59 protein-coding genes (2 of these 59 only partly in view) are annotated in these 54,280 nt (G+C 65.8%); 17 read left to right on the top strand and 42 right to left on the bottom strand.

Going from position 1 to position 54,280, the window contains the following annotated elements:
- The 3 genes in view from GOQ09_RS04425 to GOQ09_RS04415 are tightly spaced (at most 23 nt apart) and all read left to right on the top strand, a layout consistent with a single transcriptional unit that may run on beyond the window.
- On the top strand, positions 1–164 hold the end of the coding sequence (locus GOQ09_RS04425) for an energy transducer TonB (RefSeq protein ID WP_126747938.1). The gene continues 688 nt to the left of window position 1, outside the view; only the last 164 of its 852 coding nucleotides appear in the window; the start codon falls outside the window, past its left edge; it ends in the stop codon at positions 162–164.
- A gap of 23 nt (positions 165–187) precedes the next feature.
- Positions 188–1,045 (top strand): shikimate dehydrogenase, encoded by an 858-nt coding sequence (aroE, locus tag GOQ09_RS04420; RefSeq protein ID WP_157612054.1) that lies wholly within the window; start codon positions 188–190, stop codon positions 1,043–1,045.
- Positions 1,042–1,785: a transglycosylase domain-containing protein gene (locus GOQ09_RS04415; protein WP_157612053.1), complete on the top strand. Its 744-nt coding sequence runs from the start codon at positions 1,042–1,044 to the stop codon at positions 1,783–1,785. Before aroE ends, GOQ09_RS04415 begins: the two co-directional genes overlap by 4 nt.
- On the opposite strand, the gene GOQ09_RS04410 is transcribed toward GOQ09_RS04415, so the two are convergent.
- Positions 1,730–2,167, bottom strand: a complete 438-nt coding sequence (locus GOQ09_RS04410; protein ID WP_157616582.1) for a DUF2809 domain-containing protein — start codon at positions 2,165–2,167, stop codon at positions 1,730–1,732. The two genes, GOQ09_RS04415 and GOQ09_RS04410, sit on opposite strands and share 56 nt — an antisense overlap.
- 7 nt (positions 2,168–2,174) lie before the next feature.
- Between GOQ09_RS04410 and GOQ09_RS04405 the strand changes: the two genes are divergently transcribed.
- Genes GOQ09_RS04405 through ruvC form a run of 3 tightly spaced genes read left to right on the top strand, consistent with a single transcriptional unit; the run spans position 2,175 to position 4,626 of the window.
- Entirely contained in the window at positions 2,175–3,071 is an 897-nt protein-coding gene (locus GOQ09_RS04405; RefSeq protein ID WP_207309956.1) for a lysophospholipid acyltransferase family protein, read from the top strand.
- 12 nt (positions 3,072–3,083) lie between these two features.
- Entirely contained in the window at positions 3,084–4,073 is a 990-nt protein-coding gene (locus tag GOQ09_RS04400; RefSeq protein ID WP_157612052.1) for a phosphatidate cytidylyltransferase, read from the top strand.
- 4 nt (positions 4,074–4,077) lie between these two features.
- Positions 4,078–4,626, top strand: coding sequence for a crossover junction endodeoxyribonuclease RuvC (gene ruvC / locus GOQ09_RS04395; RefSeq protein ID WP_157612051.1), 549 nt, complete (start codon positions 4,078–4,080; stop codon positions 4,624–4,626).
- Between the two features lie 52 nt (positions 4,627–4,678).
- Here ruvC and GOQ09_RS26085 read toward each other — a convergent pair whose 3' ends face one another.
- From GOQ09_RS26085 to dksA, 21 genes are all read right to left on the bottom strand, one after another.
- The gene (locus GOQ09_RS26085; protein ID WP_165442064.1) at positions 4,679–4,855 is read right to left on the bottom strand and encodes a hypothetical protein; all 177 of its coding nucleotides are present in this window, start codon (positions 4,853–4,855) and stop codon (positions 4,679–4,681) included.
- Positions 4,856–4,890: 35 nt separating this feature from the next.
- Positions 4,891–5,814 (bottom strand): UDP-3-O-acyl-N-acetylglucosamine deacetylase, encoded by a 924-nt coding sequence (lpxC, locus tag GOQ09_RS04390; protein ID WP_165442063.1) that lies wholly within the window; start codon positions 5,812–5,814, stop codon positions 4,891–4,893.
- A 202-nt stretch (positions 5,815–6,016) separates the two neighbouring features.
- Positions 6,017–7,237 (bottom strand): cell division protein FtsZ, encoded by a 1,221-nt coding sequence (gene ftsZ, locus GOQ09_RS04385; RefSeq protein ID WP_157612049.1) that lies wholly within the window; start codon positions 7,235–7,237, stop codon positions 6,017–6,019.
- A 170-nt stretch (positions 7,238–7,407) separates the two neighbouring features.
- Complete coding sequence (gene ftsA / locus GOQ09_RS04380; RefSeq protein WP_007832444.1) at positions 7,408–8,637, bottom strand: cell division protein FtsA; 1,230 nt, start codon at positions 8,635–8,637, stop codon at positions 7,408–7,410.
- A gap of 23 nt (positions 8,638–8,660) precedes the next feature.
- A complete protein-coding gene (locus GOQ09_RS04375; RefSeq protein ID WP_157612048.1) occupies positions 8,661–9,449 on the bottom strand; it encodes a cell division protein FtsQ/DivIB in 789 nt (262 codons plus the stop codon).
- Between the two features lie 2 nt (positions 9,450–9,451).
- Positions 9,452–10,423, bottom strand: coding sequence for a D-alanine--D-alanine ligase (locus GOQ09_RS04370; protein ID WP_157612047.1), 972 nt, complete (start codon positions 10,421–10,423; stop codon positions 9,452–9,454).
- A complete protein-coding gene (gene murC, locus GOQ09_RS04365; RefSeq protein ID WP_157612046.1) occupies positions 10,420–11,862 on the bottom strand; it encodes a UDP-N-acetylmuramate--L-alanine ligase in 1,443 nt (480 codons plus the stop codon). Before murC ends, GOQ09_RS04370 begins: the two co-directional genes overlap by 4 nt.
- Positions 11,859–12,923 (bottom strand): undecaprenyldiphospho-muramoylpentapeptide beta-N-acetylglucosaminyltransferase, encoded by a 1,065-nt coding sequence (murG, locus tag GOQ09_RS04360; RefSeq protein WP_157612045.1) that lies wholly within the window; start codon positions 12,921–12,923, stop codon positions 11,859–11,861. The genes murC and murG overlap by 4 nt, the downstream gene beginning before the upstream one ends.
- Positions 12,920–14,218, bottom strand: a complete 1,299-nt coding sequence (ftsW, locus tag GOQ09_RS04355; RefSeq protein WP_157612044.1) for a putative lipid II flippase FtsW — start codon at positions 14,216–14,218, stop codon at positions 12,920–12,922. The genes murG and ftsW overlap by 4 nt, the downstream gene beginning before the upstream one ends.
- Complete coding sequence (gene murD / locus GOQ09_RS04350) at positions 14,215–16,404, bottom strand: UDP-N-acetylmuramoyl-L-alanine--D-glutamate ligase (RefSeq protein WP_157612043.1); 2,190 nt, start codon at positions 16,402–16,404, stop codon at positions 14,215–14,217. The genes ftsW and murD overlap by 4 nt, the downstream gene beginning before the upstream one ends.
- 7 nt (positions 16,405–16,411) lie before the next feature.
- Positions 16,412–17,590, bottom strand: a complete 1,179-nt coding sequence (gene mraY, locus GOQ09_RS04345) for a phospho-N-acetylmuramoyl-pentapeptide-transferase (protein ID WP_126747925.1) — start codon at positions 17,588–17,590, stop codon at positions 16,412–16,414.
- A gap of 15 nt (positions 17,591–17,605) precedes the next feature.
- On the bottom strand, positions 17,606–19,030 hold the full coding sequence (locus GOQ09_RS04340; protein WP_157616581.1) for a UDP-N-acetylmuramoyl-tripeptide--D-alanyl-D-alanine ligase: 1,425 nt from the start codon (positions 19,028–19,030) through the stop codon (positions 17,606–17,608).
- Positions 19,031–19,038: 8 nt separating this feature from the next.
- Positions 19,039–20,601 carry a UDP-N-acetylmuramoyl-L-alanyl-D-glutamate--2,6-diaminopimelate ligase gene (locus tag GOQ09_RS04335; protein ID WP_157612042.1) on the bottom strand — a complete coding sequence of 521 codons (1,563 nt, stop codon included), beginning with the start codon at positions 20,599–20,601 and terminating at the stop codon, positions 19,039–19,041.
- Positions 20,602–20,603: 2 nt separating this feature from the next.
- Complete coding sequence (locus GOQ09_RS04330; protein WP_157612041.1) at positions 20,604–22,352, bottom strand: peptidoglycan D,D-transpeptidase FtsI family protein; 1,749 nt, start codon at positions 22,350–22,352, stop codon at positions 20,604–20,606.
- A complete protein-coding gene (gene ftsL, locus GOQ09_RS04325; RefSeq protein ID WP_157612040.1) occupies positions 22,349–22,699 on the bottom strand; it encodes a cell division protein FtsL in 351 nt (116 codons plus the stop codon). The genes GOQ09_RS04330 and ftsL overlap by 4 nt, the downstream gene beginning before the upstream one ends.
- Positions 22,696–23,619, bottom strand: a complete 924-nt coding sequence (rsmH, locus tag GOQ09_RS04320; protein ID WP_157612039.1) for a 16S rRNA (cytosine(1402)-N(4))-methyltransferase RsmH — start codon at positions 23,617–23,619, stop codon at positions 22,696–22,698. The genes ftsL and rsmH overlap by 4 nt, the downstream gene beginning before the upstream one ends.
- A gap of 8 nt (positions 23,620–23,627) precedes the next feature.
- The gene (gene mraZ, locus GOQ09_RS04315; protein WP_126747920.1) at positions 23,628–24,056 is read right to left on the bottom strand and encodes a division/cell wall cluster transcriptional repressor MraZ; all 429 of its coding nucleotides are present in this window, start codon (positions 24,054–24,056) and stop codon (positions 23,628–23,630) included.
- Between the two features lie 268 nt (positions 24,057–24,324).
- Positions 24,325–25,653, bottom strand: a complete 1,329-nt coding sequence (gene hslU, locus GOQ09_RS04310; protein WP_157612038.1) for an ATP-dependent protease ATPase subunit HslU — start codon at positions 25,651–25,653, stop codon at positions 24,325–24,327.
- 2 nt (positions 25,654–25,655) lie between these two features.
- On the bottom strand, positions 25,656–26,201 hold the full coding sequence (gene hslV, locus GOQ09_RS04305; RefSeq protein ID WP_026283873.1) for an ATP-dependent protease subunit HslV: 546 nt from the start codon (positions 26,199–26,201) through the stop codon (positions 25,656–25,658).
- Positions 26,202–26,266: 65 nt separating this feature from the next.
- Positions 26,267–27,949 (bottom strand): STAS domain-containing protein, encoded by a 1,683-nt coding sequence (locus GOQ09_RS04300; protein ID WP_157612037.1) that lies wholly within the window; start codon positions 27,947–27,949, stop codon positions 26,267–26,269.
- Between the two features lie 44 nt (positions 27,950–27,993).
- Positions 27,994–28,617 (bottom strand): RNA polymerase-binding protein DksA, encoded by a 624-nt coding sequence (gene dksA, locus GOQ09_RS26550; RefSeq protein ID WP_012746056.1) that lies wholly within the window; start codon positions 28,615–28,617, stop codon positions 27,994–27,996.
- A 13-nt stretch (positions 28,618–28,630) separates the two neighbouring features.
- On the opposite strand from dksA, the gene GOQ09_RS26545 reads away from it, so the two are divergent.
- Positions 28,631–29,071, top strand: a complete 441-nt coding sequence (locus GOQ09_RS26545) for a hypothetical protein (protein ID WP_157612036.1) — start codon at positions 28,631–28,633, stop codon at positions 29,069–29,071.
- Positions 29,072–29,371: 300 nt separating this feature from the next.
- Positions 29,372–30,844 carry a YdgA family protein gene (locus GOQ09_RS04285; RefSeq protein WP_242630990.1) on the top strand — a complete coding sequence of 491 codons (1,473 nt, stop codon included), beginning with the start codon at positions 29,372–29,374 and terminating at the stop codon, positions 30,842–30,844.
- An 84-nt stretch (positions 30,845–30,928) separates the two neighbouring features.
- Here the strand turns inward: GOQ09_RS04285 and GOQ09_RS04280 are convergent, their stop codons facing one another.
- The 9 genes from GOQ09_RS04280 to GOQ09_RS04245 all read right to left on the bottom strand — a co-directional run bounded on the left by GOQ09_RS04280 (position 30,929) and on the right by GOQ09_RS04245 (position 37,621).
- Positions 30,929–31,981, bottom strand: coding sequence for a CobW family GTP-binding protein (locus GOQ09_RS04280; protein WP_157612035.1), 1,053 nt, complete (start codon positions 31,979–31,981; stop codon positions 30,929–30,931).
- Between the two features lie 85 nt (positions 31,982–32,066).
- Entirely contained in the window at positions 32,067–33,287 is a 1,221-nt protein-coding gene (locus GOQ09_RS04275; RefSeq protein WP_157612034.1) for a class I SAM-dependent rRNA methyltransferase, read from the bottom strand.
- Complete coding sequence (locus GOQ09_RS04270; protein WP_242630989.1) at positions 33,284–34,324, bottom strand: tyrosine recombinase XerC; 1,041 nt, start codon at positions 34,322–34,324, stop codon at positions 33,284–33,286. Before GOQ09_RS04270 ends, GOQ09_RS04275 begins: the two co-directional genes overlap by 4 nt.
- A complete protein-coding gene (locus tag GOQ09_RS04265) occupies positions 34,308–34,913 on the bottom strand; it encodes a YdcF family protein (RefSeq protein ID WP_157612033.1) in 606 nt (201 codons plus the stop codon). The genes GOQ09_RS04270 and GOQ09_RS04265 overlap by 17 nt, the downstream gene beginning before the upstream one ends.
- Before the next feature lie 26 nt (positions 34,914–34,939).
- Complete coding sequence (locus tag GOQ09_RS04260) at positions 34,940–35,638, bottom strand: DUF484 family protein (protein WP_157612032.1); 699 nt, start codon at positions 35,636–35,638, stop codon at positions 34,940–34,942.
- A complete protein-coding gene (dapF, locus tag GOQ09_RS04255; protein WP_157612031.1) occupies positions 35,635–36,519 on the bottom strand; it encodes a diaminopimelate epimerase in 885 nt (294 codons plus the stop codon). The genes GOQ09_RS04260 and dapF overlap by 4 nt, the downstream gene beginning before the upstream one ends.
- A gap of 7 nt (positions 36,520–36,526) precedes the next feature.
- Positions 36,527–37,009 carry a 2-hydroxychromene-2-carboxylate isomerase gene (locus tag GOQ09_RS04250; protein WP_242631106.1) on the bottom strand — a complete coding sequence of 161 codons (483 nt, stop codon included), beginning with the start codon at positions 37,007–37,009 and terminating at the stop codon, positions 36,527–36,529.
- Entirely contained in the window at positions 37,006–37,188 is a 183-nt protein-coding gene (locus tag GOQ09_RS26270; RefSeq protein ID WP_242631160.1) for a DsbA family protein, read from the bottom strand. Before GOQ09_RS26270 ends, GOQ09_RS04250 begins: the two co-directional genes overlap by 4 nt.
- 25 nt (positions 37,189–37,213) lie before the next feature.
- The gene (locus GOQ09_RS04245; RefSeq protein WP_242630988.1) at positions 37,214–37,621 is read right to left on the bottom strand and encodes a hypothetical protein; all 408 of its coding nucleotides are present in this window, start codon (positions 37,619–37,621) and stop codon (positions 37,214–37,216) included.
- A gap of 58 nt (positions 37,622–37,679) precedes the next feature.
- Here GOQ09_RS04245 and GOQ09_RS04240 point away from each other — a divergent pair, with 58 nt between their 5' ends.
- The gene (locus GOQ09_RS04240) at positions 37,680–38,621 is read left to right on the top strand and encodes a LysR family transcriptional regulator (protein WP_157612030.1); all 942 of its coding nucleotides are present in this window, start codon (positions 37,680–37,682) and stop codon (positions 38,619–38,621) included.
- Here GOQ09_RS04240 and GOQ09_RS04235 read toward each other — a convergent pair.
- Positions 38,584–40,725: an alpha/beta hydrolase domain-containing protein gene (locus GOQ09_RS04235; protein ID WP_157612029.1), complete on the bottom strand. Its 2,142-nt coding sequence runs from the start codon at positions 40,723–40,725 to the stop codon at positions 38,584–38,586. The genes GOQ09_RS04240 and GOQ09_RS04235 overlap by 38 nt on opposite strands.
- Positions 40,726–41,141: 416 nt before the next feature.
- Here GOQ09_RS04235 and GOQ09_RS04230 point away from each other — a divergent pair, with 416 nt between their 5' ends.
- Positions 41,142–42,614 carry a hydroxysqualene dehydroxylase gene (locus GOQ09_RS04230; protein WP_157612028.1) on the top strand — a complete coding sequence of 491 codons (1,473 nt, stop codon included), beginning with the start codon at positions 41,142–41,144 and terminating at the stop codon, positions 42,612–42,614.
- A gap of 42 nt (positions 42,615–42,656) precedes the next feature.
- On the opposite strand, the gene GOQ09_RS04225 is transcribed toward GOQ09_RS04230, so the two are convergent.
- The 3 genes from GOQ09_RS04225 to GOQ09_RS04215 form a co-directional block, all read right to left on the bottom strand.
- Positions 42,657–43,040: a hypothetical protein gene (locus tag GOQ09_RS04225; protein WP_157612027.1), complete on the bottom strand. Its 384-nt coding sequence runs from the start codon at positions 43,038–43,040 to the stop codon at positions 42,657–42,659.
- 263 nt (positions 43,041–43,303) lie between these two features.
- On the bottom strand, positions 43,304–44,545 hold the full coding sequence (locus GOQ09_RS04220) for a serine hydrolase domain-containing protein (RefSeq protein WP_157612026.1): 1,242 nt from the start codon (positions 44,543–44,545) through the stop codon (positions 43,304–43,306).
- A gap of 179 nt (positions 44,546–44,724) precedes the next feature.
- The gene (locus tag GOQ09_RS04215) at positions 44,725–44,934 is read right to left on the bottom strand and encodes a DUF4287 domain-containing protein (RefSeq protein WP_157612025.1); all 210 of its coding nucleotides are present in this window, start codon (positions 44,932–44,934) and stop codon (positions 44,725–44,727) included.
- Positions 44,935–45,134: 200 nt separating this feature from the next.
- Between GOQ09_RS04215 and GOQ09_RS04210 the strand changes: the two genes are divergently transcribed.
- The 3 genes from GOQ09_RS04210 (at position 45,135) to GOQ09_RS04200 (ending at position 47,427) form a co-directional block, all read left to right on the top strand.
- Positions 45,135–46,148 carry an RNA polymerase subunit sigma-70 gene (locus GOQ09_RS04210; RefSeq protein ID WP_157612024.1) on the top strand — a complete coding sequence of 338 codons (1,014 nt, stop codon included), beginning with the start codon at positions 45,135–45,137 and terminating at the stop codon, positions 46,146–46,148.
- Between the two features lie 102 nt (positions 46,149–46,250).
- Positions 46,251–46,835, top strand: coding sequence for a dihydrofolate reductase family protein (locus GOQ09_RS04205; protein WP_157612023.1), 585 nt, complete (start codon positions 46,251–46,253; stop codon positions 46,833–46,835).
- A gap of 115 nt (positions 46,836–46,950) precedes the next feature.
- Positions 46,951–47,427 (top strand): NUDIX hydrolase, encoded by a 477-nt coding sequence (locus GOQ09_RS04200; protein WP_157612022.1) that lies wholly within the window; start codon positions 46,951–46,953, stop codon positions 47,425–47,427.
- 51 nt (positions 47,428–47,478) lie between these two features.
- Here the strand turns inward: GOQ09_RS04200 and GOQ09_RS04195 are convergent, their stop codons facing one another.
- Positions 47,479–47,757 (bottom strand): hypothetical protein, encoded by a 279-nt coding sequence (locus tag GOQ09_RS04195; RefSeq protein WP_157612021.1) that lies wholly within the window; start codon positions 47,755–47,757, stop codon positions 47,479–47,481.
- 170 nt (positions 47,758–47,927) lie between these two features.
- Here GOQ09_RS04195 and GOQ09_RS04190 point away from each other — a divergent pair, with 170 nt between their 5' ends.
- Entirely contained in the window at positions 47,928–48,314 is a 387-nt protein-coding gene (locus GOQ09_RS04190) for a response regulator (protein WP_157612020.1), read from the top strand.
- Here GOQ09_RS04190 and GOQ09_RS04185 read toward each other — a convergent pair.
- The 3 genes from GOQ09_RS04185 to GOQ09_RS04175 all read right to left on the bottom strand — a co-directional run bounded on the left by GOQ09_RS04185 (position 48,283) and on the right by GOQ09_RS04175 (position 50,499).
- Positions 48,283–49,230 carry a universal stress protein gene (locus tag GOQ09_RS04185; RefSeq protein ID WP_157612019.1) on the bottom strand — a complete coding sequence of 316 codons (948 nt, stop codon included), beginning with the start codon at positions 49,228–49,230 and terminating at the stop codon, positions 48,283–48,285. The genes GOQ09_RS04190 and GOQ09_RS04185 overlap by 32 nt on opposite strands.
- Before the next feature lie 100 nt (positions 49,231–49,330).
- Complete coding sequence (locus GOQ09_RS04180; protein ID WP_157612018.1) at positions 49,331–49,732, bottom strand: GreA/GreB family elongation factor; 402 nt, start codon at positions 49,730–49,732, stop codon at positions 49,331–49,333.
- A 392-nt stretch (positions 49,733–50,124) separates the two neighbouring features.
- Positions 50,125–50,499: a hypothetical protein gene (locus GOQ09_RS04175; RefSeq protein ID WP_157612017.1), complete on the bottom strand. Its 375-nt coding sequence runs from the start codon at positions 50,497–50,499 to the stop codon at positions 50,125–50,127.
- Between the two features lie 230 nt (positions 50,500–50,729).
- Here GOQ09_RS04175 and GOQ09_RS04170 point away from each other — a divergent pair, with 230 nt between their 5' ends.
- Entirely contained in the window at positions 50,730–51,002 is a 273-nt protein-coding gene (locus GOQ09_RS04170; protein WP_157612016.1) for a hypothetical protein, read from the top strand.
- 96 nt (positions 51,003–51,098) lie between these two features.
- Complete coding sequence (locus tag GOQ09_RS04165; protein WP_242630987.1) at positions 51,099–51,458, top strand: hypothetical protein; 360 nt, start codon at positions 51,099–51,101, stop codon at positions 51,456–51,458.
- A 25-nt stretch (positions 51,459–51,483) separates the two neighbouring features.
- Here GOQ09_RS04165 and GOQ09_RS04160 read toward each other — a convergent pair whose 3' ends face one another.
- The 3 genes from GOQ09_RS04160 to GOQ09_RS04150 all read right to left on the bottom strand — a co-directional run bounded on the left by GOQ09_RS04160 (position 51,484) and on the right by GOQ09_RS04150 (position 53,195).
- Entirely contained in the window at positions 51,484–51,774 is a 291-nt protein-coding gene (locus GOQ09_RS04160; RefSeq protein ID WP_157612015.1) for a putative quinol monooxygenase, read from the bottom strand.
- A gap of 130 nt (positions 51,775–51,904) precedes the next feature.
- Entirely contained in the window at positions 51,905–52,777 is an 873-nt protein-coding gene (locus tag GOQ09_RS04155) for an AraC family transcriptional regulator (RefSeq protein WP_242630986.1), read from the bottom strand.
- Between the two features lie 97 nt (positions 52,778–52,874).
- Positions 52,875–53,195, bottom strand: coding sequence for a hypothetical protein (locus GOQ09_RS04150; RefSeq protein WP_157612013.1), 321 nt, complete (start codon positions 53,193–53,195; stop codon positions 52,875–52,877).
- 239 nt (positions 53,196–53,434) lie between these two features.
- On the opposite strand from GOQ09_RS04150, the gene GOQ09_RS04145 reads away from it, so the two are divergent.
- On the top strand, positions 53,435–54,280 hold the 5' portion of the coding sequence (locus GOQ09_RS04145; RefSeq protein ID WP_157612012.1) for an MFS transporter. Its footprint extends 357 nt past the window's final position; the window shows 846 of its 1,203 coding nt (coding positions 1–846); the start codon lies at positions 53,435–53,437; its stop codon lies off the right edge, out of view.

Here is a 54,280-nt window from a genome sequence, read left to right as displayed (position 1 = left end):
GCTCGGGCGACACCACGCTCGATCGGCGTGCCAAGGCCATCGTGCACAGCATCGGCAACTTCGGCAAGTTCACCGATGCAATGCGCAAGCAGACCGACCAGATCGTGCTGCAGTCGCGCTTCAAGTTCACGCGCGACGAAACCATCGAGCTCTCTTCCCAATAGCAACACCAGCAAATCACGGCGCCATGGACCTGTACTGCGTAATGGGCAACCCCGTCGAGCACAGCCGCTCGCCGCACATCCATGCCCGATTTGCCGAGCTCTGCGGCCAACAGCTGGAATACACCCGTCGGCTCGTGCCGATCGGCGCCTTCGCCGAAGGCGTCGCCAGCTTCCGGCGAGAAGCGGCCGAACACGGCAACATCGCGAGCGGCTGCAACGTCACGGTGCCGTTCAAGTTCGACGCGGCCGCAATTGCACAGCACACCAGCGAACGCGCCCTGCTCGCGCAAGCGGTGAACATGCTTCGCTTCGAAGCGGACGGCAGCATTCACGCCGACAACACCGACGGCATCGGCCTGGTCAACGACATCGTGCGCAACGCCGCCGTGCCTTTGGCAGGCTGCGAACTGCTGCTCATCGGCGCGGGCGGCGCTGCCGCGGGCGTGCTCGGCCCGCTGCTCGATGCGGGCGCCTCGCGTATCGTCGTGGCCAACCGAACCGTCGGCAAGGCCATGGCCCTGGTGCAGCGCCACGCGGCCCTGGCCTTGCGCCACGGCGCCACGCTCGAAGCATGGGCCCTCGACGAAGTACCCGGCAATTTCGACGTGGTGATCAACGCCACCGCCTCCAGCCTTGCGGGCGATGCGGTACCGGTACGCGCCCAGGTGCTGCGCCCCGATGCGCTCGCGGTCGACCTGATGTACGGGCCCGCCGCCGCCGGCTTCATTGCGTGGGCCGAAGCGCACGGCGCGGTAGGGCGCGACGGACTCGGCATGCTGGTCGAGCAGGCGGCTGAAGCGTTCGAGGCTTGGCGCGGCGTGCGCCCGCCCGCCGCACAGGTGCTGGCCGAACTGCGCGCCTCGCTCGCCGTCGGCCAATGAAGGGGCTGCTGCGGCTGATTGGCTGCCTGCTGGTAGCGGGCGTGGCGCTCGAGATTTTCTTTGTGGCGCGCATAGCGGCCATGGCCGTGATCGCTCCGCAGAGCACGGCGTTCCAGCGCTCCGAAGCCTGGCAGATCGCCATTCACCAGGGCAGCAAGGGCGCCTGGCGCCAGGAGTGGGTGCCCTACGCGCAGATCAGCGACAACCTCAAGCGTGCCGTCATCGCCAGCGAAGATGCCGACTTCATCGACCACAACGGCGTGGAATGGGAAGCCATCGAACGCGCCCGGCAGCGCAATGCCAAAGCCGAGGAGCTTGCGGCCCGGCGTGCGGCACGCGCCATTGCGCGCGGCAAGCCGGTGCGGCCCGTGCAGCTGCGCGGCGGCTCCACCATCACGCAGCAGCTGGCAAAAAACCTGCTGCTCTCCGGCGAGCGCACGCTGCTGCGCAAGGGCCAGGAGCTGGTGCTCGCCATGACGCTCGAAGTGCTGCTCGACAAGCGGCGCATCCTCGAGATCTATCTCAACAATGTCGAATGGGGCGAAGGCGTGTTCGGCGCCGAAGCCGCAGCCCAGTACTATTTCAAAAAGCCCGCCTCACGCCTGAGCGCCGGCGAGGCCGCACGCCTGGCGGTGATGCTGCCCAGCCCCAAGTTCTTCGAGCGCCGGCTGGGCTCGTCTTACCTCAACGGGCGGGCTTCGACCATTGTGGCGCGCATGCCGTCGGCCGAGCTGCCCTGACGGCGCCGCATAGCGCCTCGATGGCCAGCACGGCCGCAAAGCCGATCAGGTAGGCCACCACGTCCCACCAGTCCGCCGTACTGCCGAGCACGATGCGCAGGGCGCGGTTCGGAATATGCAGGTGCCAGGCCGATGCCAGGAATTGTCCCAGTTCGACCGCCAGGCCCACGCCGAGCGCGGCCAGCGCCAATGGCAGCACGCGCGTGGCAATGAAAGTCTTGAAGACGAGGTAGACCCATGCCACGGCCAGCACGTCGCCGAAGAAACTCCGCACCCACCCCCAGCGCGCGCCAATGGTGGCCAGCAGCACGAGAACAAAGAACAGGGCCACCGCCCACACCAGAGAAAGAGGATCGAAACGCCATCGCATGACCCGTATCATCGCGCCCATGCTGGCAAAGCTCACAGGTTGGTTGTTGTTGGGGATCGTCCGGTTGCTCACGGGGGCCCAGGCGCGGTGGTACGGCTGCCCGCCAAAGGCCGAGCAGCGCATCTATTTCGCCAACCACCAGAGCCACGCCGACCTCGTGATGATCTGGGCTGCCCTGCCTGAAGAGCTGCGCAGTATCACGCGGCCCATTGCGGCGCGCGACTACTGGGCCAATACGCCGTTCAAGCGCTGGATCACGACGGAGGTGTTCAACGCCGTTTACGTGGAACGGGCGGCCACGGCGCCCGCTTCGGCAGCACCGGCACCAGCCGCGGCCGAGCCTGACACGCCACCCGCGCCAGCACGAGATACCGCTGCAGGGCCAGCCGAACGCATCGAGCCTTCGATGGAGCCATTGCTGCCGCTGGCGCCAGCGCCGCAGACCGTCGTCGATGTGGCCCCCGAGGCTTTCGACGAGATTCAAGGGCGGCTCGATCTTCCTGCGCCGCCGCCTCCCGCGGTCGCGCCCCCTGTCGAACCACCGGCTGCAACCACGGAAGCCGCGCCTTCCGAACCCGCTGCGGCTCCCGCCTCCGATCCGCTCGCCCCCTTGGTCGAAGCCCTGCGCAGCGGTGACTCGATCATCATCTTTCCCGAGGGCACGCGCGGCCACACGGGCGAGCCGCAGAAGTTCAAGTCGGGCCTCTACACGCTCGCAACGATGTTTCCTGACGTGGTGCTGGTGCCTGCATGGATCGACAACGTGCAGCGCGTCATGCCCAAGGGCGAGATCGTGCCGGTGCCGATCTTGTGTTCAGTCACTTTCGGCGCACCAATCCGCGTGGAAGAAGACGAAGAGCGCCGCCCTTTCCTCGATCGCGCGCGTGCTGCCGTGATTGCTTTGCGTGATGTGTAAATTGGAACTGACATGAACCAGTTCCTGCGCAGCCTCACCCCGACCCAGCAAGTCGCGACCCTGTTCCTCATCGTCTTCGGCCTGCTCGTGATCGCGAGCACAACCGCGCTCTTCCTGAGCTTCAGGGAACGCCGCAACCCCGTGCACGACGCCACCTGGCAGGCCGAACTCGCCCACTACCGCAAACTGCTGGGCACCACCTGGTTCATGGTCATCGTGTTTTGGGTTGGCTGGGCCTTGGGCGAAACCGTGGCCACCGTGTTGTTCGCACTCATCGCCTTCTTCGCGCTGCGCGAGTTCATCACCCTTTCGCCCACACGCCGCGGCGACCATCGCAGCCTCATCCTGGCCTTCTTCGTGGTGCTGCCGATCCAGTTCTGGCTCGTGGCCACCGCGCGCTTCGACCTGTTCACCGTTTTCATTCCGGTCTACGTGTTCCTTGCGATTCCGGTCGCAAGCGCACTCGCCAACGACCCCAGCCACTTTCTCGAGCGCAACGCCAAGCTGCAATGGGGCATCATGATCTGCGTCTACGGCATGAGCCACGTGCCAGCACTGCTGCTCCTGAGCTTTCCGGGCTACGAAGGCAAGAGCGCGTTTCTCGTGTTCTTCCTGGTGTTCGTGGTGCAGACTTCGGTGCTGGTGCAGCACGTGATCTCGCGCCGCTCGCAGCGCAAGCCCTTTGCACCCAACGTGAGCCGCAGCTTCAACTGGACCAGCTGGGGCATCGGCATCGTGGTGGCCAGCCTGGTCGGTGCGCTGTTCTCGTTCATCACGCCCTTCAAGTTCGGCCAGGCGCTTGCCGTCTCGTTCATCGCCTGCATCGCGGGTTCCATGGGCCACCTGGTGATGAAGGCGCTCAAGCGCGACCGCGGCATTCCCAACTGGGGCAAGAAAGGCGTGGGCGTGACCGGCGCCAACGGCCTGCTCGACCGCGTGGACGCACTGTGTTTTGCGGCGCCCATCTTCTTTCATTCGATCCGCTGGTACTTCAACGTCTGACGACATGCGCATTCTCGGCATCGACCCCGGCCTCCTGACCACTGGCTTCGGCGTGGTGGATGCGGACGGCCATGCGCTGCGCTACGTTGCGAGCGGCACCATCAGCACCCGGCACCTGGGCAGCGGCAACCTGCCGGCGCGCCTCAAGGTGCTGTTCGACGGCATCGCCGAAATCGCCGAGCGCTACCAGCCCGACGCTTCGGCGGTCGAAATCATCTTCGTCAACGTCAACCCGCAATCGACACTTCTGCTGGGCCAGGCACGCGGCGCCTGCGTGACCTCGCTGGTGAACAGCAAGCTCACGGTGGCCGAATACACCGCGCTGCAGATGAAGAAGGCCGTGGCCGGCCACGGCCAGGCTGCAAAGGCACAGGTGCAAGAAATGGTGAAGCGCCTGCTCGACCTGCCCGGCCTGCCCGGCGCGGACGCGGCCGATGCGCTGGGCATCGCCATCACCCATGCGCAGGTGGGCCGCTCGATGGCGCGGCTCGCCGAAGCGGCCGAGCTGTCGAAAACGCATGCCGGCACCTACCGGCAAGGCCGCTCGAGATAGCGCCGTTCAGGCGCTCATCAATGGCGCGGCGCAAGCCAGGCCGGCTACCGGGCTAGGCCACCCGCTCGGCGATCAGCACCGCAAAGAAGCCGAACGCCGCAAGCAGCGTCCACTTGAGCACGATCCAGCCGAAGCGCCGGTACTTGACCTGCCCTGTTCCGGCATAGAACGCGAACGACACGCCCGCCACCAGCAGAAGCAGCAGGATGGCCCAGCGGAAGACAAGCATTGCGTGGTAGCGCGAGGAACTGAAGAACCTGCCTGCTACCAGGCCCGCGCCACTTCGCCGAAACCGCGCGGTGCGCGCTTTTCGTCTTCGAAGGTGACGATCTCGTAAGCGTCGCTGTGGGTGAGCAGTTCGCGCAGCAGCTTGTTGTTGAGCGCGTGGCCCGAGCGGAATGCGGTGTAAGCGGCCAGCAGAGGCTTGCCGATGATGTACAGGTCGCCCATCGCGTCGAGGATCTTGTGCTTCACGAACTCGTCGTCGTAGCGCAGCCCGCCGGCATTGAGCACCTTGGTGTCGTCCATCACGATGGCGTTGTCCAGCCCACCGCCGAGCGCCAGGCCCTTGCTGCGCATGTACTCGACTTCCTTCGTGAAACCGAAGGTGCGTGCGCGCGCGATGTCGCGGCTGTAGGAATCCTTGCCCAGGTCGAACTCCACGCGCTGGCCGGTGGAGTTGACCACGCGGTGGTCGAAGTCGATCTCGAAGCTCAGTTTGTAGCCATGGTACGGCTCAAGGCTCGCCCACTTCTCGTTGGCGCCCTCGCCTTCGCGCACCTCGACCTTGCGGGTTACGCGAATGAAGCGGCGCGGCGCCTTCTGCAGCTCGATGCCCGCGCTTTGCAGCAAGAACACGAACGACGAGGCCGATCCGTCGAGGATCGGAACTTCGTCGGCCGTGATGTCGATGTAGAGGTTGTCGATGCCCAGGCCCGCACAGGCCGACATCAGGTGTTCGACCGTCTGCACCTTCGCTCCGCCGGTGGAAACCGTGGAAGCCAGGCGCGTGTCGGTCACCGCTTCGGCGGTCATGCGGATGTCGACCGGCTCGGGCAGGTCGACGCGCCGGAACACGATGCCCGTGTCCGCAGGAGCCGGACGCAGCGTGAGCTCCACGCGCTGTCCGCTGTGGAGCCCCACGCCCACGGCGCGGCTGATCGACTTGAGGGTTCTTTGTTGCAGCACACCCGTGATTTTAGGCGCCCGGCGCGCGTGGCGGCCTATGCCCCTCGCTATGGCATCGATAGACATAGGTTCTATTCAAGCGCCCACGATGGACGCAAAGGGCACGAAGCGAACGCAGCGCCTAGGGCCGGTGGAAGTCCCTTTCAGGTCTTCCCCGTACCCCTTGCGAACCTTCGTGCCCTCTGCGTTCGGTGGCCTGGCCTCAGTCAGCCTGACGGCGCAGGAATGCGGGGATCTCGAAGTCGTCCATGCCGCCCGAAGACAGCGCGTCCACCTTGGCCGCGGCCATCGTGCGATTGGTACGCCACACGCTGGGAACCGCCATGCCGTCGTAGTTGGGCTGGCTCACGCCGTGGCCGCCGTGGCCTGCATGGCCCGTGCCGCCGAGCGTGGGCACATTGAACGGGATGTTGTCGGTGCCGGTGCGGATCACTTCGAGCGTCGGTGCCTGGCGGCGTGCGTCGGCGCGCGAGAGGCCGGTGGCCACCACGGTCACGCGCATTTCGTCGCCCAGGGTCTCGTCGTAGGCGGCGCCGTAGATCACGTGCGCATCGGGCGAGGCGTAGGCGCGGATGGTGTTCATCGCGAGCTTCGACTCGTTCAGCTTCAGCGAACCCTTCGACGCGGTCACAAGCACCAGCACGCCCTTGGCGCCCGAGAGGTCGATGCCTTCGAGCAGCGGGCAAGCCACGGCCTGTTCGGCGGCGATGCGCGCGCGATCCGGGCCGGCAGCGGCTGCGGTGCCCATCATGGCCTTGCCCGGCTCGCCCATCACGGTGCGCACGTCTTCGAAGTCGACGTTCACGCCGCCGTACTCGTTGATGATTTCCGAGATGCCGCCCACGGCGTTCTTCAGCACGTCGTTGGCGTGCGCGAAGGCTTCGTCCTGGGTGATGTCCTCGCCCAGCACGTCGAGCAGCTTCTCGTTGAGCACCACGATCAGCGAGTCGACGTTGGCTTCGAGCTCGGCCAGGCCGGCGTCGGCGTTGGTCATGCGGCGGCCGCCTTCCCAGTCGAAGGGCTTGGTCACCACACCCACGGTGAGAATGCCCATTTCCTTTGCCACGCGTGCGATCACGGGGGCTGCGCCGGTGCCGGTGCCGCCGCCCATGCCGGCCGTGATGAACAGCATGTGCGCACCGTCGATGGCCGCGCGAATGTCGTCGACCGCGGCTTCGGCCGCGTCACGGCCCTTGTCGGGCTTGCTGCCGGCGCCCAGGCCGCTGGTGCCCAGCTGGATGATCTTGTGTGCGTTGCTGCGCTGGAGCGCCTGCGCGTCGGTGTTGGCGCAGACGAACTGAACGCCCTGCACGCCGCGCTCCATCATGTGCGCGACGGCATTGCCGCCGCCGCCGCCGACTCCGATCACCTTGATCTGAGTGCCTTGGTTGAATTCTTCGACTTCGATCATTTCGATGGTCATTTCTAACTCCTTGAATTTTGCAGTTGCCGTTGTGTATCTATGAATTTTTCTAGTGTCTTGACGAGTTCAACGTAGCCGTCGTCGGGGCGGTGGACCTGTGCGCCGCCATCGCTCGTTGAAATGCAAGGGAGGACCGCCGCGTGCGAGCCAGAGTGGGGAGTGATTCATGGTCAGAAGTTCCCCACGATGAAGTCCTTGAAACGTCCGAACGCAGTCTTTACCGATCCGTTCTTCTGCGCGACCTTGAAGCCGCGCATGCGTGCGAAGCGGGCTTCCTCGAGCAGGCCCATCACGGTGGCGGCGCGCGGCTGCGCGACCATGTCGGACAGCGCGCTCGAATACTTGGGAATGCCGCGCCGCACCGGCTTTAAAAAGATGTCTTCGCCGAGCTCGACCATGCCCGGCATCACGGCGCTTCCGCCCGTGAGCACCACGCCCGACGACAACACCTCTTCGTAGCCCGACTCGCGCACCACCTGCTGCACCAGCGAAAAGATTTCTTCGATGCGCGGCTCGATCACGCCCGCAAGCGCCTGCTTGCTCAGCATGCGCGGGCCGCGATCGCCGAGGCCGGGCACCTCCACCTGCGTGTCGGGGTCCGCCAGGAGCTGCTTGGCATAGCCGTTCTCGACCTTGATGTCTTCGGCGTCCTTGGTGGGCGTGCGCAGCGCCATGGCAATGTCGCTCGTGATCAGGTCGCCCGCGATCGGAATCACGGCCGTGTGGCGGATCGCGCCGTTGGTGAAAATTGCAACGTCTGTGGTGCCGGCGCCGATGTCCACCAGCACCACGCCGAGCTCGCGCTCGTCCTCGGTCAGCACCGCCTGGCTCGAGGCCAGCGGGTTCAGCATCAACTGGTCGACCTCCAGCCCGCAGCGGCGCACGCACTTGATGATGTTCTCGGCCGCGCTCTGTGCGCCAGTCACGATGTGCACCTTGGCTTCGAGCCGCATGCCGCTCATGCCGATCGGCTCCTTCACGTCCTGCCCGTCGATCACGAACTCCTGCGGCTCCACCAGCAACAGGCGCTGATCGCTCGAGATGTTGATGGCGCGCGCGGTTTCCACCACGCGGGCCACGTCGGCGGGCGTTACTTCCTTGTCCTTCACCGCCACCATGCCGCTCGAATTGATGCCGCGGATGTGGCTGCCGGTAATGCCCGTGTAGACGCGGCTGATCTTGCAGTCGGCCATCAGCTCGGCCTCTTTCAGGGCCTGCTGGATGCTCTGCACGGTGGCGTCGATGTTCACCACCACGCCGCGCTTCAGGCCATTGCTCGGCGCAATGCCGAGCCCGGCCAGCTTGAGTTCGCCGCCGGGCAGCACCTCGGCCACCACCACCATCACCTTGGCGGTGCCGATGTCGAGTCCGACAACCAGGTCTTTGTATTCTTTGGGCATTGAATGTCCTCGGTATTCGCTATTTACTTCTTCTTGGTCTTCGGGTCGGTAACGACCGTGGTGACGCCACGAAGGCGCAACGCATAGGCATCGTTGTGGCGCAGATCGGCCCCTTCGATGTCCGCCGCGGTGCGGTGGTATTGGCCCGCGACCTGGGTCACGGTTTTCAGGAAACGTTGCGCACGGGCGGCCACCTCTTCGGGCTGCCCGCGGCCGAGCTCGATCTCGGCGCCGCTGTTCAGCACCACCTTCCAGCTGCCCCGGCTCGAAAGCGTGAGCTCGTCGACGCTGAAGTCGTAGGGCTGGAAGATCGGCGCGATCACGCGGTACATCCCAAGCACCTGGCCGGCCTGCTCGATGGGACCATCGAGCCGCGGCAGGCGGTCGTCCACCTCGGCCACGTTGGCTTCGAACACGTCGCCAAAGCTGTTGATCAGCTTCGAGCCTGCTTCGTCGCCCCAGTTGGCCACGGGCACCTGCTCGGTCAGGGTGACGCGCAGCTTGTTGGGAAACTCGCGCCGCACCACTGCCTTGCGCACCCAGGGCACAGACTCGAAGGCCGTTCTCGCGCGGGCGAGATCGACCGTGAAGAAATTGCCCGCGAGCTGGGGCGCCACGTTCGCGCGCAGGGTCACTTCATTGTTGTGCGTCACGTCGCCGTCGACCTTGATGCCGGCAATGGGAAAGAACGGCTGCCGCAGCACCCACCATGCGCCCGCCGCAAGCAGCATGAGCGCCACCACCGCGAACGCGAGGTTCGAGACGATGTTCATGAGCTTGACGTCGAATGGCGCCGGGATGCTGTCGGCCATGGCTATTGCGCTCCTCCCGTGGAGTCCAGCGAAGCCGAGGCCAGCACGCGCAGGCACAGGTCTTCGTAGGCAATGCCCGATGCGCGCGCCGACATCGGCACCAGCGAATGGCTGGTCATGCCGGGCGAGGTGTTCATCTCGAGCAGGAAGGGCTTGCGGTCGCTCGCGCGAATCATCACGTCGGCGCGGCCCCAGCCGCGGCAGCCGAGCGTGTGGTACGCGGCCAGCGTGATGCGCTGGATCTCGCGCTCCTCGGCTTCAGGCAGGCCGCTCGGGCAGTGGTACTTCACATCGTCGGTGAAGTACTTGTTCTGGTAGTCGTAGGCGCCTTCGGGTGCGGCAATGCGCACCACGGGCAGCGCGCGCGCATCGAGCCCCTGGCCGAGCACGGCACAGGTCACTTCCTCGCCCTCGATGAACTCCTCGCACAGCACGTCGGCGTCGTATTTGGCCGAAAGCGCCACGGCGTCCTGCATCTGCGAATAGCCCTCTACCTTGGTCACGCCGATGGACGAGCCCTCGCGCGGCGGCTTCACGATCAGCGGCAGGCCCAGCACGTCGGGCACGGCGCGAATCTGTTCGCGGCTTTGCTGGTCGAACGCCAGGCGCACGTATTTCGGCGTCGGCAGGCCGTCGGCCTGCCAGATGCGCTTGGTCATGACCTTGTCCATGGCCACGCTGGAAGCCATCACGCCCGAGCCGGTGTAGGGAATGCCGAGCAGCTCGAGCGCCCCCTGCACCGTGCCGTCTTCGCCATGCCGCCCGTGCAGCGCGATGAAGCAGCGCGCGAAGCCGTCGCGACGAAGCTCGACCAGATCGCGCTCCGACGGATCGAAGGCATGCGCATCGACGCCGCGCGAGCGCAGCGCCTCGAGCACGCCGCCGCCCGACATGAGCGAGATTTCGCGCTCGGCGGAGCTTCCGCCGAACAGCACGGCAACCTTGCCGAATTGCTTTGGATCTTGAAGAGTCATTGGGTAACCTCCGCGCCGCTCGCCGCGGTGGCAAGTTCGACAACCTTGCCGGGCACTGCACCAATGGAGCCCGCCCCCATGCAAAGCACCACGTCGCCGGCGCGCGCGTTGTCCACAATGGCTTGCGGCATGGCGTTGATGTCGTCCACGAAAACCGGCTCCACCTTGCCTGCCACGCGCAGGGCGCGCGCCAGCGAGCGGCCGTCGGCGGCCACGATGGGCGGCTCGCCGGCGGCGTACACCTCGCCCAGCAGCACCGCGTCGGCATTGCCGATGACCTTGACGAAGTCTTCGAAGCAGTCGCGCGTGCGGGTGTAGCGATGCGGCTGGAAGGCCAGCACCAGCCGGCGGTCCGGGAATGCGCCGCGTGCGGCGGCAATGGTCGCGGCCATTTCGACCGGGTGATGGCCGTAGTCGTCGATCACGGTAAAGGTGCCCGGCGCGTCCACGCCGGCCTGCCCCTGCACGGCCACCTCGCCATAGCTCTGGAAGCGGCGGCCCACGCCCTTGAAGCCGGCCAACCCGCGCTGCACCGCTTCGTCGGGAATACCTAGCTCCACCGCCACCGCGATCACGGAAAGCGCGTTGCGCACGTTGTGCTCGCCCGGCAGGTTGAGCACGATGGGCAAGTCGGGCAGCGTGACGCCGTTACGCCGCTGCGCCGTGAAATGCATTTGCCCGCCCACGGCACGCACGTCGACCGCGCGCACCTGGGCGCCTTCATCGAACCCATAGCTGGTGACCGGGCAGGTGACCTCGCCCACGATGTCGCGCACCGCCGGATCGTCGGTGCACAAGATGGCCACGCCGTAGAACGGCATGCGGTGCAGGAAGTCGACGAACGCCTTCTTGAGCTTCGCGAAGTCGTGCCCGTAGGTTTCCATGTGGTCGGCGTCGATGTTCGTGACCACCGCCATCACGGGCAGCAGGTTCAGGAACGAAGCGTCCGACTCGTCGGCCTCCACCACGATGTAGTCGCCGCTGCCGAGCTGCGCATTGGCGCCGGCGCTGTTCAGGCGGCCGCCGATCACGAAGGTCGGGTCGAGCCCGGCGGCTTCGAGCACGCTCGCCACCAGGCTGGTGGTGGTGGTCTTGCCGTGAGTGCCGGCAATCGCGATGCCCTGCTTCAGGCGCATCAGCTCGGCCAGCATCATGGCGCGCGGCACCACGGGAATGCGCTTCTCGCGCGCGGCCAGCACTTCGGGGTTGTCGGACTGCACCGCCGTGGAGGTCACGACCGCGTCGGCGCCCTCGATGTGCGCGGCCGCATGCCCGACGAAGGTACCGATGCCCAGGCTCGCGAGCCGGCGCAGCGTGGCGCTGTCCGCCAGGTCGGAGCCCGTGATGCGGTAGCCCAGGTTCAACAGCACTTCGGCAATGCCGCTCATGCCCGAGCCGCCGACGCCCACGAAGTGAATATGACGAATCGCGTGCTTCATTTGGCAAGCTCCTCGCAGGCGCGGACGACCGCTTCCACTGCTTCGGTCTTCTGCATGGTTTTGGCCTTGGTGGCCTTTTCGATCAGCGCGGTGCGCTCGGTTTTCTGTAGCAAGTCAGCCAGCAATTCAGGTGTGAGGTCGGTCTGCTGCACCAGCCAGCCGCCGCCCGCATCGACAAGGAAGCGCGCGTTGGTGGTCTGGTGGTCGTCGACCGCCGAAGGAAAAGGCACGAACAGCGCTGCTGCGCCGACGGCCGCGATTTCTGTGACGGTGCTGGCCCCTGCACGCGCGACGATGATGTCGGCGTCCGCATAGGCCTGCGCGGTGTCTTCGATGAACGGCGTGAGCTCGCCCTCGACGCCGGCCGCGGCGTAGTTGGCGCGCAGCTCGTCGATCTGCCTGGCGCCGCTCTGGTGCAGCACCGTGGGGCGCGTGCCCGGCTCGATGCGCGCGAGCGCCTGCGGCACCACGGCATTGAGCGCCTTGGCGCCCAGGCTGCCGCCGACCACCAAGAGGCGTAGCGGCCCGCTGCGGCCTGCAAAGCGCACGGCCGGCGCGGGTTGCGACGTGAACGCCGCGCGCAGCGGATTGCCCACCCACTGCGCCTTCTTCAGCACATTGGGAAACGCCGTGAACACCCGATCGGCCACGCCCGCGAGCACCTTGTTGGCGAGGCCGGCAACCGAATTCTGTTCGTGCAGTACCAGCGGCTTGTTGAGCAGCACGCTCATCATTCCGCCCGGAAAGGTGATGTAGCCGCCCAGGCCCACCACGACGTCGGGCTTGACGCGGCGCACCACGCCAAGGCTCTGCCAGAAAGCCCGCAGGAGCCGCAGCGGAAGCAGGAACAGCGTGAGCGGCCCCTTGCCACGCACGCCGCCAAACTGAACCGGCTCGAAGGCAAAGCCGCGCGGCGGCACCAATTTTTCTTCCATGCTGCCGGGCGCGCCCAGCCAGTGCACGCGCCAGCCGCGCTCGCGCAAGGCCTCGGCCACCGCGAGTCCTGGAAAGATGTGGCCGCCGGTGCCGCCGGCCATGACCAGTGCGGTGCGGGCGGTCATATGCGGCCTCCGCGCATCAGCACACGATTCTCGTAATCGATGCGCAGCACCACGGCCAGCGCCACCAAGTTCATCAGGATGGCCGAACCGCCGAAGCTCATCAGCGGCAGCGTCAGCCCCTTGGTGGGCAGCGCTCCGAGGTTCACGCCCATGTTGATGAAGGCCTGGAAGCCGATCCACACGCCCACGCCCTGTGCCACGAGCCCCGAGAACACGCGGTCCAGCGCAATCGCTTGCCGGCCGATGTGCATGATGCGGCGGGTCAACCAGAGGAACAGGCCGATGATCAGCAGCACGCCGACCAGGCCGAACTCCTCGCCGATCACGGCCAAGAGGAAGTCGGTGTGCGCCTCGGGGAGCCAATGCAGCTTTTCGACGCTGCCGCCCAGCCCCACGCCGAAGATCTCGCCACGGCCGATGGCAATGAGCGAGTGCGAGAGCTGGTAGCCCTTGCCCAGCGCATGCTCCTCGCTCCATGGATCGAGGTACGCAAAGATGCGCTCGCGCCGCCACGGGCTGGTGGCAACGATGGTGCCGAAGGCCACCACCACCAGCGCGGCAATGACGAAGAACATGCGCGCGTTCACGCCGCCCAGGAACAGGATGCCCATGGCGATCACGGCAATGACCATGAAGGCGCCCATGTCGGGCTCGGCCATCACCAGCATGCCGACCACCACCACCGCAATGCCCATCGGCAGCACCGCGCGGAAGAAGCGCTCCTTGATTTCCATCTTGCGCACCATGTAGCTGGCGGCATAGAGCACCATTGCGAGCTTGGCGAGCTCGGACGGCTGAAAGCGCATGAAGCCCAGCGGCAGCCATCGCCGCGCGCCGTTCACGTTGATGCCGATGTGCGGAATGAGCACCGCCACCAGCAGCAGCAGCGAGGCCACGAAGAGCCAGGGCGCGGAGCGCTCCCAGGTCTTCATGGGAATCTGGAAGGCCAGCAGCGCCGCAATGAACGCCACCGCCACCGACGCCGCATGCCGCGTGAGGAAGAACACCGGGCCGTAGCCCGCGCGCGCGAAGCGCGGGTTGTCCGGCAGTGCAATGGAGGCTGAGTACACCATCACCAGGCCCCAGGTGAGCAGCGCGACGGTGACCCAGACCAGCGCCTGGTCGAAGCCCAGCACACGCATCGGCGTGGCCTTGGTCTGCGTGATGCCGGCGCCGCCCAGCCGCACCGGCAGGTGCATGGGCAATGCGTCGATACCGCTGCGCGCGCGCCCGAACCAGCCACCGAAACGGGTGGGCTTGGCGTTGGGCGTGGCGCCGGCGGCTGTGGTGTTCAAACCGGGTCTCCCGAGGAAAAGTCGGAATCGTTCGATGACGAGGTGGTCTCGCGCGGGTTGTCCGCGAGCGTCTGCACGGCCTCGCGGAACACCGTCGCGCGATGTTCGTAGTCCTTGAACATGTCGAAGCTCGCACAGGCCGGTGACAGCAGCACGGCATCGCCGGGGTTGGCGCGCGCGGTGGCCAGGTTCACGGCCTCTTCCATCGAGCCCGCATGCATCAGTGAGACGCCGGTGGAAGCCAGCGCCTGCTCGATCAGCGGTGCGTCGCGGCCGATGAGCACCACGGCGCGCGCAAACTGGCGCACCGGCTCTGCCAGCGGCTCGAAGTCTTGGCCCTTGCCTTCGCCACCGAGGATGACGACCACGCGGCGGTCTTCGCCCAGGCCGCTCAGGGCGGCGGCCGTGGCACCGACGTTGGTGCCCTTGCTGTCGTCGAAATACTCGACATCGTCCACCAGGGCGATTGGCTCGACCCGATGCGGCTCGCCGCGGTATTCGCGCAGGCCGTAGAGCATGGGGCCGAGCGGACAGTCGGCGGCACTGGCGAGCGCAAGCGCCGCCAATGCGTTCATGGCGTTGTGGCGCCCGCGGATGCGCAAGGCGTCAGCAGGCATCAGGCGTTGAAGGAAAATTTCTTCTTCCACCACCGCGCCGCGCTTGCGCTTTTGCGTCTCGTCGGCTTCCAACGCGCGCACCAGCCAGGCCATGCCGTTGACACGCTCGATGCCGTAGTCGCCCGGGCGCAGCGGCATCGCGCTGCCGAAGGTGATGTGCGTGCGGATCTGCGGGCGCTGCAGCTTCACCCTGACGGGCGCGGGGAGCATCGCCATCACGCCCGGGTCGTCGCGGTTCAGCACCATGAGGCCCTGTGCACCGAAGATGCGTGCCTTGGCGGACGCATACGCGGGCATGTCGCCATGCCAGTCGAGATGGTCCTGCGTGAGGTTGAGCACTGTTGCGGCCGTCGGCTCGAAACCCTGCACGCCGTCGAGCTGGAAGCTCGAAAGTTCGAGCACCCACACGTCGGGCAGCGTCTCGGCATCGATATGCGAAGCCAGCGTGTCGAGCAGCGTCGGGCCGATGTTGCCCGCCACCGCCACGGTCTTGCCCGCACGTTCGACGAGCTGACCCGTGAGCGCGGTGACGGTGGTCTTGCCGTTGGTGCCGGTGATGGCGAGCACGGCGGGCGTGTAGCCCTTGGGTGCCGGCGGCTCTTCGATCGGCACCAGGGGAAGCTGGGCCGTGGGTTCTTCCTCGACAGCAGCGGAGGCCGGGTTGGAAGCGGAGATTTCGGCAATCTTGGCAACGAACTCGGCCGCCTCCCGGGCCGCGGTAGGCACGTAGGGCTTGCCGGTGCTCGGCAGCCTCGAAACGGTGGCGGGCGCCGGCGATGGGGCGGACGCTTCTTGCGTCTCTGCGTTCGGTGCGTCGTCCGAAGGCGGCGAAACAGGAACGCTCAGCGAGGGATCGCGCGGCATGGCTTCCGCCATCGCGGGGGTTGCTGCAGCCTCGCCTTCGGTGGCCGGCTCGGCCGGCGCTTCCGCTGGCTCGGGTGCCGACGGCGCTTCGGTGGCGTTCGTCGCTTCTGCTGGCGAAGCAGGCGCTGCAGCTTCAGGCGTTTCCGCAGGTGCAGCAGCTTCGACCTGCTCGGTCGATTCCGGCACTTCGGCCACTTCAGGAGCTTCAGCCTCGACAGGTGCAACTGCCGGCGGTTCAACCTCCAAGGCCAATTCGGCCTGCGCTTCGGGTGCCGCAGCTTCCACGGGCAGTTCCGCGGCCGGCGCGGCTTCGGCTGGTGCCTCGGCTTCGGGCTCCGCCTCCACGACCGGCACTTCGACCGTCCGCAGATCCTGCAGCGCACGCGCAAAGAGATCGAGTTCGCCGCCGACCGGCAGCCCCACGGCGCGCGCCGCATCGGCAACCGGAGCGATGGTCGCGGGCGACAGGCCCGGCGAACGGTAGACGGCCCGGATCGGCGTGCCTTCGATCAGCGCGGCCGAGAACGGTCCGCCGACGAACGCCACGTCGGGCAGTTCCGCCCGCAGCGTGGCAAGCAGCGCGGGCGCCTCGCGCGTATCGGCCACGGTCACCAATGCGCCGTGGCGTGCGCACCAGCGCGCCATCGCCAGCCCGGACGCACCAAGGCCGAGGATCAATACGGGGAGGTCTTTCAGGTGTCGCATGTGCCCGTTACCGCAGCTTCAGCGTTGAAAGACCCACGAGGCACAGCAGCATCGTGATGATCCAGAAGCGCACCACGACCTGCGTCTCGCGCCAGCCGCTCTTCTCGAAGTGATGGTGCAGCGGCGCCATCTTGAGCACGCGCCGGCCCTCGCCGTAGCGCTTCTTGGTGTACTTGAAGTACATGACCTGCGCCATGACCGAGATCGCCTCGACCACGAAGATGCCACCCATGATGAAGAACACGATCTCCTGGCGCACGATGACGGCAATGGTGCCCAGCGCGCCGCCGAGCGCCAGCGCGCCCACGTCGCCCATGAAGACCTGCGCCGGATGGGTGTTGAACCAGAGGAACGCCAGGCCCGCGCCAGCCATGGCCGAGCAGAACACCAGCAGCTCGCCCGATCCTGGAATGTTGGGGAACAGCAGGTACTTGGAATACACCGCGCTGCCGGTCACGTAGGCAAACACGCCCAGCGCCGAACCGACCATCACCACCGGCATGATCGCCAGGCCGTCCAAGCCGTCGGTCAGGTTGACGGCATTGCTTGCGCCCACGATCACCAGGTAGGTCAGCACCACAAAGCCGATGCCGCCGAGCGGATAGCTCACTTCCTTGAAGAAGGGCACCAGCAGATTGATCTTCGGCGGAAAGTCGAGATCGAAGCCCGACTGCACCCAGGCGAAGAACAGCTGCAGCACGCGCCAGTTGGAGCTTTCCGAAATGCTGAAGAGCAAGTAGAAGCCGGCGATCAGGCCGACCACCGACTGCCAGAAATACTTTTCGCGCGAGCGCATGCCTTCCGGGTCCTTGCGCACTACCTTGCGCCAGTCGTCGACCCAGCCGATGGCACCGAAGCCCATCGTCACCCACAGCACGATCCAGACAAAGCGGTTCGACAGGTCGAACCACAGCAGCGTGGCAAAGGCGATGGCAAACAGCACCAGCACGCCGCCCATGGTGGGTGTGCCGCTCTTGGTCAGGTGCGTTTCCATGCCGTAGCCACGCACCGGCTGGCCGATCTTGAGCGCGGCCAGGCGGCGGATCACATACGGACCGGCGACCAGACCGACCACCAGCGCCGTCAGCGACGCCATCAGCGCACGGAATGTGAGGTACTGAAAAACGCGCAAAAAACCGAATTCGGGCGAGAGAGTTTGCAGCCACTGGGCCAGGCTCATCAGCATGTTGTCTTGCGCGGCTCATGCGTCATGACCGGCCTCCTTTTGTTGTTGTCGTGATTGCTCGATGGCCTGCACCACCCGCTCCATCTTCATGAAGCGCGAGCCCTTGACCAGCACGCTCCCGACCTGCGGCAGCCGCGCGAGCACGGCAGCGTTGAGCGCATCGATCTCGGCGAAGTGCCGCCCATCGTTGCCGCTGCTTCCATCGCCGAATGCGGCAACGCTGTGCGCCGTTTCGGCACCCAGCGCGTACACCGCCTCGATGCCGCGCTGCCGCGCCCAGTCGCCGACCTCGGTGTGAAATTCGAGTGCGTGGTCGCCCACTTCGCCCATGTCGCCCAGCACCAGCAGGCGCGGGCCGGGCAGCGCCGCGAGCACGTCGATGGCGGCGCGCACGGAATCGGGGTTGGCGTTGTAGGTGTCGTCCACGAGCGTGACCGAATGCCCACCAGGCAGCACGACCTCGCTCGCCTTGGAGCGGCCCTTCACCGGTTCGAATTTGGTGAGACCCGCGGCAATGGTTTCGAGCGATACGCCTGCTGCAAGCGCACACGCGGTAGCCGCGAGCGCATTGACGACGTTGTGCCGGCCCGCAATGTGCAGGCTCGCATCGAAGTCGCCCAGCGGCGTGCGAATGCCGACCTGCCAGGCGCCCTTCCCCCAGTCCGCGCGGACCAGCGAGATATCGGCGTCCGGCTGCTCGCCGAAGGTCATGCACCGGGGCGATGCGCCGTCACGTGCCATGTCGTTCCACAGCGGCGTGAACTCGTCGGCATGCGGGAACACGGCGGTGCCGCCCTCCGGCAAGAAGGAAAACACGGCGCCGTTCTCGCGCGCCACCGCATCGACGGTGGCCATGAACTCGAGGTGTTCGCGCTGGGCGTTGTTCACCAGCGCAATGGTCGGGCGCGCGATGGCGGCCAGGCGCGCAATCTCGCCCGGGTGGTTCATGCCCAGCTCGACCACCGCATGCTGGTGTTTGGCCCGCAGGCGAAGCAGCGTCAGCGGCACGCCGATCTCGTTGTTGAAGTTGCCGGCCGTCGCCAGGGCGCGGTCGGCCCTGAAGGCGACCAGGATGGCCGCGATCATTTGCGTGACGGTGGTCTTGCCGTTGCTGCCCGTGACGGCAATGAGCGGCAGGTCGAACTGCGCGCGCCAGCGTGCGCCCAGCGCACCGAGTGCGGCGAGCGAATCGGGCACCTCGAGGCCGGCCAGGCCGGCATCCTCCAGGCCATGGTGCGCAATGGCGGCCACGGCACCGTGCGCCTTGGCGTCGGCCAAAAATTCATTGGCGTCGAAGCGCTCGCCCTTGAGCGCCACGAACAGGTCGCCCTGCGACAGCGTGCGGGTGTCGGTGTGAACGCGGGCAATCGCGGTTCCAGGGTCGCCCACCAGGCGCGAGCCGGGAATCCACTGCTGCGCCTGGGCCAGCGTGAGCATCATCGGCTCGCTCATGCGGCACCTCGCTGGGCGAGCGCGTCCTGCGCGTGGATACGGTCGGAGAACGGAATGCGCTGGCCGGCAATCTCCTGCCAGGCTTCATGGCCCTTGCCGGCGATGAGCACCACGTCTTGCGGCGCAGCCTGTGCAATGGCGTCGGCAATGGCGGCCGCGCGGTCGGGCTGCACCTGGGCCGCTTCGGGGCGCGAGAGACCGAGCAGCACCTGGCTGATGATCGCGTCGGGGTTTTCGCTGCGCGGGTTGTCGCTGGTCACGATCACGCGGTCGGCCTGGCGCTCGGCCACGGCCGCCATCATCGGCCGCTTGATCGGGTCGCGGTCGCCGCCGCAGCCGAAGAGGCACCAGAGCGCACCGCCGCGCTGCTGCGCGAGCGGGCGCAGGCCGGCCAGTGCCTTGTCGAGAGCGTCGGGCGTATGGGCGTAGTCGACCACCGCCAGCGGCGCGCCCACACCGGCACCCACCCGCTCCATGCGACCCGGCACGCTGCCGAGGCTGGCGCACGCCGCCACAGCCTCCGAGAGCGTAAGACCCAGCGCGCGCAGCGTGCCCAGCACGCCCAGCAGGTTGGCCACGTTGTACTGGCCGATCAGTCCGGTCGAGATGCGCTCCACCGCATCGGTGCCGTGCTCGGCCACCGAGAACTGAAGCCCCTGCGCGTCGTAGCCCACGTCGCGCGCCATGAGCCGCGCCGGCGAGCCCGCGGCCGAAACAGTCCAGACGTCGAGCGCGCCGACGCCGGCTTCGATCAGGTTGGCGCACAGGGTGGCGCCGTGGACGTCGTCGATGTTGATGACCGCGGCACGCAATGCGGGCCAGCGGAACAGCTCGGCCTTGGCTTGCCAGTAGGCCTCCATGCTGCCGTGGTAGTCGAGGTGATCCTGCGTGAAGTTGGTGAACACGGCCACCGCAATACGCGCGCCGTCGAGCCGCCGTTCGGCAATGCCGATGGACGAGGCCTCGATGGCGCAGGCGCCGAAGCCGCGCTCGACCAGCGCGCGCAGTTCGCGCTGCATCATCACCGGGTCAGGTGTGGTGAGGCCGGTGTAGGTGAGCGCCGGCGGCACGCCGATGCCCAGCGTGCCCATGACCGCGCAGGGCGACGGCACGCTGCGCTCGGCGCTGCCGTCGATCCGCAAGGTGCGAACACCGCCGGGCACGGTCAAGGTGGAAAGCGCTTCGGCCAGCCACCACGCGGTGGAGGTCTTGCCGTTGGTGCCGGTGACGGCCAGCAGTTCGAGCGCGGCCGACGGGTTGCCGTAGAAGGCGGAAGCGATCGGGCCAGTCGCGGCCTTCAGGCCCGGGTAGCTTGCAATGCGGTCGCTGAATTCGCCCTGGTCGAAGCCGAAAGCTTCCACGCCTTCGTGCTCGACCAGGCAGGCCGCAGCACCCTGCGCCAGTGCAGCCGCCACGTGCTTGCGCCCGTCGGTTGCGGCGCCGGGCCATGCAATGAAGCCGTCGCCAGCGCCGACCGGCCGGCTGTCCGCATGCAGCGCACCCTGCACGCGCTCCTGGAGCCAGAGCGCGGCGAGCTGAGGGGAAGTGAGTGTCAGCATGCTCAGAAGCTCTCGTCGACGCCTTGCGTCACCACCAAGGGTTTGACCGCGAGGTCGGGCGCAACGTTCATCATGCGCAGGGTCTGCTGCACGACTTCGCTGAAAACAGGCGCGGCGGCCACGCCGCCGAAGTATTGGCCGTCGCTCGGCTCGTCGATCATCACGCCGACGATGATGCGCGGCTTTTCGATGGGCGCCATGCCTGTGAACCACGCGCGATATTTGTTGCTTGCGTAACCTTTGCCAACCTGCTTGTGCGCCGTGCCCGACTTGCCGCCGACCGAGTAGCCGATGGTCTGTGCGCGCGTGCCGGTGCCGCCCGGCCCTGCGGCCATCTGCAGCATCTTGCGCACCGCCAGAGCGTTCGAGGGCGAAAACACCCGCACGCCGACAGGCGGCTCGCTGCTCTTGAGAATGGTGACCGGAATGATCGCGCCATCGTGCGCGAAGGCTGTGTACGAATGCGCCATTTGAAACAGCGACGCCGACAGCCCGTAGCCGTAGGCCATGGTGGCTTGCTCGACCGGCTTCCAGGTCTTCCAGGGGCGCAGCCGCCCAGTCACCGCGCCCGGAAACTGGATCTGCGGCTTCTGGCCGTAGCCGAGCGCGGTGTAGGTGTCCCACATTTCGTGCGGAGACATCTTCTGCGCGATCTTCAGCGCGCCGACGTTGCTCGACTTCTGGATCACGCCTTCGACCGTGAGCGTGCCGTAGTTGTGCGTGTCGCTGATGGTGAAGCCGCCCATCTGGTAGCGGCCGGGCGAGGTTTCGATGAGCGTGGACGGCTTCACGCGGCCGGCCTCCAGCGCCATGGCCACGGTGATCGGCTTCATGGTCGAGCCGGGCTCGAAGGTGTCGGTGAGTGCGCGGTTGCGCAACTGCTCGCCGGTGAGGTTCTGCCGCTTGTCGGGCACGTAGCTCGGGTAGTTGGCCAGCGCCAGCACCTCGCCGGTCACGGCGTCGAGCACCACCACGCTGCCGGCCTTGGCCTTGCGTGCCGTTACGGCATCGCGCAGCTTTTGATAGGCGAAGAACTGCACCTTGCTGTCAACGCTGAGCTGGATGTCCTTGCCGTCGACCGGCGGCACCTGCTCGCCCACGCCCTCGACCACGCGGCCCAGGCGATCCTTGATGACGCGGCGCGAGCCGGCCTTGCCGGCCAGCTCCTTGTTAAAGGAAAGCTCGATGCCTTCCTGCCCGTTGTCTTCGACATTGGTGAAGCCCACCACGTGCGCGGCGGCCTCGCCTTCGGGGTATTGGCGCTTGTATTCCTTGCGCTGGTAGATGCCCTTGAGGTTGAGTGCGGCAATCTGCTTGGCAATGGGTTCGTCGACCTGCCGCTTGATCCAGACGAAGGTCTTGTCCTCGTCCTCGAGCTTCTTGTCGAACTCCTTCTGCGGCATCTCGAGCAGCTTGGCCACTTGCTTGAGTTTGGCGCGCACCTCGGGGTCATCGCGTTCGATGTCTTCCGGAATGGCCCAGATGCTGGGCGCCACCACGCTGGAAGCCAGGATGAGCCCGTTGCGATCGAGGATGCGCCCGCGGTTGGCCGGCAACTCCAGCGTGCGCGCAAAGCGCACTTCGCCTTGCCGCTGGAAGAAGCTGTTGTTGAAGACCTGCACGTAGGCGGCCCGGCCCGCCAGCACGACAAAGCCGAGCGCAATGCCGGCCACGATGAACTTGCTGCGCCAGACCGGCGTCTTGCTCGCGAGCAAGGGGCTGGTGGTGTAGCGAACGCTGCGGCGGCTCATCGCTGGGGCCTCGCTGCGGTGGGCTTTGGCGCGGGGGCGGCCGGCGGCGCGGGCGGCGGAGCCACCACGGCCGGAATCACGGTGCCGTCGGGCCGCACATATTGCGTGATGGCCGGCGTGGTGGTGCGCATCTGGAGCTGCTCCTTGGCGAGCTTTTCCACGCGCAGCGGCGTGGCCTGCGCGCGCTTTTCCACTTGCAGCCGATCGTGGTCGAGCTCGAGGCGGCGCGCTTCCTGCTGCGAACGGTCGAGCTCGGTGTACAGCTGGCGCGACAGGTACTGCGTGTGCACGAGGTACAGCGCCGTCGAAATGACGGCCAGCAGCAGGAGCAGGTTGAGGCGCGTCATGCCGCCTCGGTGCGTTCGGCCACGCGCAGGATGGCGCTGCGAGAGCGCGGGTTGCCGCGCACTTCCGCGTCGGACGGCTTGATGCGCTCGAGCGCGCGCAGCTTCATCACCTTGGGCGCCGCGAAAGGCGCGCGACGGTCGTACACCTCCTTGGAGTGCTTGGCGATGAACTGCTTCACGATGCGGTCTTCCAGCGAGTGAAAGCTGATCACCGCGAGCCGGCCGCCGGGCTGCAGCACCGAAAGGCTCGCGTCTAGCGCCTGTTGCAGCTCTTCAAGCTCGGCGTTGATGAAAATCCGAAAAGCCTGAAATGTGCGCGTTGCAGGGTTCTGGCCCTGCTCGCGGGTTTTGACCGTGCCAGCCACGAGCTCGGCCAGTTCGGTGGTGGTTGAAATTGCGCCCCGTTCTTGTCTGCGAGCAACAATCGCCTTTGCAATCTGAACAGCAAACCGTTCTTCGCCATAGTCACGGATCACCTCTGCAATCTGCTGAAGTTCGGCCGTTGCCAGCCATTCGGCCACGCTCTCGCCGCGCGTGGTGTCCATGCGCATGTCGAGCGGGCCGTCGAAACGAAAACTGAAACCGCGCACCGGGTTGTCGATTTGCGGCGAACTCACGCCCAGGTCCATCAGCACACCCGCCACGCTGGCATCGGGCAATTCACCCAGCGAACGGAATCCCTGGTGCCGGATGGAAAAACGCGCATCCGAGATGCGCGCTGCTTCGGCCACCGCTTCCGCATCCTTGTCGAATGCGATCAGCCTGCCTTCCGGAGCCAGCCTCGCGAGAATGGCGCGCGAATGCCCTCCGCGCCCGAACGTCGCGTCCACGTAGGTGCCGGTCGCCGCGGTGCTGCCGGAAAGAAGGGCTTCCACCGCTTCGTTCAGCATCACGGTTGTATGAATCCATGGAGTGTTCACACAAGCCCTCAGAACGCGAAGTCCTGAAACACATCGGGCATCTCGCCCTGGGTGGCCTCGGCCTCCTTGGCCTCGTAGGTGGCCTTGTCCCAGAGCTCGAAGTGATTGCCCATGCCCAACAACAGCGTCTCGCGCGTGATGCCGGTGGCCGCACGCAGTTCGGGCGACACGAGGATGCGGCCGGTGCCGTCCATCTCGACGTCCATGGCGTTGCCGAGGAAAACGCGCTTCCACCACTGTGCCGACATCGGCAATGCGGCGATGCGCTCGCGGAATTTCTCCCACTCGGGACGGGGGAACACCATGAGGCACCCGTGCGGGTGCTTGGTGATGGTGAGCTGGCCGTTCGCCGTCGCGCTCAGGACGTCACGATGCCGGGTCGGCACGGAGAGCCGCCCCTTGGCATCGAGACTGAGCGATGAAGCGCCTTGAAACACGACCAGGACCTTTGTGTTGGGAATGCCGCGGCACCCGAAAGGGGCACCATCCGCACTTTTTCCCACTTAACTGCACTTTTTTGCACTGTAGCAGGAAACACTTCAGGCGCAACTGGTCGTTGGTGGTATTTTTTGTAATGGAATCAACGACTTAGCGCTGATTTCCAAACTTGGAAATCGGCGAATTTCGTTGAAAAAGAAGTACTTAGCTCACGCAGTGAATGTAATGCGTGAAGCGCAACCCCGTAACAGGGGCTGCAAAGGGGCTTCAGAGGATGAAGCGCGAAAGGTCTTCGTCGTGACTTAGTGCCGCAAGGCGCTCGTCGACGTAAGCGGCATCGATGCGGATGGTCTGTCCGCCGATGCGGGTGGCATCGAAGCTTACCTCATCGAGCAGCCGCTCCATCACGGTCGACAAACGGCGTGCGCCGATGTTCTCGGTGCGCTCGTTCACTTCGAATGCAATGGCTGCCAGGCGATTGACACCCTCTGGCGTGAACTCCAGCGTCACGCCTTCGGTGGCAAGCAGCGCCTGGTATTGCTTGACGAGCGAAGCGCGCGTCTGGGTGAGGATGTTTTCGAAGTCCGCCACCGAGAGCGACTGCAGCTCGACGCGGATCGGAAAGCGCCCCTGCAGCTCGGGAATCAGGTCGCTCGGCTTGCTCAGGTGAAAGGCACCGCTTGCAATGAAGAGCATGTGGTCGGTGCGCACCACGCCGTACTTGGTGGTCACGGCCGTGCCTTCGACCAGCGGCAGCAGGTCGCGCTGCACACCCTGGCGCGACACGTCCGAGCCCTGGGCTTCGCTGCGGGTGGCAACCTTGTCGATCTCGTCGATGAAGACAATGCCGTTCTGCTCGGCATTGGTGATGGCCTGGGTGCGAATTTCGTCTTCGTTGACCAGCTTGGCCGCCTCTTCGTCGATCAGCAGGCGCATGGCCTCGGCGATCTTGAGCTTGCGCGTCTTGCGCTTGCCGCCGCCCAGTTGGCCGAACATGCCGCGCAGCTGCTCGGTCATTTCCTCCATGCCCGCCGGGCCCATGATCTCGAGCGGGGCGCGGGTCTCGGCGAGATCGAGCTCGATCTCCTTGTCGTCGAGCTGGTGCTCACGCAGCTTCTTGCGGAAGGCCTGCCGGGTGGGATTGGGGCCGTCCAGCGCCGGCGTGGCGCCGTCGCTGCTGCGCGCGGGCGGCAGCAGCACGTCGAGAATGCGCTCCTCGGCGGCGTCTTCCGCGCGGGCGCGCACCTTGGCGCTCTCGGCTTCGCGCGTCTGCTTGACGGCAATCTCGGCCAGGTCGCGAATGATCGAATCGACGTCCTTGCCCACATAGCCCACCTCGGTGAACTTGGTGGCCTCGACCTTGATGAAAGGCGCATCGGCCAGCCGCGCGAGCCGGCGCGCAATTTCGGTCTTGCCCACACCCGTGGGCCCGATCATGAGGATGTTCTTCGGCGTGATCTCGGTGCGAAGCTTTTCTTCAACCTGCTGGCGGCGCCAGCGGTTGCGCAGCGCAATGGCCACGGCGCGCTTGGCGGCCGGCTGCCCGACGATGTGATTGTCGAGCTCGGAAACGATTTCCTGCGGGGTCATGGACATGGTCAGAGCGCTTCCACCGTGTGGTTCATGTTCGTGTAAATGCAGATTTCGCCGGCTATCGCGAGAGATTTGCGCACAATTTGCTCAGCCGTCAGGTCCGTGTTGTCGATCAGCGCCTTGGCGGCCGACTGCGCATACGCACCGCCTGAGCCGATGGCAATCACGCCGTCTTCGGGCTCGAGTACGTCGCCGTTGCCGGTGATGATGAGCGAAGTGGTGGCATCAGCCACGGCCAACATGGCCTCCAGCTTGCGCAGCACGCGGTCGGTACGCCAGTCTTTGGTGAGTTCGACCGCGGCGCGGGTCAGGTGGCCCTGGTGCTTTTCGAGCTTGGCCTCGAAGCGCTCGAAGAGCGTGAAGGCGTCGGCCGTGGCGCCGGCGAAGCCAGCCAGCACCTTGCCGTGATAGAGCCGCCGCACCTTGCGCGCCGTGCCCTTGATGACGATATTGCCGAGAGTGACCTGCCCGTCCCCGCCGATGGCGACTTGGTCGCCCTGGGGGGTCTTGCGGCGCACGCTCACGATGGTGGTGCCGTGAAACTGTTCCATCGAAGCCATCTGGGGACGCCCCGGGGCAATGCAACCCCGTGCGCGCCAACTCGCCGCGCCCGGGGCTAGTTCTTGCGAACTGCTACCGTGGCGTGATCGGCAATGCCGACCAGGTCAAACAGCGCCGCAATCAGGCGGTGGGCGTCCACGAACTGGACCCGCTCGCCCTGGGCGTCGCGCGCACGCACCCAGCTCAGCAGCGTGCCGGCGGCAGCAAGGTCCATGCGCAGCAGCGCCGCACATGAGATAACCGGCGCGGTGGTGTTGCGCAGGTCGACATCCAGCCGCTGCAGGCTCGAATGCGACTCGCCGCGAAGGTCGCCGGCCAAGGCGGCAAAGCCGCTGTCCGTGGAAGGAAAGCTGTCCGATTCGCCGTTGGCGGACAACAGCGACCACACGGAGCCGGAACCCGAGCGGCTCCCCTCCGGAGCCTCGATCGTGGTGCATTCGCCGTTGGGGTCTTGCCAGGCCGGCGGCGACACCTCGTAGGTGATGCAGTAATTGAGCGCCACCAGCTCGAAGTCGTCCGGCAGGTTCATCATGCGCAGCGTTGCCAGGTGCAGCTGCCACCACACGTCATCGGTGCCGCGCTCGTTGTTGGGCGTTGCCTCGGCCAGCACGGCAAGCAGTTTTGCCGATCCGATGAAGCGCAGCTTGACCGGCGAATTCGCCCAGTGGGTGAACAGCACGCGCAATGGGGAGGCGGCATCGGCCTCGACGGCGGCCAACGCGCGCCAGTCGAGCGTCCAAATCGGGCCGGCCTGCGACAACGCACGCGTGAGGTTCACCAGCCCGTCGCGCGACAGCCGTGCGGGGCTGGTCCAATCGGCAGCCGCCGAGGCCAGCTCAGCGTGCTCGCTGGCGGCTACGGCCTGCACGTCGCGCGCCAGTTCGTCGAGCGGCAACCAGTCGGGGCCCATGCGCTTCATGCGCTGCGCGTAGCGCATGCGGGCGGCGGCAAAACGGGTGGCGTCGCCGGTGGCGCGGTACAGGTCGAACAAGGCGCGCCAGCGCGTCTCGTCGCGCTCGGCGGCGGCGTGGTCGCCCTCGGCGCCGGCACTTTCTGACGCCAGCGCCTGCAGAAGAATGGCTTCGGCACCAGTGTCGTCGCCATGCGCGAAACGGATCACGGCCTCTTCGAGCGCGCTGTCCCGCGCGAGCCGCGCCGTGAGCAGCGACGTGTCGTCGACCGCCGCGCTGGCCGGAATGGGAGCGGCCGCGGGGGCCGGAACCGGAACCTCCGCCACGGGGGCAGCGGCCGGCGCAGCCCTGAAAGTGGGCGCCGCGAGCAAGCTGGCCACCTCGGCCTCGTCCATCGGCGGGGGCAGCGTCTCGGCGCCGGCCTCGGGCGGCGCATTCGCCAGCACCTCGCCATTGGGGCCGCGGCCCTTCCACCACTGCTGCGACATCTGCTCCTCGATCTCGTCGATCTTCTTGAGCGTGAGTGCGCGCCCTTCGGACTTCTCCGTGGTGGTGTTCAGGTTGAAGGACGACGGCGTGACCGTTCCTTCGAACGCATGGGCGGCCGCTTCGCGTTGCCGCAGCTTGCGGAGCATGTCGAACTCGCGCCGGCGCACAAAGTCGTTGCGCTGGCGCCGCTCGATCATCTCCTTGAGCATTTCCCGGCTGTAGGCCTGGTCGGGCAGCGTGGAATCGGCGGCCGCATTCAGCTCCGACCAATCCTTCAGCGGATTGCGGACGAACTTCGCCACCTTGGAAAGGAGGCGGCCCGTTTCTTCCTTAGCCATCTACAGGAATTTCGCGGCGAACTGGGCTCTTGTGATCTTTCCGCTCAATCCCCGAACATCTTCTGCTTGAGTTCGCGGCGCTGCTGCGCTTCGAGCGACAGCGTGGCCGTGGGGCGAGCCAGCAGGCGGCCGACGCCGATAGGTTCGCCGGTTTCGTCGCAGTAGCCGTAGTCGCCCGCATCGATGCGCTGGATCGATTGCTCGATCTTCTTGAGCAGCTTGCGTTCGCGGTCGCGCGTGCGCAACTCGAGCGCGTGCTCTTCCTCGATGGTGGCGCGGTCGGCCGGATCGGGCACCACCACGGTGTCTTCGCGCAGGTGCTCGGTGGTTTCACCGGCGTTTTCGAGAATGCCGCGCTTGAGTTCGACCAGCTTCAGGCGGAAGAACGCCATCTGCTTTTCGTTCATGTACTCGGAGTCGGGCATGGCGATGACCTCGGCGTCGGTCAACTCGGCAGCCGACTTGGCTTTCCAGTTGTTGGCGAGCTTCGGGTCTTTCTTGACCGCCACGGGGGGCGGCGGCACCAGCGCGTTGGAGGGTGCCTGCGAGAAGGAAGACTTGGCAGCGGTGGAAGCCACCGATTGCGGCATGGAAGGCACGGTCAGCTGCGACAGCCGGGACACGCGGCCACCTCGCGCGGGAGCGGGTGCGGCGGTCTGTGCGGGCATCGAAGGTGTCGCCGTGGCGGAAGAAGAGGCGGCAGCCGTTTTTTTCATTGGTATCGGAGGGGCAGAAGTAACGGCAGCAGTGCGGCCGACAGTTTTGGATGGCGGTAGACCCGCATCTGCAGTTTTGGTTGCACTCCTGGCCGGGGCGGATGCCTCCGGCGGCGCAGCAGACTTTGCAGGCTTGACGGGCTTCTTTGCAACGGTCGCGGCCTTGGCCGTTGGCGTTGCTGGCTTCTTTGGAGCGCTTTTTTCTTTCGTGGCCGGAGCTTTTGCAGCGGAAGAAATCTTTTTTGCCGCGGGTACAGCCGGCTTTGCAGCCACCGCTTTGGTGGCGGCGGACTTGGTTGCTGGCATTGCCTTGGCGGCGGGTTTCTTCACGGTGACTGGCTCCTTGAACGAACTGGAACGCGCTTTCACTGGGTGTCTCCTCCCAAGGGAACCACTGCGGGGTTGAGGCCCCGGGCTCCACATTGTCGGAGTGCTCGCAGCGACGAACCCCGGGGTTATACCCCCGAAAGCCCGCCGGAAACTTGCGGCGCCCCCTGCCGTAGGCCACATCTCGCTCTTAAAACGAAAGCGTGGCTGCCGGAACAGGCGCGCGATTGTATAGAGAACTCAAAACAGAAGGGAGATGTACCTGCAAACCGCTTACGTCCGTTAGCATCCCCGGCGTTGCCGGAGGGGGCAACAAGACCTGCCGAGCCCATCGGGCCCTGCGGGTCGATCCGATCATTCATACAAAAGAGAAGAAATCTTGAGCAAAAAAGCAGTTTTGGGCACGCTGGCCGCAGCCGTCGCGGTTGCCTATGGTGGCAGCACCTGGTGGGCGGGCTCCAAAGTCAAGTCCAGCTACGAAGCCGCCCTGGAGGAGTTGCCGAAGCAGACCGCGCTGGTGCGCGTGATCGATCGCAAATACGAAAGCGGATTCTTCGGTGCGGTCAGCACCGTGACTTTCGAGTTCGGTTGCGCCGCCGATACGGCCGCCGCGCAGGTGCCCGCCGTCGCCAAGCCTGACGAAGAGGACGACGAAGAAGCCGAAGCCGAGAGCACGCCGTTCAAGCCCGTGCGCATTACGGTGCGCGACACCATTCGCCATGGCCCGATTGCCGGCGGCACGCTGGCCGCGGCCACCATCGACAGCGAACTGGTGCTCGACGTGAAGGCCCAGGCCGAAGCAGAAAAGCTCTTCGGCAAGGCCAAGCCCCTGACCGCCCACACCAAGGTAGCGTTCAACGGCGGGTACGCAACCGACCTGGCCGTGGCGCCGATCAAGCTGGCTGAAGAAGGCAAGGGACAGTTCGCCTGGCAAGGCGCGCAAATGCGCGCCGAGATGAACGGCGCCCGTACCCAGGTGAACTACAGCCTGGCAATGCCCGGCCTGGACCTGACCGACACGCGCACCGGCGTGACCCTGAAAATGGGCAAGCTCGCCGGCACGGCCGACATGAACAAGAGCGAAGGCTGGATCCTGGCCACGGGCAAGACCGAAGCCCGGCTCGACAGCTTCGAGTTCTCGGCGCCCAAGGGCCTGGGCGCCAGCGGCAGCGGCAAGCCCCTGCCCGCCGTGCTGCTGCAGAACATCGACATGATTGCCGATGCCAACATCAAGGACGGGCTCTACGAATCGATCGGCACCATCAAGGGCACCGGCAAGGTCGGCGAAACGAAGATCGACAAGTTCGAGATGACCAGCGGCGGACGCCGCATTCACGCGGCCGGCTACAAGAAGCTGGCCGACGCTTGGATGCAGTCGGCCGCCATCAACGGCTGCGGCAAGGGCGGCAGCAAGGCCTCCCAGGCCGCCATGCAGGCGCTGATGGAGCAGCTCGCCCCCGACCTCAAGGCCATGGCCAAGTACAACCCCGAACTCGGACTGGACAAGATGCTGGTCGAAATCGGTGGCAAGCGCGGCGAAATCAGCTACACGGCCGGCTTGGTCGGCGTGACCGACGAAGACCTGAAGGAACCCGGCATGGCGCTCCTGATGAAGCGCGGCGTGCTCAAGGCCAGCGTGCGGCTGCCGATGCAATGGCTGGAGCAGGTTGCCGCCACCGGCGCCGAAAGCGGCCAGCTGCCGCCGCCCGAAATGGTGGCCGGGCTGGTCGAGCAAGGCGAAGGCATGGGCTTCGTCAAGCGCGACGGCACCGACATCACGAGCCAGGTCGAATACAGCGAAGGCAACCTGAAGGTCAATGGCAAGCCGCTGGGCGGCATGGCCGGCAAGTAAGCCTCGGCTAAAGCTAAAAAAGGCGCTGGCCCCTCGGGGCAGCGCCTTTTTTATTTGGGTGGCCTCAGTGCCGTCAGCGCGCTGTCACACCAGGCACTGCTCGAGCCCCTGCTCCAGGATTTCGCGCGGCAGCTCGATGCCGATGAACACCATGCGGCTCTGGCGCGCTTCGTCCTTGCCCCACTCGGGGCCCAGGTCGCTGCCCATCAGCTGGTGCACGCCCTGGAAAATCACCTTGCGCTCGGTGCCCTTCATGCTCAACACACCCTTGTAGCGCAGCATGCGCGGGCCGTAGATGTTGACGATGGCGCCCAGAAAATCCTCGAGCTTGGCCGGATCGAAGGGACGGTCGGCCTTGTAGACGAAGCTCTTCACGTCGTCGTCGGTGTGGTGATGGTGGCCGTGCCCTTCGTGCTTGTGCGAGGGGTGGTCGCAATGCTCGCCATGCGCGTGGTCATGGTCGTGATGGTCGTGGTCGTCTTCCTTCAGGAAGTCCGGATCGATGTCGAGCTTGGCGTTCAGGTTGAAGCCGCGCAGGTCGAAGATGTCTTTCAGCGGCACATCGCCGAAATGCGCCTTTTGCTGAGGCGCGCGCGGGTTCATGTGCTTCAGGCGGTGAATCAGCGCCTCGGTTTCCTCGGCCGACACCAGCTCGCTCTTGCTGATGAAGATCTGGTCGGCAAAACCCACTTGGCGGCGCGCTTCCTGGCGGTCGTTGAGCTGCTGCGGCGCATGCTTGGCATCGACCAGCGTCAGGATCGAGTCGAGCAAATAGCTCTCGGCAATTTCGTCGTCCATGAAGAAGGTCTGCGCCACGGGGCCGGGGTCGGCCAGGCCGGTGGTCTCGATCACCACGCGGTCGAAGTCGAGCAGGCCTTGGCGCTTCTTGGCGGCCAGCAGCTGCAGGGCTTCGCGCAGGTCTTCGCGAATGGTGCAGCAGACGCAACCGTTGCTCATCTGCACGATCTGCTCTTTCGATTCGGTCACGAGAATGTCGCTGTCGATGTTCTCTTCGCCGAACTCGTTCTCGATCACCGCGATCTTCTGGCCGTGGGCCTCCGTCAGGATGCGCTTGAGCAGCGTGGTCTTGCCCGAGCCTAGAAAGCCGGTGAGGATGGTGGCGGGAATAAGGGCCATGGTGTGCTCCGAAGGCGGAAAACTGGGAAGAAGAAAAACTGGAGAGGCAGTTTAGCCAATGCCACTCAGTTGCGTTGGCGCGGGGTCAAGCCGGCTTTTTCACCACCACCAGGCCCTTGAGGTATTCGCCCTCGGGAAACTCGATGGTCATCGGGTGGTCGGGCGCCGCGCCCAGGCGTTCGCTGATGTAACCGTCTACTTGGGCGTCGATACCCGCCGAAGCCACGATCTTGTGAAAAAGATCGGCGCTGATGCCGCCGGAGCATGAAAAAGTCAGCAGCACGCCGCCGGGCTCCAGCAGCTTGAGCGCAAGGCGGTTGATGTCCTTGTACGCGCGGGCCGCGCGATCGGCATGGGCCGCGGTGGGTGCGAACTTGGGCGGGTCGAGCACGATGGCGTCGAAGGTGCGGCCCTGCTCGATGAATTCGCGCAGCACGGTGTTGACGTTGGCGTCCAGAAACTCGGCCTTCACGCCCGAGCCCTCGCCGCCGAAGCCGTTCAGCACCAGGTTGGCCCGCGCCTTTTCGAGCGCCGGCTGAGACGAATCGACCGACACCAGCTCCGCGCCTTCCATCGCCCCCGCCGCCTGCAGGCCCGCAAGCGCCGCCACGGTAAAGCCGCCGGTATAGCAAAAGCAGTTGAGCACGCGCCTGAAGCGCCGGTGCTGCGCCAGCTCGGCGAAGCGCTGGCGGCTGTCGCGCTGGTCGAGGTAGAAGCCGGTCTTGTGGCCCGTCGCAATGTCGAGCGACAGCTTCCAGCCATGCTCGCGAATCGTCATTTCGGTGGCGCTCTCCCCGCGCAGCCAGCCCGTGACGGGCTTCAGGCCCTCGCGCTCGCGCCCGCTGGCGTCTGAACGCTCGTAGAGCTTGTGCAGGCCGGTCGCCTCGAGCAGCGCGTCGGCGATGGCGGCCTTCCAGCGCTCGACGCCAGCTGAGAGGAACTGCGCCACCAGCGTGTCTCCGTAGCGGTCGACGATGAGGCCCGGCAGCCCGTCGGCCTCGCCGTGGATCAGCCGTACACCGTCGCTCTGCAGGTCGAAAAGGCCTCTGGCGGCCACGGCGCGGGCGCATACCGAGGCCAGAAAGGCGGCATCGATGCGCCGCGTTTCGACAAAGCTCCAGGCCCGCGCGCGAATCTTGGAAACTGGGCTGAACGCCGCCCACGCCAGGAAGGCGCCGTCATGCGATTCGACGCGCACCGTTTCGCCCGAATCGGCACCGCCACGTGCAATGGCGGATTCGAAGATCCAGGGATGGCGGCGCTGCAGCGAGCGCTCTTTGCCGGGCTTGAGGCGGAGGGTTTTCATTTGTGGGTGTCGTCTTTTTTGGGCTTGGCCCGCGCACTTGCTTTGGCGCGTGCCTGTGTATCCGTGCTCTCGGGCCGGGCATGCGCGCGCGGGTGAGCTGCGTCATAGGCCTTGGCCAGGTGCTGAAAATCCAGCCGGGTATAGATCTGCGTGGTGGCAATGTTGGCGTGGCCCAGCAGCTCCTGCACAGCTCGCAGGTCGCTGCTCGACTGGAGCACGTGGCTCGCAAACGAATGCCGCAGCATGTGCGGATGCACCGGCGCCGCAAGGCCGGCCTTCAGGCTGCGCTCGCGCAGCAGCTTCCACACCGCGTGCGAGGACATCCGCAGGCCCTTGCTGTTGATGAAGAGCGCCGCCGCGCCCGCCGGGTCTCGCAGCCCGGCCGTTGCCAGCGCCGGGCAATCGCCGCGCACCGAGAGCCAGTCGCGCAGCGCCTCGGCCGCCTTGCTGCCCAGGGGCACGATGCGGCGCTTGCTGCCCTTGCCGAGCACGTTGGCTTCCATCGCGTCCAGGTCGACCCAGCCGAGCGCCGTGTTGCTGGCGCGCGCATCCAGGCCGGTGAGTTCGCTCACGCGCAGGCCGCAGCCGTAAAGCACTTCGACGATGGCGCCGTCGCGCGCCTCGGTCCAGGGGTCGGCCTCGGGGTCGTAGGTTTCGGCAAGCCGCACCGCGTCGTCCACGGCCAGCGCCTTGGGCAGCGGCCGCGCGGCCTTGGGCGCATGCACGTCCTGCACGGGGTTGAAGCCCACCAGCCCCTCGTTGCCGAGCCAGCGGTAGAAGCTGCGCCAGCAAGAAAGCACCAGCGCAATGCCGCGCGGCTCGCGGCCGGCGCTGTGCAGCTGCGCCATCCAGCGCCGGATGTGCGCGGTTTGCACGCGGTCCAGCGCAAGGCCGGCCTCGGCGGCATTGGCCGAGAGCGCCTGCAGGTGAATGGCGTAGAGCTCGACCGTGCGCGCCGCCAGCCGGCGCTCCACGCGCACATGCTCCAGGTATTTTTCTACCCAGCGCGTGTCGGTCGTCTCAGTGGAGGTAGCCATTGAACGCATTGTTCACGACAGCCAAAGGCTCGCGCAATGCGCCCTTGAAAACCATGCCCCAGCGCTGCCAGCAGCGCGTGCTGGCAGCGGCGTACTGAACGTCGAAGTCCTTGTCGAAACCGGCAGCCCGCACCAGCCGCTCCACGCGCCACAGGTGGTAAGGCTCCGACACCACGATCACGCTGCGAATGCCCGCCGCCTGCAGCAGGGGGCGCGACAACGCAAGGTTCAGCCGGGTGGACGTAGAAGCCGGCTCCAGCAGCAGCGGGCCGGCATAGCCTTGGGCGCGCGCATGCTGCTGCATGACCTCGGCTTCGATGCGGCCGTCTTCCTTGTCGACACCGCCCGAGAGCACCAGCTGCTTCACGCGGCCAGCGTTGGCCAGCGCAATGCCGGCGTCGACCCGGCCCGTAAGGCACGGGTTGGGCTTGCCCCGCAGGTAGGCGCGGTTGCCGAGAATCAGCGCCGCATCGGCCGCGCGCCGGGGCGGGTTGTCGAGCGTTTCGGCCGCGCGCCGCCAAACGATGGCTGCAATGGCCAGGTACGCGAGCAGTCCGCCAAGCAGCACCGTCCACAGCACGGGCCGCACGGCCCGCCAGGACCGGTGCCGCCCGCTCAAGGCCGCAGCCGCGACAGCGCGCCCGAGGCCAGTTCGGCGATGCGCTCGAGAAAGTCGGTGCCCATTTCGGCGTTGAAGCGCTGTGCGTCCGGCGAGGCCAGCACCAGGAGGCCAAAGGCCGGCGATTCGGCATCGGGCCGCAGCGGAATCAGCGCAATCGACATGGCGCCGGCCGGCTCGGGCAGCCAATTGGCCGCCTCGAAGCCCGAATTGAGCCCGCAGTAAGGCGAAGTGAGCGAGGTGGCCAGAGCCTTCACGTCGTCGCTCACCCACTGGGCGTAGGCCTCGTTCAGGTAGTCGGCTCCGCAATCCCACACCTTGATGGCGGTTTGCGGCACCAGGAACAGCGACTGCAGGTCGACCGCAATGCGGTACGGCAGGCTGCGCGGGTCGCGCGTGGTCAAGAGGCCCTTGGTCCAGCGCTGCAGGCGGTCGGCAATGACCACGTTCTCGGTGCCGTGGCGCACCATGTCCATCAGGCGATGCTCCAGCGCCTTGATCTTTTCGCGCAGCATCTCGGCCTGGCGCTCCTGCAGGCTCACGGCGCGGTTGCCGTGTGGGCTGGTGAGCTGCACCTGCGCCAGCAGCTGTGCATGCCGCTCGAAAAAGTCGGGCGTGTTCGCCAGGTAGTTGGCGATGTCGTCTTCGGTGATCGGGTTCATGGCGTCGTCTTTGTTGTTTCTGAAGTTGGTCATGGCAGCTCGGGCACCTCGATGTCTCCCTCGAAAACCGTGGTGGCCGGCCCGGTCATGAGCACCGGGTTGCCCTCGCCCTCCCAGCCGATAGTGAGCACGCCGCCGTGCGTTTGCACGTCGACCCGGCTGTCGAGCAAACCCAGCCGGATGCCGGCCACCACCGCCGCGCAGGCGCCGGTCCCGCAGGCCAGCGTTTCGCCGGCGCCGCGCTCGAACACCCGCAGCTTCACGTTCGTGCGGTCGACCACCTGCATGAAGCCGGCATTTACCCGCTGCGGAAAGCGCGGATGGTGCTCGATTTGCGGGCCCTGCCGCTCCACCGGCGCCGTGTCGACGTTGTCGACCACCTGCACCGCATGCGGGTTGCCCATGGACAGCACCGCCACCGAAACAATGGCCGAATCGGCATGCGTGCCCAGGGCCAGGTGCCAGGTGTGCCACGCACCCGTTGGCTGCGGGTCGAGCCCCGCGGTGTCGAAGGGCACGCGGGCCGGCTCGAAGATGGGCGGGCCCATGTCCACCGTCACGCGGCCGTCTTCGCTCATGCGCGGCTCGATGATGCCGGCCAGCGTTTCGACGCGCACCGTGTCCTTGTCGGTCAGCTGGTGCTCCCGCACAAAGCGCATGAAGCAGCGTGCGCCGTTGCCGCACTGCTCCACCTCGCCGCCGTCGGCGTTGTGGATCACGTATTGAAAGTCGATGCCCTCGCCCGCGTCCTTGGAGGGGCGACGCACCGTAAGGATCTGGTCGGCACCCACGCCGAAGTGACGGTCGGCCAGAAAGCGGTATTGCGCGGCCGTGAGGCCCAGCGTGCCGCGGGTTTCGTCGAGCACGACAAAATCGTTGCCGGCTCCCTGCATCTTGGTAAAGCGGATTCGCATCCGGCGATTATCCGCCCCTGGCGTGGCGCAGCTTGTCCAGGGCCCGGTCCAGAAAGGCCAGCCGGTCTTGCCCCCAGAACCGCTCGCCGTTCAGGATGAACGTGGGCGCGCCGAACACGCCGGCTTCTATGGCCTCGGCGCTGTTGGCGCGGTAGATCGCGAGGGTTTCGGCCGCTTGCTCCAGCGCCTGCAGCGAGGCGCCGTCGTAGCCGTTTTCATCGGCCACCGCAATGCGCACCGCCGCTTCGGAGGTGTCGCGCTCTTCCGCCCACAGCGCGCGCAGCAGCGCATGCGAGAGCGGCTGCGCGTCCAGCCCCTTCAGCTGGGCGGCAATCACCATCCAGCCCGGGTACTTGTTCCAGTTGGGATCGACCGGTGCGCCCTTGGGGTAATACGCCGGCTCCAGGTTGAGCGGCATGCCCAGGTAGTCGCGCCAGCGCGCCAGTTCGAGCGCGTGGTACGTGCGGCGCGGCTCGGGGCGGGTCTTCAGCGGAATGCCCCCGGTTTGCGGACCACCGCCTGAAAGTCGTAGGGCTTGAGCGTGAGCCGCACATGGTGGCGGCGCACGATGTCTTGCAGCTGCGGCCCGCCCAGGTAGGCCCAAGGCGAGGAAAGGCTGTAGTAGCAGTCCAGCGCGATGGGCGGGGAGTTTGTCGTCTTCGTCGTCATCGCCGAATTATTAGGTCCGCATCCGTCAGCCGCAGCGGGCGGCAACCACCAGGCCTTGCGGGTCAAGGTCGACATTGAGCCGTGCCGGATCGGCCGGCGCCGGCAGCGGCGTGCCGGCCGCCGAGGTGCGGGCCGACTTGGAGCCGGTGCGGGTGCGCATTTCCTCGAGCAGCGGCGGATTGAGCGGCCGCCCGAGCGCGTAGCGTGCCTGCGCGGCCTGGCAGGCTTCTTCGGCAGGCACGGTCACAAAACTCGGCGGCGGCGGCGCCTCGGAGGTGAGCGGGCGGAATTCAGGCTGTGCCTGGCAGCCGGCAATGAACAGCGTTGCTGCGCAAAAGGCCGCCGCCATGGCGCCGCGCGCCCGCGTGGAAGAGATGAAACCGGTTTGCTGAGGCATGGGCATGGGCATGGGCATGGGCATGGGCATGGGCATGGTGTGTGTCGCTTCTTTCAACGGATCGTATCGCCGGCGGTGGTCAAATCCACCCGCAATGATCAACCTGAATCGTTTCGATCTCATCTCGCTGCGGCTTTTTGTCGCGGTCGTCGATGGAGGAAGCCTGACCGCGGGCGCGGACCGATTCGGCGTCTCACTCCCGGCGGCAAGCAAGCGCATTACCGAGCTTGAGCAGCATTGCGGCATGGCGCTACTCCAGCGCGGACAGCGCGGCGTCACCGCCACGCCCGAAGGCCAGACCCTGCACCGGCACGCCATCGAGGTGATTGCGCGGCTCGAACAGCTGGTGCAGGCCGTCGACGACCTTCAATCGGGCGCCACCGGCCACCTGCGGCTGTGCGCCAACCCCTCCGCTTTCGGCGGCTTTTTGCCCAGCGTGCTGGCCGAGTACGCCCGGCGCTATCCGCACGTGGTGATCGACATGGAAGACGCCTTGAGCGAAGACGGCATTCGCGCCGTGCTCAAGGGCACGGCCGAGCTGGCGGTGATTGGCGACAACGTGCCGCATGAAGGCTTGGAAACCATCGTCTGCAATGTCGACCAGCTGGTGCTGCTGGTGCCGGCGGGCCACGCGCTGGCCGGCCAGCAGAATGCCTCCATCGCGAACGTGCTCGACCATGACCTGGTCACCCTCGCACGCAGCGCATCGCTCACGCGCAAGGTGATGGCGGCGGCCGACGCGGTCAAGCGCACACCACGGATCCGGGTACAGGTGCGCAGCTTCGATTCGATGTGCCGCATGGTCTCGTTCGGGCTTGGCGTCGCCATCTTGCCGCGCGCGGCCGCCGCGCTTTACGCCCAGGCCCTGGGCCTTGTGCAGGTGACCCTCGAAGGCATCGAGATGGAGCGCGTGCTGCTGCTGGCCATGCGCAGCCGCGTGGAACTCTCCGCGCCGGCGGCCACCCTGGTCGAAATGATCGAAGAAAGCACCGCTGGGTTCAGCGGAGCACGGCACTCTCCGAAGCCTGCCGGATAAGGCGGTCGCGGTCCGCGGGCAGAAGAAAGCCCTGCGAAAACGCCTTCTCGGCGGCGGCCCGCACTGCGGCCACGTAGCCCTCATGGCTGCCGTAACGCTCCTCCAGCGACAGGCGCGGGTCGCCGCTGGCAGTTCGCTCGGCACGCGTGCGTGCAAACGGCACATAGCCGCCCACGTAGTTGCACACCTGGCCTCGATGGAAGCCCTCTGCGGTGATGTTGAACCCCAGGTAGGTGCCCAGCGGCGCCATCACCAGCACGGTGGGAACGCCGTCGATCTCGTTGCCGTCGGCATCGACCTTCGGCACTTTCATCGGAATCACCTTCTTGATGACCGGCGGCACATTGGTGGGCACGCCGGAGGCTTCCGCATGGTTGAATTGCGGTCCCCAGTCGTAGTCGAACACCGGAAACGCGAAGTTCTCCGGCAGGAAGATCGAGTCTGGAATGCCGGGCACCCCACTCGGAAAGCCCATCGCCTTCTTGTTGGCGTCGACCAGCGTCTTGCCCGCAAGCGTGGGCCAGCGGCTGGGCGGCGGGGGCGTTCCGTTGAGCACCCAGTCGCGCATGGCCAGACGCAGCACGTTGGTAATTTCAGTGTGCGGCACCGGATTTGCCGCCAACGTGCCGCGGCCGAAGTTGTTGCCGGGGCAGCTCGGGCCGGTGGCAGCCGTGGCCGCGGGCATGTGCGTGAAGCCGCCCGCGCCGCCACCGTGGTGGGAGCTCGGCACGTAATAGCGCCGTACGTTGCGCGGCAGCGGTATGTCCGCGTCGCCCGCCGTGCCGATCCACTCGGGCGTGAGCTTCAGTGCGTACACCTCGGCCGACCCGAAATGCTCGATCACCTTCGGGCAGGTGTCGTTGGTCTCGCAGCGGGAGAAGATGCTGCCGGTCGGTTGCTTGCGCACCGGGTCTGGCCAGTCCACCCACCACTGCGGGCCTTCGCTGCCCTGCTGGTAGAGCTCCAGCACGCCGTCCGGCTGTGCCCAGCGCGAGTTGGCCGCCACCCGGCGGCCCGCGATGATCGGCCAGGCCCCGTCGTACACCTTGCGGTTGCGCTCGTCTTGGTTCAGGCCCATGAAGATGAACTGCCGCACCATGTTTCCCGACTGCGACACCCCCCGCACCGCCGTGCCCTTGACCAGGCCAGCTACCGGATTGCGCGTGCCGAAATCGTCGGCCGCCTCGTAGCGAAAGAAGGTGCCCACATCGCGGAACGCCGCCATGCCCACGCCCAACACATAGGCGTTTTGCGCCGGGTACACCACCTGGTACAGCAGATTGGCGCTGAAGCCGTTGCGCAGGCAGATGTGCACCGGCAGGTTGCCGGGCGCATTGGCCGGGTCGATGTCGATCGGCGTCCCCGGAAACGGATTACCCGCGTCGCACCTGGCAAATGCCCAGTCTCCCGCCGCAATGGCCGTCTCTTCGGTGACGACGCCATCGACCGTTTCCTTCGTGTGGGTCTTCAGCGTTGCCTTGGTCGTATCCAGCGTGGCCGGAAGGTAAGGCACAGGGTTGGTTTGCACCATCAGCGGCTGCGAGGCTGCGCCGCTGCGGTTGACGATGCGTCCGAACACCTTGCCTGTGACAGCTACGCCATTCACCTTGGCAATGGGCACCGCCACCCAGTGATTGGTGCCCTCGGCCCGGTTGACGGGAACCCCCGTATTGCCCGCGTTGTCCGCCTGCCAGCCGCTGCGCAGGCCAATGTCGCCCAGCTCGCGCTCGTCCACAACAATGGTGCCCGCGCCACCCCGGTTGGGCACGTCATGCCACAGAAAACCGCTCGCCCGGCTCATGTCGACCGGCTTCACCAGATTGAAGGTGGTTTCGTATCGCGCCTTGCCGTCTGCGTCTGCCCCCAGCTTGATGTCGGTAATGACGCTGTTGTGCGGATCGTTCGGGTCGAGCTCACCGAAGGCACGGCCGCGAATCTGCTCATAGGGAATCGACTGCCCCGCGAGGGGCGCGACGCTGTCGATCACGATGCGGGTGACGCGGGCATTCGCGGGCGCGGCAGAAATAGCGATGGCTGCTGCGGCTGCCGCCGCCGTGAACCAGTGCAGACGCAACTGGCGCCCGATCGGGCTGTTGGGATGCATGCTGTCTCCTGTCTCTTTTCTTGTGCAGATCCGGCGCTGGTCTCAGCGCTTCGCATCCTCACAATTCGCAGGCGGGCCGACAATTCGCGTCTTGTTTAGCCGGTCTTAACCGGTGGTTAAGGAGCGGGCCGGCAGCGGTGCAGCCGGCCTGGATTTCATCCCGAGATGTCCGCCTACGGCGATATGCGGCGTGCACGTAGCGCCGTAGCGGAAGCGCCTCGCCACGCTGCTTGCTTGTCAATGCAGGAGTTGTCATGTTCAGGCTGATCAAGATCGCAACGGTGGCATGGATGGCTTTCAAGTGGTACCGGCGCCATAAGCCCGTGTCCGGCGGGGGAACCGTGCATTCGTCCGGCCCGGGCTCTGCACGCGTGCCGGGCAGAATGAGCTAACCACACCGGCCAAGCCGGGCTGACGTGGACCGATTCGTCGATCGGTCGACGCTGGGGGACATCACGGCCGATGTGGTGATCGCCGGTGGCGGCATTGCCGGCTTGTCCTGCGCTGCATGGCTTGCCGCCGACTGCGGCTTGCGCGTACTCGTCGTCGAGAAAGACGACCACCTGGGTGGGCGTGCGGCAAGTTGCCTAGACACGGCAACTGGGGACGCCGTCGACATCGGCCCGCATGTACTCACTTCCGAGCACCGCAATTTCCTTGCGCTGCTGGAGCGCGTCGGAACGATCGGCCAGGTGCACTGGCAGCCCGATCCGCTCATCACCCTGCTCGATGGCGGTCGTCAGTTGCGCATGCATGCCCCTCGGTGGCCACCTCCGCTACACGGGCTGCCCAATCTGCGGAACGCCCTGCGATGCATGTCATGGCGCGACCTGATGTCCAACATGAGCATCGCCTGGACCGCGGCGCGGCTGGACGAACCCGGGACGCTAGCGCTCGACGATCTGGACGCGGAGAGCTACCTGCGTCTCCATGGCGTCAGTGGCCGGAGCATCGACTGGTTCTGGCGGTCGTCCATGCTGGCCCTGTTGAACGCCCCGCTTGCCGAATGCTCGGCGGCTGCGGTGATGCGTGTCTTCAGATTGATGCTGGGGCGCAGCGGCTACTACTTCGGGTTCCCGAAGGTCGCACTTGCCGACCTGTATGCGCCGGGCTGCCGCAGGGCCGTCGAGGCTGCGGGAGGCCATGTTCAGACATCCTGCGCTGCGCGCTCGCTGCTCGCAACGGCAAGCGGCGCCTTCGAGGGAATGCTGCTCGAAGGCGGCCGCATCGTACGCGCCCGCGCAGGCGTGCTGGCTTTGCCGCCGCAGGCGCTTGCGGCCGTCACCCACGATACAGCGGGCGCCACGTTGAATCGGTTTGCAAACGGCGCGTGGTTCAAGCCATGCGCCTACGTGAGCACGATGCTGTGGTTCGACACCAAGCTGACCTCCGAGTGCTTCTGGGCTCGGGTCTGGGCTGAAGGCGATCTGAACACCGACTTCTACGACCTCTCGAACATTCGGCCAGAGCTCCCGCGCACCGGTTCTCTGATCGTGGCCAACGCCATTCATGCCGATGAAGCCTGGACCTGGGGCGATGCGCGGCTCGTGGCGCAAACGCGCCGGGAGCTTGCTGATTTCGCACCCGCTGCGGCCGGTGCGTTGCTGCGTCATTCGCGCGTGCATCGCATTCCGATGGCGGTGCCTTGCCCGGCGCCAGGCACCGAGCGGTTGCGACCTGCAGCGCGCACGACGGTGCCGGGCCTCTGGCTTGCCGGCGACTGGACCGCGACAGGACTGCCGTGTTCGATGGAGAGCGCAGCCCGCTCCGGCGCCCTGGCGGCAGAGCACGTGGCAGCGGCCTTCGGCATAGGGCTCCGCCGCGCGTTGCCCCCGCCTTCGACTCAGTGGCCGATAGCGGCGCTCACGCACAGTGGTTCGCGGCGGTAGTCTGCGCGCCCGCGCATAGCTGTCGAGAGCCGGTCTGCCGATTCATGGATTCTTCGACGAAGTCGATTTCATGGGGTCCCGCTCGCCACGTACCTCCTCGTCGTCGTCCACGCGGTGCCCTTGCGTCACGGGCCCGTTGTACACCGCATCCAGCACCGGACCCCGATCGGTGTCCTCGCCTGTGACCGCGTCGTGGTAAGCGACTTGCCCGATTCCTTCCATCGAGGGGCTTGCGGCCGCCTGGCTGCTCGCCGATTCGTCGAGCTCATTGGGTTGCTGCGGTACGGGTCGTTGAAGGCCATCGCCGCTGGCTTGCGACCAACGGGTCTCTCCGGGGCTGGCAGTGCGACGGCGGTCTGTCTTCGCTCCCGTCTCTTGCGTGCCTTCCGATTTGTCTGAATCGCTGTTGCTGTCCAGGTTTTTCATGTTCATCCGTCCTGCGTGCGTCTTACTGCACGGTGAGGTCGAATGAAGCTGCTGAAGTAGGACTCGCTTCACAGCGACCGTAGGCGATACGCGGCTTCGGCAGTTGAGCATCCGCAGGCATGCTTGGGTCACGGGCATTGTGGGTGAGCCCTTTCCCAAATGAAATGGGGAGGGCTTGGACAGGTCCCGCGGAGCAAAATTGCTGCCGCAGGCTATCTCGGGTTGGTTCGAGCTTGATGAAGTTGTAGCCTGGTTGCCACCCGTCAAGACACAGCTCCATAGACCAGATTCTTGTACAACATCCGTGTGTGAATCCGGTTGGAGGGACATTGCGCCATCAGCACGCCGACCAGCTGCTCGCGCGGGTCAATCCAGAAGCTCGTTCCCCAGGCTCCGGCCCACATTGCATCGCCCACGCTGCCAGGCGTCCAGCCCACGCCGTCGTATAGGCGAACGCCCCATCCCAGCCCGAAGCCGTATCCCGGGCCGGTGGTCGCATTGGGCACCCCGGCCTTGCCGATCAAATGGTCGGAGAGCATGAATTCCACAGTCTTGCGCGACAGGTATCGCGTCTGGCCGTCGGTTCCACCGTTCAGCACCATCTGCGCGAACTTCAGGTAGTCCGCGCCCGTACCAACCAATCCGGCGCCGCCCTTGAGGTAGGTGCGTGGCGCCGGGTCCGTGTCGTGGCGGTAGGCGCGCAGCATCGGCGCCTTCTGCGCGTCACTTTCCAGCGCCTCTGCCAGACGACCGCGTTTGGCCGGTGGCACCCACCAGGCGGTGTCGGTCATTCCCAACGGGCCGATCAGCATCTCTTGCATCAGCACGTCCAGACGTTTTTTGGTCGCGCGCTCCAATAGCAAGCCCAGCACGTCGGTAGCAATCGAATAGAACCAGGTCGTGCCTGGCTGGTACGCAAGTGGGATGGTGCCCAGGCGTTTGAGCATCTCGTCGCCGGTGATGTCGACTTCCAAAGATTCGATACCCAGGTCCGCGTACATCTTGCCGATGCGCGGCGACGGGCTGGCTGGACCGTAGACGAAACCTGCCGTATGCATGAGCAGGTCTTGCACAGTGATTGGACGAGACAGCGGCACGTCGCCCGCCGGCGTCTCGACCTTGAGATTCTTGAGTTCGGGCAGCCAGTTCGTGACCGGGTCGTTGAGCTTCAGCACACCTTGCTCCGTCAGCATCATCGTGGCGACGGAGGTCAATGGCTTGGTCATGGAGGCGAGGCGAAAAATGGCGTCGCGCGGCATGGGCTTGGTCTTGGCAGCGTCAAGAAAGCCAACCGCCTCATGGTGCACCAGCTTTCCCTCGTGCGAGACAAGGGACACGGCGCCTGGAAAAGTGCCGACGCCAACCTGCGCGTTCAGGGCCGGAGCGATGCGCCTCAGTCGGTCTGAAGACACTGCCGGAGGTGGCATGGTCGGCACGCTTGTACATCCAGCAAGGAAGGCGGTCCCAAAGGCGGACAAGGCAAGCTGGCGCCGTGTAACGGTCATTTTGTCTCCATCTGTTTGTTTAGAAGACAAATCCTTCCTATGTATGCGCGGCGCGTAAACGGGTGAAACCCGCTTGCGACGAAGAGCGTACTCGGACACACAGAGATCGAGAGTCAGGCTCACGCCCCGTTAGCCGAGTCTCCAAGGCAGCGTGCTCCGCGCCGTTCGAGTGCCGACTTTTATTTCTTCGTCAGGAATGCCGCCACCAGCGCGTTAGCGTGTCCGTGACCGATCTGATGCTCCGTCTTGAGCCGGTTCACGAGTTCCATGTGTTTGAGAGGACCTGCACCCTGGAGAACATTCATCCAGTAGGCGATTGGCTTCGCATAGGTCTTTTCAATCGAAGGAAAGTACGAAGCGGGGCCTTTGACTTTGGTCGTTTCGGTCATTGTCATTCCCTGGTGAGTGGGGCTGGTCAGGCAATGCGGGCAATGGCATTGACAAATGGCAGGCCAGGCGCTCGGCGTCTGAATCGTACTTCCGCTCCTGGCCGCTGAATTCTGCCAGTCAAGTTGCGCCGGTGAATGCGCATCCAGTCGCTTCTGGCCCGACAGTGCCCGCCACCTCGTGTGGTGCGCCAGAATGCGCCATGTCTCCTGCGCCCGACCTTGTTGCGGAAGCCGAGTGCCTGTCGCGCGCACGTGCCGGCGACACCGCGGCTTTCGACCAACTGGTGGCGCCCCACCGCCGCCGGCTTCATGCTCACTGCTATCGAATGTTGGGCTCCCCCTTCGATGCAGACGATGCGCTTCAGGAGACCCTGCTTGCCGCCTGGCGCGGCCTGGCCGGCTTCGAGTCGCGCAGCACGCTCGGCACCTGGCTTTACCGCATTGCCACCCGCGTATGCCTGCGGATGATCTCGCAGCGTCCGCGCCGCATGACATCGCCCGACCATGGCGCGCCGCTGCAGGCCACGACCGAACTGGGTGAGCCAGTGGCCGGGCCGGTGTGGTTGGAACCCTTGCCCGATGCCGAGTGGATCGGCAATCATGAAGATCCGGCCACCACGCTGCAAGGGCGCGAGTCGGTCGCTCTCGCGTTCGTGGCCGCGCTGCAGCACCTGCCCGGCACGCAGCGCGCCGTGCTCCTGCTACGCGAAGTGCTGGAGTATTCGGCAGCCGAAACGGCCGAGATGCTCGGCACCTCGGTGGCATCGGTCAACAGCGCACTGCAGCGCGCGCAGAAGACGATGAAGGAACGCGCACCGGCGGCCGACGCGCAGGCACTCGGGGCGCAAGGCGTCGATAGCTTGCTGCAGCGCTTCGTCAGCGCCTGGGAGCACCGCGACGTCGCAGCCCTGGCCAGCCTGCTTGCAGAGGACGCGCGATTCACCATGCCGCCGCTGCCTGCCTGGTTCAACGGCCGCCGCTTCGCCATGATGTTCTTTGCCGAGCGCGTGTTCCAGACGCCATGGCGTCTGCATCCCCTGCGCGCCAACGGCCAACCTGGCTTTGCCTGCTACATGCAGCACGCCGGCGCCGAGCGTTTCACGCCGGGCGGCGTGGTGCTGCTGCGCCTGCGCGGTGGGTTGATCGCATCCATCGACAGCTTCCTCGACCCGGCAGTCTGCCGACGCTTCGGCATGCCCGACGAACTTGTCTGATGCCGCTGCCAAGGCCGATGAGTTTGGCCCTCGCCCTGTCTCCAAGTAGATGACACGCCCCGGAAGGGCCGGCGGCGTGGCACAACTCCAGGAGACCTTTTCATGGCCAAGCTCATCGTCAGCATCCTCAGCTCACTAGACGGCTACTGCGCCGGCCCCGGCGGCGCGCTCGCCGGCCTGCCGATGGATGCCGCCTTCAGTGTCCACAACCTCGACTGCATGCGCCGCGCCGGCACGCTGCTCTTCGGCGCGACCACCTTCCTGATGTTCGAGGCCTATTGGCCCAACGTGGACCGCGGCCCTGGCAGTGAGCCGGTGCAGCGCGAGATTGCCGAGCGTGTGGGAGCAGCGCGCAAGGTGCTGTTCAGCGACCGCCTGGTCGTGCGCCCCGAGTCGCCCTGGGCCAACACCGAAGTGGTCAGCCGCGCGCAAGCCCCGGCACGCATCAGCCAACTCAAAGCCGCGCCCGGCCCCGACCTGCTGATCTACGGCAGCCACGTGCTCTACAACGACCTTCTGGCACGGCGGCTGGTCGACGAACTGCATCTGCTGGTGGGTAGCGTGTTGCTGGGTGAGGGTGTGCCCACCTTCGAGCCCGGCCTGGCTCAGAGCTGGAAGCTGTTGAGCCAAAACCGCCTGCCAGGCTCGGACACCGTGGCGTTGCACTATGACTGCCGGCCGAATTGAGCGGAGCAGCGCGCGCTCTTGGTCGCATTCCAACTAGAGAGCAGGCGCTGGGGGGCTGCGCTGCTCGATGGTGCAAACTTGCGCGAGTCCCCACTGCAAACGATCGGGCAGCCCCATGATTTCAGTCCATCTTCACGGTCAGCGCTTCCAGGTCCGTGCCGCGGCCATCGTGCTCGATGCCGGTCACCTGCTCGTGCACCGTGCGCCAGGCGATGCATATTGGGCGCTGCCGGGCGGCCGCGTCGAGGTCGGCGAAGCCGCGTCGGCGACGGTCGTGCGCGAAATGAGGGAAGAACTCGGCGAAGCGGTCGAATGCGGCCCTCTTGTCCATGTCGCCGAGAATTTCTTCGACCTTGCGGGCCAGCGCAACCACGAGATCGGCTTTTATTTCCGCGCCGCACTCGATCCCTGCTCCAGCGTGCTCGACAAGGATCGAACCCACCACGGCATCGAGAGCCACCTGAAGCTGGAGTTCCGCTGGTTCGCGCTCGCGGAGCTCGCGTCGATCAACCTGCGGCCGACCTTTCTGGCGACCTCGCTGCTGGCCGATCCGCTGGTGTTCTCGCATGCGGTGCAGCGTGAATACGCGTGAGTTCTCTTGGGAAATTCTTCAGTAGAGCCGAGAGTTTCTCCCGTGACCGCCTCAAGAGTCTTTCGAGGCGACCTGCTGTTCAAGCGTCTCGTTCACTGTCTTCAGCTTTTCCTCGGCCGACCTGAGCTTGTCCTTGAGCTGGTCTGTCTGCTCGATCGCCTGGCTGACGTCGGGGTGCAGCGTCTCTTTCGGCACTTCACTGTCCAGCACCGTGTGGACGACCGAGAGATCCTCGGCAACTTCCTGGACCGTCGCGGCTGCATGCTTGTTCTCTTCAAGCGCCTTGGCCAGATCGGCAGGGTCCTTGTCGTCGTGGGATGGGCGGGTCATGACACACCTTTCACTTTTGAAATCGGATGTTAGTCGGCATGTAGCAACGACTCAGTCGCTTCTGCGAGATCAAGCTTTCGGCCTACATCATCAACTCAACCGGCACGTATAAGCATTCACAGTCCGCAACCTATCGCAACAAGTGAGATGAGCAACGCTGCTCCAACGCCATGTCGCTCCAGACGGTTCTCATCGAGGACAGCACTACGATCAGAGAGGCTCTGATTCCGGCATTGGCAGACCTCGCCAGCGCGGAAGTTGTTGCCGTAGCCGACACGGCAAACGAGGCGGTCACCGTTCTCAAGAAACTGGGCACTGAGTGGGACCTGGCTGTGGTCGATCTCTTCTTGCGCGAAGGGTCGGGCTTGTCGGTATTGCGAGCTTGCAAGGAACGCGCATCGCACCAGAGGATGGTTGTTTTGACGAACTACCCGACTGAAGAAATGCGGCGCCGGAGCCTGGAGTTGGGTGCCGATGCACTGTTCGACAAATCGAACGAACTCGACCGCTTTTTTGACTGGTGCCTCAGTCCCGCCATTCCGCGCGAGCCTGGCTGAACCCCACTCCGCCAGCGCGCACCCGACGCCCACGCCGAAATTGCGCCTCGAGTCGATCGGTTGCGCGTGCGCCCGACGCGGCTTGATAGCCATGGGGCACCACCAGAACGTCGCTGGTGCTGTGGCGGAGCACGCCCTTGGCAACGCTTTCGAAAAGAAAGTCCACTGCTGCCGATGAAGGATGCTTGCCGACAACGACGAGATCGGCCCCGCTGCGCTGCTGCTGTACGGCCACCTGCCTTGCCGGGCTTCCGTGCCTGATGGCCGACAGCACACGATTGCGGCGCGCGTCGTAGGAGTCTGTCAGCCAGAACATTCGGTCCCGTGCGTACCGGTGGCACTCCTCGCGGTACGCCTTGATGGCCTGTTCAGAAACCTCCGCATAGCGAAGCTTTCCCTCATTCGCCATGCTGATTGCGTGGAACAACTCCACCTGGGCGTCCTTGCTGAGCGCGAACCCCAACTCGATCAGGCCACGCGATGCTTCAGAGAAATCGACAGCCACGACCATGCTGCGATAAGGCCCCTGGGCTGGCTCCCGCACCACGAGAACCGGCCGCCGGCACTTGCGAAGCATGCTCTCCATCGGCTGCCCCTGAAAGAGCGACCGGATGCCTCGAACCGGTGCAGTGCCCCAAACCAGGAGGTCGGCGCTGCGAGCCGCCGGGAGAATGTCCTCAAGGGTGAGCGCGATCCTCGCCACCGAATCCACGCGGATGCCATGGCGCTGCCCGAGCTGCAGCGCATGGTGCGCGAGCCGGCATCCGGCATCGGGTGGCGGAGGTTCACCAGGGTATGCCAGGTAGATGAGCTTGAGCGGCGCACCGTGCTCCGCGCACAGCTGTGCTGCACGAGAGAGGGCGTTGTCGCCATGCGTGGAGAAATCGGTGACGGCGAGAATGGAATGTGGGGTCACGGTAGAACTGCTTTCTGAATGGCTCGCGCCACGCTTCCGGCGCCAGGTAGGAGCCAGGGAGCGGCGCAATGAAGAGGAGGCTCGAATGCGAGCCGGGCGTCTATCGCTGGTAGTCGCCAGCGGCCTCGGGCTGGAAGAGAATGGCCGCGAGTTCAGCAGCGCAGCTGTCGCCGTTCGGTGTCAGCCACTTCGCGATGTCTCCGACCCTCAGGCCCAGCAGGCTGCTGCCAACCGGAGAGAGCACAGAGATAAAGCCGGCCGCCGCCTCGGCATCGCCCGGGTAGCAGACAGTGAGCGTTTGACGCCGCGCGGTGTGCAAATCGACGAGCTCCACCCGCGAGTACATCGTCACCACATCGGGTGGCACCGCGCGCGAGCTTGTCACTTCGGCGATTGCCAACAAGTCGGCCAGGCTTGAGGGAAGCTCGCGCCCGAGCAGTTTGCTCAGGCGGGCGAAGTCAAGGTCGGTGAGCGTGCGCTCGCCGTGAATCGTTGCATGCATTGACGCACTCCATCGAATGCGAGCGTCGTCCGACGGGGACGGCGACCGCTACCGCGCGAGGCTTTGTGCCCGGCGGTGGATGGTTGCGCTGTAAGGGGGAGAGAGCGGACCGCCGGGCTTAGGAATGTGCGGGCGTCAGCTGACGACGCACCTTCTTTGCGGCAGCACGGGCATAGGCCGCTGCGAGAAGCAGCGCAGCCAAGGCAACGTGGATGCAAGCGACGGTGGTGGTCATGGGTGGGAGTGTAGGCCGGCGAGCGCCGTTGTAGCCATTGCACCGACAATGGCCTCACACCTCTTGCCAGATTAGGCCGTCACCCGTCCCACCAGAACCTCAGCCTCTCGGGCCCAAAAGCCCGGGGGGCTTTGTTGTCTGCGAGCCGGCACTCACGCTAGGACCTGGGGTTCTGCGCCTTGGCAGCGTTGCTGCGTTGGTGGCGACGGGTCGCCTTGTCGATTGCAGCCTGCAACAGCTTCAAGCGATAGACCACGCGGCTGATGCCCCCGGCCAATCCGAACTCCTTGGGAAAGCCGCGACTGCGCCCTGGCGCAGCGGGCAGGCTCAACACCTTCTTTCCTGGGATTGCCGATTCCGCAAATTGGGCAGTGCTTACGGCGACGTCCTGCGCAACAGCCTCGAGCGATTCCATCGCCAGCGCCAAGTCCGCATCCCGCTTCGTCATCTGCTCCTTGACCGATGTGCGGGAACTCGCCTTCAGCGAGTCCGTTCTGCGGCGTGTGCTGCGCTCATACGTGCCTTTGCCCATTGATATTTTTTTGATGAGGAGAAGTCGCCGACGTGGGCCTTGAGGACCATAAGCTAGACCGGCCGGCACTCCTTTCATGTCGGCAAAGTTCCTCAAGCCGGCGAGGACGGCAAGACAGAGCGCTCCGAATCGCGCCTTTCCCATGGAAGTGGCCTGAAATGTGCGTAACATTTCGTCCCCGGGATGCGGACGGCGCGCTCCTGACAACAACTTACGAGTGAGGAAAAGCGATGAATCTCTATCCGCCGGATGAAACGGTCAGCGGGCCGCTCGCGCCTGCGGACTGGACCATGGCCGTCGGTCTGGAAGGCCAGGGAGATGGCGCTTTCTACTTCGCGGACATCCAACGTGCGCGTAAGAATGTCTGCCGGCTTGTCGTGGCGGGCGTGAAGTCGGAAGACGAAGCCCGCCGCTTGCTGGCGGTCAAAGCCCGCCACTGGATCGACGACTACCTCTCGCGACCGCACAGCGGCACCACAGCGTTCGACCCCTTGGATCGTTAGACGGGCGTCTCCGCTGGCGCTTCGTAGGACGCAGCGCGGCGCCAAGCGGCAGGCATGCGCATTGCCCCGCCAGGTGCCTCATCAAAGGAGACACCCATGACACTGAGTCCTGTTGACGCCAAGCCCATTCAGACCCAGCCGACGCGGCCCGCCCCAGGTGCCAATCGGCCGGAAAGCCGAATGCCGCTCTCGTTCCTGGTGCGGCTGCAGCAAGAGAAGCTCCCCGTGCGAGTCGCGGAGCCCGAAGATATCCGGCATGTTTCGGTGCTTTCGGCGACCGGGCTCATTGACGCCCACATTCCCGCCCTTCATCCCACAGCCCGATACGCTTCGCCACGGCTGGTTACCGTGGTGCGCATTACCGACGAAGGACGCGCCTGGCTCACGGAACTGGGTGAACCGCCGAAGCTCACTGCAGCCTCGATGCAACTCAGCCGAGGATCGCGGTTCATGTGAGAGCGACCGGGCGGCTGCGGCTCGATCAAAGCTCCATGCAATAGCGGCTCACAGGCGCACAAGCCAGCTGCGCCTCCAGCGCACTCCAGGCGCCCGAAGCCACCGCGCGATCGATATGCGCCTGGTGGTGGCGCCTAGATTCCCACGATTCGACCAGCGTGAAAGCGCACGCGTTGTCGCTGTGCCCGAACAGCCGCACGCCCAGGCAGCCATCCGCCGACGGCAGCGACTGCTTGACCTGGTTCATGAGCTCGGCGAATGCAGAAGCGCCCTCGGGCTTGGCTTCGAAAGTGATGATGACGTTGATCGGGTCCATGGAAATTCGCGCTGCTTTCAACAAAAGAAAAAGGAAGCCGGCAGGTTAGCCAGCGCCCTCCCCCGCGCCAAGACGCGAAGCTGCGAACACATTGACCATGGCTGCGAAGCTGCTGCAGCCCCCCGTCCCTTCAACCCGACTGCACGCGCCGCACGTACTCCGCAGGCGTTGCCTCGAACCGCCTGCGGAACGCGCGGTTGAAATGCGCCGCGCTCTCGAAGCCCACTTTCGCAGCCGCATCGCCGGGGCGCAGCCCGGTTCCCAGCATCAGCATGCGCGCCTCTTCGAGCCGCAAGTCGCGAATGCAGCGCATCGGCGTGACCCCGGCCACCTCCCTGAAACTGTGCGCGAAGTGCGAAGGGCTCATGTGCACGTGGCCGGCAATTTCAGCCACCGACAGCGGCCGGCCCAAGTGGCGGCGCATGAAGGCGATGGCTGCCTGTATGCGTGCGCCCGCCTTGGTAACGGCACTCGCGCTGCGAATGGCCGCCGCCGCCTCGGAGCGAAGCAGCCGCAGCACGATCTCTTCGACCGCCAGCGGCGCGAGCGTGCGGCGGTCCACCGGGTCGTCCGCCGCCAGCAGCAGCCGCGCGAAGGCCTCGACCACCTCCTGCCCCACCGGCGCCGTGAAGTTCTCGGTCACCCGGGCTGGCTCGGCCGCGAGCGTGCCGCTTTCTGCAAGCGCGACGAAAGACTTGACCAGCACGTCGGGCGGCAGGTCGAGGTGAATGGCGAGGTACGGCTCTTCGGCGCTCGCCCCGACCACGGTGCCGAGGCACGCGACCTCGGCGCCGAGCACCAGGCATTGGGTGGCGCCGTAGTCGAGCGACCGGCGGTCGCTATTACCAAGGTGCGCGGTCTTGCGGCCTTGCAAGACGACCACGACGCCGGGTGTGAGGCGTTGGGTTTTCTCGTAGCGGATGGGGTGGGAGAAGCGGTAGTAGCGCAGGCCGGGGTAGAGGGCGTCGGTGCGGCCGTCTGAAGAGGCTCGCGCCGCAACCATGTTCCGCAGTCGTGCCCAAGCAGCGGGAACGCTTTCAGATTTACCGTCGGCAACAGATAAAACGGGCATCGGCTGTGTTGTGGAGAGAAAACTGGCGCTACATGGCGCCGGTAGTGTTCCGTTGAAGCGCTTCGTGGACCATGCCAGTGGCGGCGTTGACGGTGTTGATGCGAACCAGCAGGGCGTCGTTGAGCAGGCGCAGCAAGGCGCTCAGTTCGGTGCGGCTTGGGGTGAGTACTTCGCAGTCACTCAGGGCGCTGGTGTCGATGAGCTTTTCGAGCGCCGTGTAGGCGCGTACTACGTCGTTGAGGGCGCCGGCATCGTCGCAGGCTTGCAGAGCGAGTGCGTCGAATTCGGCGTCGAGAGAAGAGGCAGAAGAAATGCGAGATTGCGGACGCGCGCGGGAAGATTCAGCCATGAAATGGTCTCCAAGGTTCGCAGAGGTTTCATCAGGCTTCCAAACCCGGCCACGCCATCGGACGCGACGGGGCGCAGTATATCGACGAGCTTTCATCTTTCCAGGCTCATTCGCTCCACCGAACGAGAACGAACCTCGCACTGATACTTGATTCAGACGCAACTATCTTCTGCTCCAACCCCCATTTATCCGCAAAGGTAATCCCAAGACACTCCTCCTAACCCATTCAGGAGTGCCTCATGCCAATCGCCCTACTCGCGCTGACCCTCAGCGCCTTCGCCATCGGGACGACCGAGTTCGTCATCGTTGGCCTCATCCCCACAGTCGCTGCTGATCTCGGCATCGGCCTTCCCTCCGCCGGCCTGCTGGTCAGCCTCTATGCACTGGGCGTCGCCGTCGGTGCGCCGGTGCTCACCGCGCTCACGGGCAAGCTGCCGCGCAAGGCGCTGCTGCTCGGGTTGATGGCGCTGTTCACGCTCGGCAACTTGCTGGCGTGGCAGGCGCCGAGTTATGAATCGCTGGTTGCCGCCCGCGTGCTCACGGGGCTGGCACACGGGGTGTTCTTCTCGATTGGCTCGACCATTGCCACGGGCCTGGTGCCGAAGGAAAAGGCCGCGAGCGCGATTGCCATCATGTTCACCGGGCTCACGGTGGCGCTGGTTACGGGTGTGCCGCTGGGCACGTTCATCGGGCAGCACTTTGGCTGGCGCGAGACTTTTCTGGCGGTGTCTGCGCTGGGCGTCATTGCGTTTGTCGGCAGCTGGGTTTTTGTTCCCGGCAACATCCGCCACACGCCGCCGGCCTCGCTGGCGCAGCAGGCCAAGGTGCTGGCGGAGCCGCGGCTCTTGCTGGTGTATGCCAAGACGGCGATCGGCTACGGCGGCTCGTTCATTCCGTTCACGTTTCTGGCGCCCATCCTCACGGAGGTGTCGGGCTTCAGCGCGGGCGCTGTGGGCTGGGTGATGCTGGTGTACGGTGTGTCGGTGGCGGTGGGCAACATCTGGGGCGGCAGGCTGGCCGACCGCATGGGGCCGATTCCGGCGCTGAAGATCATCTTTGCGCTGCTGGCCGCGGTGCTGCTGGTG

The sequence above is a fragment of the Variovorax paradoxus genome, assembly GCF_009755665.1.
In the GTDB taxonomy this organism is placed as follows: Bacteria; Pseudomonadota; Gammaproteobacteria; order Burkholderiales; family Burkholderiaceae_C; genus Variovorax; species Variovorax paradoxus_G.
Note: the sequence above shows the minus strand (reverse complement) of the source record. Positions and strands in the feature narration are given on the sequence as shown.

Bases quoted from the DNA above. Each gene is read 5' to 3' on its own strand.
- GOQ09_RS04415 (WP_157612053.1), top strand. From the start codon at position 1,042: ATGAAGGGGCTGCTGCGGCTGATTGGCTGCCTGCTGGTAGCGGGCGTG.
- murD (WP_157612043.1), bottom strand. From the start codon at position 16,404: ATGCGACACCTGAAAGACCTCCCCGTATTGATCCTCGGCCTTGGTGCG.
- GOQ09_RS04330 (WP_157612041.1), bottom strand. From the start codon at position 22,352: ATGAGCCGCCGCAGCGTTCGCTACACCACCAGCCCCTTGCTCGCGAGC.
- GOQ09_RS04170 (WP_157612016.1), top strand. From the start codon at position 50,730: ATGAATCTCTATCCGCCGGATGAAACGGTCAGCGGGCCGCTCGCGCCT.
- GOQ09_RS04335 (WP_157612042.1), bottom strand. From the start codon at position 20,601: ATGCTGACACTCACTTCCCCTCAGCTCGCCGCGCTCTGGCTCCAGGAG.
- GOQ09_RS04240 (WP_157612030.1), top strand. From the start codon at position 37,680: ATGATCAACCTGAATCGTTTCGATCTCATCTCGCTGCGGCTTTTTGTC.
- GOQ09_RS04375 (WP_157612048.1), bottom strand. From the start codon at position 9,449: ATGGCCGACAGCATCCCGGCGCCATTCGACGTCAAGCTCATGAACATC.
- GOQ09_RS04195 (WP_157612021.1), bottom strand. From the start codon at position 47,757: ATGACCCGCCCATCCCACGACGACAAGGACCCTGCCGATCTGGCCAAG.
- GOQ09_RS04225 (WP_157612027.1), bottom strand. From the start codon at position 43,040: ATGAAAAACCTGGACAGCAACAGCGATTCAGACAAATCGGAAGGCACG.
- hslV (WP_026283873.1), bottom strand. From the start codon at position 26,201: ATGGAACAGTTTCACGGCACCACCATCGTGAGCGTGCGCCGCAAGACC.
- GOQ09_RS04155 (WP_242630986.1), bottom strand. From the start codon at position 52,777: ATGGTTGCGGCGCGAGCCTCTTCAGACGGCCGCACCGACGCCCTCTAC.
- ftsL (WP_157612040.1), bottom strand. From the start codon at position 22,699: ATGACGCGCCTCAACCTGCTCCTGCTGCTGGCCGTCATTTCGACGGCG.
- GOQ09_RS26085 (WP_165442064.1), bottom strand. From the start codon at position 4,855: ATGCTTGTCTTCCGCTGGGCCATCCTGCTGCTTCTGCTGGTGGCGGGC.
- ftsA (WP_007832444.1), bottom strand. From the start codon at position 8,637: ATGCCCAAAGAATACAAAGACCTGGTTGTCGGACTCGACATCGGCACC.
- GOQ09_RS04400 (WP_157612052.1), top strand. From the start codon at position 3,084: ATGAACCAGTTCCTGCGCAGCCTCACCCCGACCCAGCAAGTCGCGACC.
- aroE (WP_157612054.1), top strand. From the start codon at position 188: ATGGACCTGTACTGCGTAATGGGCAACCCCGTCGAGCACAGCCGCTCG.
- GOQ09_RS04300 (WP_157612037.1), bottom strand. From the start codon at position 27,949: ATGGCTAAGGAAGAAACGGGCCGCCTCCTTTCCAAGGTGGCGAAGTTC.
- GOQ09_RS04190 (WP_157612020.1), top strand. From the start codon at position 47,928: ATGTCGCTCCAGACGGTTCTCATCGAGGACAGCACTACGATCAGAGAG.
- GOQ09_RS04165 (WP_242630987.1), top strand. From the start codon at position 51,099: ATGACACTGAGTCCTGTTGACGCCAAGCCCATTCAGACCCAGCCGACG.
- murG (WP_157612045.1), bottom strand. From the start codon at position 12,923: ATGACCGCCCGCACCGCACTGGTCATGGCCGGCGGCACCGGCGGCCAC.
- dapF (WP_157612031.1), bottom strand. From the start codon at position 36,519: ATGCGAATCCGCTTTACCAAGATGCAGGGAGCCGGCAACGATTTTGTC.
- GOQ09_RS04340 (WP_157616581.1), bottom strand. From the start codon at position 19,030: ATGATGCTCACGCTGGCCCAGGCGCAGCAGTGGATTCCCGGCTCGCGC.
- GOQ09_RS04280 (WP_157612035.1), bottom strand. From the start codon at position 31,981: ATGGCCCTTATTCCCGCCACCATCCTCACCGGCTTTCTAGGCTCGGGC.
- GOQ09_RS04245 (WP_242630988.1), bottom strand. From the start codon at position 37,621: ATGCCCATGCCCATGCCCATGCCCATGCCCATGCCCATGCCTCAGCAA.
- GOQ09_RS04370 (WP_157612047.1), bottom strand. From the start codon at position 10,423: ATGACTCTTCAAGATCCAAAGCAATTCGGCAAGGTTGCCGTGCTGTTC.
- GOQ09_RS04235 (WP_157612029.1), bottom strand. From the start codon at position 40,725: ATGCATCCCAACAGCCCGATCGGGCGCCAGTTGCGTCTGCACTGGTTC.
- GOQ09_RS04150 (WP_157612013.1), bottom strand. From the start codon at position 53,195: ATGGCTGAATCTTCCCGCGCGCGTCCGCAATCTCGCATTTCTTCTGCC.
- GOQ09_RS26270 (WP_242631160.1), bottom strand. From the start codon at position 37,188: ATGACGACGAAGACGACAAACTCCCCGCCCATCGCGCTGGACTGCTAC.
- GOQ09_RS04260 (WP_157612032.1), bottom strand. From the start codon at position 35,638: ATGACCAACTTCAGAAACAACAAAGACGACGCCATGAACCCGATCACC.
- GOQ09_RS04210 (WP_157612024.1), top strand. From the start codon at position 45,135: ATGTCTCCTGCGCCCGACCTTGTTGCGGAAGCCGAGTGCCTGTCGCGC.
- GOQ09_RS04160 (WP_157612015.1), bottom strand. From the start codon at position 51,774: ATGGACCCGATCAACGTCATCATCACTTTCGAAGCCAAGCCCGAGGGC.
- hslU (WP_157612038.1), bottom strand. From the start codon at position 25,653: ATGTCCATGACCCCGCAGGAAATCGTTTCCGAGCTCGACAATCACATC.
- GOQ09_RS04270 (WP_242630989.1), bottom strand. From the start codon at position 34,324: ATGGCTACCTCCACTGAGACGACCGACACGCGCTGGGTAGAAAAATAC.
- GOQ09_RS04180 (WP_157612018.1), bottom strand. From the start codon at position 49,732: ATGCATGCAACGATTCACGGCGAGCGCACGCTCACCGACCTTGACTTC.
- GOQ09_RS04205 (WP_157612023.1), top strand. From the start codon at position 46,251: ATGGCCAAGCTCATCGTCAGCATCCTCAGCTCACTAGACGGCTACTGC.
- GOQ09_RS04215 (WP_157612025.1), bottom strand. From the start codon at position 44,934: ATGACCGAAACGACCAAAGTCAAAGGCCCCGCTTCGTACTTTCCTTCG.
- ftsZ (WP_157612049.1), bottom strand. From the start codon at position 7,237: ATGACCATCGAAATGATCGAAGTCGAAGAATTCAACCAAGGCACTCAG.
- murC (WP_157612046.1), bottom strand. From the start codon at position 11,862: ATGAAGCACGCGATTCGTCATATTCACTTCGTGGGCGTCGGCGGCTCG.
- GOQ09_RS04275 (WP_157612034.1), bottom strand. From the start codon at position 33,287: ATGAAAACCCTCCGCCTCAAGCCCGGCAAAGAGCGCTCGCTGCAGCGC.
- ruvC (WP_157612051.1), top strand. From the start codon at position 4,078: ATGCGCATTCTCGGCATCGACCCCGGCCTCCTGACCACTGGCTTCGGC.
- GOQ09_RS04220 (WP_157612026.1), bottom strand. From the start codon at position 44,545: ATGACCGTTACACGGCGCCAGCTTGCCTTGTCCGCCTTTGGGACCGCC.
- GOQ09_RS04200 (WP_157612022.1), top strand. From the start codon at position 46,951: ATGATTTCAGTCCATCTTCACGGTCAGCGCTTCCAGGTCCGTGCCGCG.
- dksA (WP_012746056.1), bottom strand. From the start codon at position 28,617: ATGCCCGCACAGACCGCCGCACCCGCTCCCGCGCGAGGTGGCCGCGTG.
- mraY (WP_126747925.1), bottom strand. From the start codon at position 17,590: ATGCTGATGAGCCTGGCCCAGTGGCTGCAAACTCTCTCGCCCGAATTC.
- GOQ09_RS04175 (WP_157612017.1), bottom strand. From the start codon at position 50,499: ATGGGCAAAGGCACGTATGAGCGCAGCACACGCCGCAGAACGGACTCG.
- GOQ09_RS04405 (WP_207309956.1), top strand. From the start codon at position 2,175: ATGCTGGCAAAGCTCACAGGTTGGTTGTTGTTGGGGATCGTCCGGTTG.
- GOQ09_RS04410 (WP_157616582.1), bottom strand. From the start codon at position 2,167: ATGATACGGGTCATGCGATGGCGTTTCGATCCTCTTTCTCTGGTGTGG.